This is a genomic window from Hymenobacter cyanobacteriorum (genome assembly GCF_022631375.1).
GTDB classification, from domain to species: Bacteria; Bacteroidota; Bacteroidia; order Cytophagales; family Hymenobacteraceae; genus Hymenobacter; species Hymenobacter cyanobacteriorum.
Genome location: NZ_JALBGC010000003.1, coordinates 1 through 56443 on the forward strand (window position 1 = coordinate 1; position 56443 = coordinate 56443).

General features: G+C 62.0%; 51 protein-coding genes, 2 tRNA genes and 1 rRNA gene. 28 read left to right on the forward strand and 26 right to left on the reverse strand.

Annotated features, from left to right (window positions below; translation table 11 throughout):
* The 10 genes from MON38_RS09810 to rpmH all read right to left on the reverse strand — a co-directional run.
* Positions 1-388, reverse strand: a 16S ribosomal RNA gene (locus MON38_RS09810); the annotation flags it as partial.
* Positions 389-1052: 664 nt separating this feature from the next.
* On the reverse strand, positions 1053-2393 hold the full coding sequence (locus MON38_RS09815) for a serine hydrolase (RefSeq protein ID WP_338423762.1): 1341 nt from the start codon (positions 2391-2393) through the stop codon (positions 1053-1055).
* A 67-nt stretch (positions 2394-2460) separates the two neighbouring features.
* Positions 2461-3726 (reverse strand): hypothetical protein, encoded by a 1266-nt coding sequence (locus MON38_RS09820; RefSeq protein ID WP_241935995.1) that lies wholly within the window; start codon positions 3724-3726, stop codon positions 2461-2463.
* Positions 3727-3795: 69 nt separating this feature from the next.
* Positions 3796-5124 (reverse strand): APC family permease, encoded by a 1329-nt coding sequence (locus tag MON38_RS09825; protein WP_241935996.1) that lies wholly within the window; start codon positions 5122-5124, stop codon positions 3796-3798.
* Between the two features lie 155 nt (positions 5125-5279).
* Positions 5280-5801 (reverse strand): DUF2480 family protein, encoded by a 522-nt coding sequence (locus MON38_RS09830; RefSeq protein WP_241935997.1) that lies wholly within the window; start codon positions 5799-5801, stop codon positions 5280-5282.
* Positions 5802-5874: 73 nt separating this feature from the next.
* Positions 5875-6567: a tRNA (adenosine(37)-N6)-threonylcarbamoyltransferase complex dimerization subunit type 1 TsaB gene (gene tsaB / locus MON38_RS09835; protein ID WP_241935998.1), complete on the reverse strand. Its 693-nt coding sequence runs from the start codon at positions 6565-6567 to the stop codon at positions 5875-5877.
* Positions 6548-7087: a hypothetical protein gene (locus MON38_RS09840; protein WP_241935999.1), complete on the reverse strand. Its 540-nt coding sequence runs from the start codon at positions 7085-7087 to the stop codon at positions 6548-6550. The genes tsaB and MON38_RS09840 overlap by 20 nt, the downstream gene beginning before the upstream one ends.
* Before the next feature lie 69 nt (positions 7088-7156).
* On the reverse strand, positions 7157-8851 hold the full coding sequence (locus MON38_RS09845; RefSeq protein WP_241936000.1) for a S41 family peptidase: 1695 nt from the start codon (positions 8849-8851) through the stop codon (positions 7157-7159).
* A gap of 30 nt (positions 8852-8881) precedes the next feature.
* On the reverse strand, positions 8882-9334 hold the full coding sequence (locus MON38_RS09850) for a ribonuclease P protein component (RefSeq protein ID WP_241936001.1): 453 nt from the start codon (positions 9332-9334) through the stop codon (positions 8882-8884).
* Positions 9335-9491: 157 nt separating this feature from the next.
* A complete protein-coding gene (gene rpmH / locus MON38_RS09855) occupies positions 9492-9650 on the reverse strand; it encodes a 50S ribosomal protein L34 (protein ID WP_035563087.1) in 159 nt (52 codons plus the stop codon).
* Positions 9651-9791: 141 nt separating this feature from the next.
* Between rpmH and MON38_RS09860 the strand changes: the two genes are divergently transcribed.
* Positions 9792-11525, forward strand: coding sequence for a M61 family metallopeptidase (locus tag MON38_RS09860; RefSeq protein WP_241936002.1), 1734 nt, complete (start codon positions 9792-9794; stop codon positions 11523-11525).
* A 75-nt stretch (positions 11526-11600) separates the two neighbouring features.
* Here MON38_RS09860 and MON38_RS09865 read toward each other — a convergent pair whose 3' ends face one another.
* From MON38_RS09865 to MON38_RS09875, 3 genes are all read right to left on the reverse strand, one after another.
* Positions 11601-11849 carry a hypothetical protein gene (locus tag MON38_RS09865; RefSeq protein WP_241936003.1) on the reverse strand — a complete coding sequence of 83 codons (249 nt, stop codon included), beginning with the start codon at positions 11847-11849 and terminating at the stop codon, positions 11601-11603.
* Positions 11850-11918: 69 nt separating this feature from the next.
* Complete coding sequence (locus MON38_RS09870; RefSeq protein ID WP_241936004.1) at positions 11919-12860, reverse strand: PfkB family carbohydrate kinase; 942 nt, start codon at positions 12858-12860, stop codon at positions 11919-11921.
* A 110-nt stretch (positions 12861-12970) separates the two neighbouring features.
* Positions 12971-13044: transfer RNA gene (locus MON38_RS09875), tRNA-His, on the reverse strand.
* 236 nt (positions 13045-13280) lie between these two features.
* On the opposite strand from MON38_RS09875, the gene MON38_RS09880 reads away from it, so the two are divergent.
* Complete coding sequence (locus MON38_RS09880; protein ID WP_241936005.1) at positions 13281-14690, forward strand: DEAD/DEAH box helicase; 1410 nt, start codon at positions 13281-13283, stop codon at positions 14688-14690.
* A gap of 78 nt (positions 14691-14768) precedes the next feature.
* On the opposite strand, the gene MON38_RS09885 is transcribed toward MON38_RS09880, so the two are convergent.
* Together MON38_RS09885 and upp are read right to left on the reverse strand one after the other, a co-directional pair.
* A complete protein-coding gene (locus MON38_RS09885) occupies positions 14769-15221 on the reverse strand; it encodes a hypothetical protein (RefSeq protein WP_241936006.1) in 453 nt (150 codons plus the stop codon).
* A gap of 177 nt (positions 15222-15398) precedes the next feature.
* Positions 15399-16106 (reverse strand): uracil phosphoribosyltransferase, encoded by a 708-nt coding sequence (gene upp / locus MON38_RS09890; RefSeq protein WP_241936007.1) that lies wholly within the window; start codon positions 16104-16106, stop codon positions 15399-15401.
* A 232-nt stretch (positions 16107-16338) separates the two neighbouring features.
* On the opposite strand from upp, the gene MON38_RS09895 reads away from it, so the two are divergent.
* From MON38_RS09895 to MON38_RS09925, 7 genes are all read left to right on the forward strand, one after another.
* The gene (locus tag MON38_RS09895) at positions 16339-18306 is read left to right on the forward strand and encodes a capsule assembly Wzi family protein (RefSeq protein WP_241936008.1); all 1968 of its coding nucleotides are present in this window, start codon (positions 16339-16341) and stop codon (positions 18304-18306) included.
* A 3-nt stretch (positions 18307-18309) separates the two neighbouring features.
* Complete coding sequence (locus tag MON38_RS09900; protein ID WP_241936009.1) at positions 18310-18663, forward strand: hypothetical protein; 354 nt, start codon at positions 18310-18312, stop codon at positions 18661-18663.
* A 16-nt stretch (positions 18664-18679) separates the two neighbouring features.
* Positions 18680-20524, forward strand: a complete 1845-nt coding sequence (locus MON38_RS09905) for an ABC transporter ATP-binding protein (RefSeq protein WP_241936010.1) — start codon at positions 18680-18682, stop codon at positions 20522-20524.
* Between the two features lie 151 nt (positions 20525-20675).
* The gene (locus tag MON38_RS09910) at positions 20676-21185 is read left to right on the forward strand and encodes a hypothetical protein (protein WP_241936011.1); all 510 of its coding nucleotides are present in this window, start codon (positions 20676-20678) and stop codon (positions 21183-21185) included.
* 66 nt (positions 21186-21251) lie between these two features.
* Complete coding sequence (lpcA, locus tag MON38_RS09915) at positions 21252-21842, forward strand: D-sedoheptulose 7-phosphate isomerase (protein WP_241936012.1); 591 nt, start codon at positions 21252-21254, stop codon at positions 21840-21842.
* 160 nt (positions 21843-22002) lie between these two features.
* Positions 22003-23538, forward strand: a complete 1536-nt coding sequence (locus tag MON38_RS09920) for a YifB family Mg chelatase-like AAA ATPase (protein ID WP_241936013.1) — start codon at positions 22003-22005, stop codon at positions 23536-23538.
* A 6-nt stretch (positions 23539-23544) separates the two neighbouring features.
* On the forward strand, positions 23545-24579 hold the full coding sequence (locus tag MON38_RS09925; protein ID WP_241936014.1) for a quinone-dependent dihydroorotate dehydrogenase: 1035 nt from the start codon (positions 23545-23547) through the stop codon (positions 24577-24579).
* On the opposite strand, the gene MON38_RS09930 is transcribed toward MON38_RS09925, so the two are convergent.
* Both MON38_RS09930 and MON38_RS09935 read right to left on the reverse strand, forming a co-directional pair.
* Complete coding sequence (locus MON38_RS09930; protein WP_241936015.1) at positions 24521-25207, reverse strand: DUF2306 domain-containing protein; 687 nt, start codon at positions 25205-25207, stop codon at positions 24521-24523. The genes MON38_RS09925 and MON38_RS09930 overlap by 59 nt on opposite strands.
* Before the next feature lie 143 nt (positions 25208-25350).
* Positions 25351-26424, reverse strand: a complete 1074-nt coding sequence (locus tag MON38_RS09935) for an acyloxyacyl hydrolase (RefSeq protein WP_241936016.1) — start codon at positions 26422-26424, stop codon at positions 25351-25353.
* 245 nt (positions 26425-26669) lie between these two features.
* On the opposite strand from MON38_RS09935, the gene MON38_RS09940 reads away from it, so the two are divergent.
* The 4 genes from MON38_RS09940 (at position 26670) to MON38_RS09955 (ending at position 29447) form a co-directional block, all read left to right on the forward strand.
* A complete protein-coding gene (locus MON38_RS09940; protein ID WP_241936017.1) occupies positions 26670-27260 on the forward strand; it encodes a porin family protein in 591 nt (196 codons plus the stop codon).
* A gap of 158 nt (positions 27261-27418) precedes the next feature.
* On the forward strand, positions 27419-27997 hold the full coding sequence (locus MON38_RS09945) for a porin family protein (protein WP_241936018.1): 579 nt from the start codon (positions 27419-27421) through the stop codon (positions 27995-27997).
* A gap of 167 nt (positions 27998-28164) precedes the next feature.
* The gene (locus tag MON38_RS09950; protein WP_241936019.1) at positions 28165-28761 is read left to right on the forward strand and encodes an outer membrane beta-barrel protein; all 597 of its coding nucleotides are present in this window, start codon (positions 28165-28167) and stop codon (positions 28759-28761) included.
* 95 nt (positions 28762-28856) lie between these two features.
* Positions 28857-29447: a porin family protein gene (locus tag MON38_RS09955; RefSeq protein ID WP_241936020.1), complete on the forward strand. Its 591-nt coding sequence runs from the start codon at positions 28857-28859 to the stop codon at positions 29445-29447.
* Between the two features lie 78 nt (positions 29448-29525).
* Here the strand turns inward: MON38_RS09955 and MON38_RS09960 are convergent, their stop codons facing one another.
* Positions 29526-30890, reverse strand: a complete 1365-nt coding sequence (locus tag MON38_RS09960) for a dipeptidase (RefSeq protein WP_241936021.1) — start codon at positions 30888-30890, stop codon at positions 29526-29528.
* A gap of 103 nt (positions 30891-30993) precedes the next feature.
* On the opposite strand from MON38_RS09960, the gene MON38_RS09965 reads away from it, so the two are divergent.
* Positions 30994-31785 carry an energy transducer TonB gene (locus MON38_RS09965; protein WP_241936022.1) on the forward strand — a complete coding sequence of 264 codons (792 nt, stop codon included), beginning with the start codon at positions 30994-30996 and terminating at the stop codon, positions 31783-31785.
* Between the two features lie 13 nt (positions 31786-31798).
* On the opposite strand, the gene MON38_RS09970 is transcribed toward MON38_RS09965, so the two are convergent.
* Positions 31799-32554 (reverse strand): hypothetical protein, encoded by a 756-nt coding sequence (locus tag MON38_RS09970; RefSeq protein ID WP_241936023.1) that lies wholly within the window; start codon positions 32552-32554, stop codon positions 31799-31801.
* A gap of 9 nt (positions 32555-32563) precedes the next feature.
* A complete protein-coding gene (locus tag MON38_RS09975; RefSeq protein ID WP_241936024.1) occupies positions 32564-33130 on the reverse strand; it encodes a hypothetical protein in 567 nt (188 codons plus the stop codon).
* Positions 33131-33365: 235 nt separating this feature from the next.
* On the opposite strand from MON38_RS09975, the gene MON38_RS09980 reads away from it, so the two are divergent.
* Positions 33366-34199, forward strand: a complete 834-nt coding sequence (locus tag MON38_RS09980; RefSeq protein WP_241936025.1) for an alpha/beta fold hydrolase — start codon at positions 33366-33368, stop codon at positions 34197-34199.
* 439 nt (positions 34200-34638) lie between these two features.
* A complete protein-coding gene (locus MON38_RS22965) occupies positions 34639-35565 on the forward strand; it encodes an alpha/beta fold hydrolase (RefSeq protein WP_422388742.1) in 927 nt (308 codons plus the stop codon).
* Here the strand turns inward: MON38_RS22965 and MON38_RS09990 are convergent.
* A tRNA-Glu gene (locus tag MON38_RS09990) sits at positions 35519-35594 on the reverse strand. The two genes, MON38_RS22965 and MON38_RS09990, sit on opposite strands and share 47 nt — an antisense overlap.
* 647 nt (positions 35595-36241) lie before the next feature.
* On the opposite strand from MON38_RS09990, the gene MON38_RS09995 reads away from it, so the two are divergent.
* The 5 genes from MON38_RS09995 to MON38_RS10015 all read left to right on the forward strand — a co-directional run bounded on the left by MON38_RS09995 (position 36242) and on the right by MON38_RS10015 (position 39796).
* Positions 36242-36556 carry a hypothetical protein gene (locus MON38_RS09995; RefSeq protein WP_241936027.1) on the forward strand — a complete coding sequence of 105 codons (315 nt, stop codon included), beginning with the start codon at positions 36242-36244 and terminating at the stop codon, positions 36554-36556.
* 408 nt (positions 36557-36964) lie between these two features.
* Positions 36965-37363 carry a hypothetical protein gene (locus MON38_RS10000; protein ID WP_241936028.1) on the forward strand — a complete coding sequence of 133 codons (399 nt, stop codon included), beginning with the start codon at positions 36965-36967 and terminating at the stop codon, positions 37361-37363.
* A gap of 63 nt (positions 37364-37426) precedes the next feature.
* Positions 37427-38605, forward strand: coding sequence for a hypothetical protein (locus MON38_RS10005; RefSeq protein WP_241936029.1), 1179 nt, complete (start codon positions 37427-37429; stop codon positions 38603-38605).
* Positions 38598-39149 carry a YceI family protein gene (locus MON38_RS10010; protein WP_241936030.1) on the forward strand — a complete coding sequence of 184 codons (552 nt, stop codon included), beginning with the start codon at positions 38598-38600 and terminating at the stop codon, positions 39147-39149. Before MON38_RS10005 ends, MON38_RS10010 begins: the two co-directional genes overlap by 8 nt.
* 197 nt (positions 39150-39346) lie before the next feature.
* Positions 39347-39796, forward strand: coding sequence for a hypothetical protein (locus tag MON38_RS10015; RefSeq protein ID WP_241936031.1), 450 nt, complete (start codon positions 39347-39349; stop codon positions 39794-39796).
* 85 nt (positions 39797-39881) lie between these two features.
* Here the strand turns inward: MON38_RS10015 and MON38_RS10020 are convergent, their stop codons facing one another.
* On the reverse strand, positions 39882-40886 hold the full coding sequence (locus MON38_RS10020; RefSeq protein ID WP_241936032.1) for a fatty acid desaturase: 1005 nt from the start codon (positions 40884-40886) through the stop codon (positions 39882-39884).
* A 75-nt stretch (positions 40887-40961) separates the two neighbouring features.
* Positions 40962-41360 (reverse strand): hypothetical protein, encoded by a 399-nt coding sequence (locus tag MON38_RS10025; protein WP_241936033.1) that lies wholly within the window; start codon positions 41358-41360, stop codon positions 40962-40964.
* Positions 41361-41683: 323 nt separating this feature from the next.
* Between MON38_RS10025 and msrA the strand changes: the two genes are divergently transcribed.
* The 4 genes from msrA to MON38_RS10045 all read left to right on the forward strand — a co-directional run bounded on the left by msrA (position 41684) and on the right by MON38_RS10045 (position 48640).
* Positions 41684-42370 carry a peptide-methionine (S)-S-oxide reductase MsrA gene (msrA, locus tag MON38_RS10030; protein WP_241936034.1) on the forward strand — a complete coding sequence of 229 codons (687 nt, stop codon included), beginning with the start codon at positions 41684-41686 and terminating at the stop codon, positions 42368-42370.
* A 165-nt stretch (positions 42371-42535) separates the two neighbouring features.
* Positions 42536-46390 (forward strand): PAS domain-containing sensor histidine kinase, encoded by a 3855-nt coding sequence (locus tag MON38_RS10035; protein ID WP_241936035.1) that lies wholly within the window; start codon positions 42536-42538, stop codon positions 46388-46390.
* Between the two features lie 184 nt (positions 46391-46574).
* Positions 46575-47729 carry a methionine aminotransferase gene (locus MON38_RS10040; RefSeq protein WP_338423763.1) on the forward strand — a complete coding sequence of 385 codons (1155 nt, stop codon included), beginning with the start codon at positions 46575-46577 and terminating at the stop codon, positions 47727-47729.
* Positions 47730-47857: 128 nt separating this feature from the next.
* Entirely contained in the window at positions 47858-48640 is a 783-nt protein-coding gene (locus MON38_RS10045) for an amidohydrolase (RefSeq protein WP_241936036.1), read from the forward strand.
* Positions 48641-48718: 78 nt separating this feature from the next.
* On the opposite strand, the gene MON38_RS10050 is transcribed toward MON38_RS10045, so the two are convergent.
* Positions 48719-51019 carry a T9SS type A sorting domain-containing protein gene (locus MON38_RS10050; protein ID WP_241936037.1) on the reverse strand — a complete coding sequence of 767 codons (2301 nt, stop codon included), beginning with the start codon at positions 51017-51019 and terminating at the stop codon, positions 48719-48721.
* Between the two features lie 103 nt (positions 51020-51122).
* On the opposite strand from MON38_RS10050, the gene MON38_RS10055 reads away from it, so the two are divergent.
* A complete protein-coding gene (locus tag MON38_RS10055) occupies positions 51123-52427 on the forward strand; it encodes a UDP-N-acetylmuramoyl-tripeptide--D-alanyl-D-alanine ligase (protein ID WP_241936038.1) in 1305 nt (434 codons plus the stop codon).
* Positions 52428-52528: 101 nt separating this feature from the next.
* On the opposite strand, the gene rfbC is transcribed toward MON38_RS10055, so the two are convergent.
* On the reverse strand, positions 52529-53077 hold the full coding sequence (rfbC, locus tag MON38_RS10060) for a dTDP-4-dehydrorhamnose 3,5-epimerase (protein ID WP_241936039.1): 549 nt from the start codon (positions 53075-53077) through the stop codon (positions 52529-52531).
* Between the two features lie 213 nt (positions 53078-53290).
* The gene (locus MON38_RS22860; protein ID WP_241936040.1) at positions 53291-54406 is read right to left on the reverse strand and encodes a glycosyltransferase family 4 protein; all 1116 of its coding nucleotides are present in this window, start codon (positions 54404-54406) and stop codon (positions 53291-53293) included.
* A gap of 173 nt (positions 54407-54579) precedes the next feature.
* On the opposite strand from MON38_RS22860, the gene MON38_RS10070 reads away from it, so the two are divergent.
* On the forward strand, positions 54580-54873 hold the full coding sequence (locus MON38_RS10070) for a c-type cytochrome (RefSeq protein WP_241936041.1): 294 nt from the start codon (positions 54580-54582) through the stop codon (positions 54871-54873).
* Between the two features lie 178 nt (positions 54874-55051).
* Positions 55052-56383, forward strand: coding sequence for a GTPase HflX (gene hflX, locus MON38_RS10075; RefSeq protein ID WP_241936042.1), 1332 nt, complete (start codon positions 55052-55054; stop codon positions 56381-56383).
* Positions 56384-56443: the final 60 nt, after the last annotated feature.

Consider the following 56443-nt stretch of genomic DNA (forward strand, 5'->3'; position numbering starts at 1 on the left):
GGCATGGCTGGGTCAGGCTCTCGCCCATTGCCCAATATTCCCTACTGCTGCCTCCCGTAGGAGTCGGGCCCGTATCTCAGTGCCCGTGTGGGGGACCAGCCTCTCAGCTCCCCTAGCCATCGTTGCCTTGGTGGGCCGTTACCCCCCCAACTAGCTAATGGCACGCAGCCCCATCCGAATCCAATAAATCTTTAACCATTAAGTGATGCCACTCTGTGGTTTTATGCGGTATTAATCCGCCTTTCGGCGGGCTATCCCCCAGATTCGGGCAGGTTGGCTACGCGTTACGCACCCGTGCGCCACTATGGTATTGCTACCACCGTTCGACTTGCATGTATTAGGCCTGCCGCTAGCGTTCATCCTGAGCCAAGATCAAACTCTCCATTGTAAAATGTTTCTACACCATCCCGAAGAATGGCTGATGTCGAGTGCGAATCCGACTCGTATTGACGAGTTCTATGTATTCGTGTTACGCTTGTAATTTTTACTTCCAACATTGCTGTTGAAAGCCCTTACTATTTGTCTTTTCCAAACATTCAAAGAACGTGTATCATGCCCAGTTGGCGTGATAGTGGGGCCGTTAGCAGCCCGTTTTTCTTTCTTGCAAAACCCTTTCTGGCGATTGGGAGTGCAAAGGTAAGAAGAAGTTTTGAATTAGCAAGCGAGAGAGCAGAAATTTTATCTTTTCTTCGTTTCGCTTTTCAATCCGTTACCGCCTCCTGTTGAAGCGGGGTGCAAAGGTAAGGCGCTTTTTTCGGCTTTCACAAGCGCTGTCGAAATTTAATTTTCGCGGGCTTTTATGAAGCGGCACGGGTGGCAATACAAGTACGCCGAGCGTGAAGTTCCTGACCTGTCAATTTCTTCTGCGAAGCGGTTGCAGCAGCAGAACCCGATACCCTGTTGGCGATTGGGAGTGCAAAAGTAGGAGGAATTTCTGGGACGGCAAGGGGTGGCGAGCAACTTTTGTTGGAAGCAACCGTAGCGCAGGCGGCTTTGATGCGGCGGGCCGTTTGGAATCAGTGACTTATAGCGCAGCGGTTTTTAAGAAAATTTTAGCGAATTGGCTCGGGGGCGAAGAATTCGGTGAGGTTGGGTTGGTGTTGGCGGGGGCGTTGGGTTTCGTATTGCTGGATTTGGCGGCCTAATTGGGCGAGGAAGGGCTGGCCGATGGTGTCGTATTCGTAGGCGCCGTCGTTGATGATGCCGTCCTGGTTGACGTAGAGAACGGCGCTGAGTAGGAATTCGGACTGGTGGAGGGAGTCGGCGAAGTAGGCGACATCGGCGAGGTAGCCGTGTGACATGCCGACGATGTTGTAGATGCGGAGGGGGGATTGGCGGGGAGTTTCGGGGTTGCGGCCGTAGTAGAGGTACTTCTTATAGGCATCGAAGTAGCGGACGGGGGCGTAGGGATGGAAGCCGGACTCGTGCGGGGTGGCGTGGAGGTAACGACGCAGGAAGGCGTAATCGGCGGGGGTGAGGCGGAGGCGCTGGGCGGCGGGGACGGATTCGGGGAAGAGGATGCTTTGGAGGAGAGTGGTGATGTCGGTGAGCGGGAGGTGATTGGCGGTGGTGAAATCGTAGGGTTCGGGGATGACGCGGCGACCGGCCTGGTGGGCGCGGCCTTTGAGGACGCGGCCGAGAGGGCTGGTGTAAGACGTGGGATTGAATTTGGCGGCCTCTCTATATAAGGTGTCGCCGCTGGGGGTGTGGAAGCTGATGGGGTTGGTGTGACGGTTGGCGGCGGTATCGCAGGGGGCGAAGCGGCGGGTGATGCGGACGGTGGGGTGGCCGAGCTGGGCGAGGCGCTCGTTGAGGGGGCGCTGGCCGAGGAATTCGTAGAGGCGGTTGTAAGCGATGTTGTCGCTTACTAAGAGCATCCGCTTGATGTAGTTGCCGACGGTAGCGGTGCGGTCGGAATCGGCGGGGGCGGCGAAGGGGACGGGGGTTTGGCAGCGGTAGGCGGTGCCGGTGGCCATGATGGTGCGGCGGGTTACTCCTGGTTTGTTGAGGTCATTGAGCTTTTCGAGGGAGAGGGCTACTACTGGAAGTTTGACTAAGCTTGCCGGGTTGAAGTATTGCCGGGGATTGAGGTGGTAGGTATGAGGGATAAAGGTGGGGTGGTTTTGGGCGTCGCGGTTGATTTGGGTATATATGATTTGGAGCTCGTATTGGGGGTTAGTGGCGACGCGCTTTAGGAGGGGGTTGGCTTTTAGGAGGGAGTCTAGAAATGGAGAGTCTTCTGAAGTTAACCTCTCCCCCCGGCCCCCACTCCCGTGGAGAGGGGGAGCCAGACGGCTGTTTGCGGCTAGCGTTACCAGAGTTGTTATCGTCAATAGGAAGGCTACTCCCATTATATAGTATAGCGTGGGGCGAGATTGACGAGGCGTTTTCATAAGAGAATCGAAATAGAAAGGGCCGTGATGTTGCCACCACGGCCCTGTGGGGCAGTTTTTGGGTTGCTTAATCAGCCAGGGGAACCAGACGTTTGGCGAGAAGGAGGTTGGAGTCGGTCTGACGCCAGTTATAGCCGGTGCCGAAGGGGAGCGGCTTGGGTTTGTGGAGGGTGTCGCGGTAGGCGGCGGTGAGCTCGGGCTGGTATTGCTTGGCGAAGAGGTTGATGGGGCGGCGGTAGGTGCCGTAGTAGTTGAACTGCCAAGCGCCTTTTTGGAAGTACTTCATGGCAATGCCGGAATCGTCTTGCAGGATATAGCGGCTGCGGCGGAGGACGGTGCGGCGGACTTTATTGAAGTACGACTTGTGCATGAGGTAGGTGGCCGACTTCACGTAGGTGGTGAGGGGGCCGAGGTGGCGCACAAATTCCAGCGGGGCGCTTTTGGAGGTGAGTTTCCAGTCGCTGAGGTCGGCGGAGAAGTAATAGACGGTTTTGGGCTGGCCGTCGGGGCCGCGGAGCTTCATTTCGACGCCGGGGATAGATTTGGGGTCGGGGGTTTGGGTGGTGTCTTTGGGGGCATCAAGGAGTTTGCCGGCAGCATCGAGCTGGACAGGGCGGATGGCGGTGATTTGGTTGCCAGTGCGGGCAGCGAAGAGCATCATCAACGGCAGGGCACCGTCGAGTTCGACGGATTTCAGGTCCACGGCCATGTCGTTGGTGCGGAAGAAGCTGAAATTTAGTACCGACCAGAGCGAGGTTTTGACAGTGGGCAGCAGCTTGGGGTTTTCGAGGGAGGCGCGGGCGGGGACGCTGCCGACGGGTTCGAGGCCCATCAGGACGTAGGTTTGGCTGGTGGGGAACATCGTGACGACGTTCAGGAAATCGGGGCCGCTGAAGGGGTAGAAGATGGTGGGGCTGCTGGCGTGCACCGAATCGAGCTCGGTATTGGCCCACTGGGTCATGCGCGTGGTGTGGGTGGCGCGGTATTTATCCCAGCTTCTGTCCTGGTCTTTGGCGAAGGCTTGCCAGGCGGGCGTGGCAGCCAAGGCGGTGAGGTCGCTGTGCTGGCTGGGCTGGAGGCCGCCGAGGAATAGGGCTACGTCCTGGGCATAGGCAGTATCGGGAGCGGCGAGGCGGTTGGGGCGCGGGGCGGCTTTGGTACCGGCGGCAACCGGCGCGGCTGATTTGGTGGAATCAATGGCATCGGCCGTGGTGGCCATGGTTTCTTCCTTAGCGGAAGCGACAGTCTCGGTTTTAGTGTTCGACTCGGAGCAAGCGGAGAGCAAGAGCAAGGCGGCGGGCAGGAGCCGAAGCGCGGCGGTGCGGAAGGACATTATATATAGTATGATGGGGAACGGTGAACTGCGGAAGCACCGAATGAAGCTGCAAGTTACGGAAGTGCTTTAGCCTCGGGAAACGGCGGGGGAAACAGTCAGGCGTGTAGTGAACAAGTAGACCAGCGCGCCGACGGCCAGCGTGGCGAGGCCGTAGAGTGACTCCCACGGTTTATCGCGCAGGATGAAGGCGAGGGTCCAGCCGCTCAGGCCCAGAAAAATGAGCGGAGTGATGGGGTAGCCCCAAGCACGGTATGGACGCGGCAAATCGGGCTGACGGAAGCGGAGCACGAACAAACCCAGCACCGTGAGAAAGGTGAACAGATTCAATACAAAGCCGGCGTAGACCAGCACGCCTTGGAAGCTCGGCTTTAGAATAAAGGCCAACGTGATGGCAGTTTGCAGCAACAGCGCGCGCACGGGGATGCCAGCGCGGCTTTTGGGGGCCAGGAAGCGCAGGGCAGGGATGTCCTCTCCCATCGTCTGGACGATACGGGGTCCGGCGAAAATCATCGAACTAATGGTGGAGACGAGTAGCCCGGCAATAACGCCGCCCATCAATCGGCCGCCGAGGGTGCCAAAAAGGGAAGTGGCCGCCACGAAACCAACTTCGACCTGGCCCTTTAACCCTTCTATTGACGTAGAGCGGAGGAACACGTAATTCAACCCTACATATAATAGAAGTACGACGGCAGTACCAGCCAGCAGGATGCGCGAGAGGTTGCGCTTGGGGTTTTCAATTTCGCCGGTGACGTACACGGCGGCGTTCCAGCCAGAGTAGGCGTAGCTCACATACACGAGGCTCACGGCGAAAGCGGGGCTGAGCAAGGCCTGCCAGCTGGCGGCATCGGGCAGAAAACTAATGGGCTGCCCCTCCCCCACTACCATGCCCGCGCCGATGAAGACGATTAGCACGGTCACTTTGAGGGAGGTGATGATGATTTGGAGCCGGCTGCCAACGCGGGTACTGCTGCCGTGAACGAGGGTAAGCACCAGCACCACTGCCACCGAAAGCCACTGCGGATGCAGGCCAGGCCACACGCTTTTGGCGTATTGTCCCAAAGCCAACGCGGCCAATGCTGTAGGGGCCGCGAAGCCCACCGTGGCCGAAACCCAGCCCGAGAGGAATCCCAGCGCCGGGTGGTAAATCTTACTCAGGTAATGGTATTCGCCCCCCGAGCGGGGCATGGCCGCCGCCAGCTCGGCGTAGCTCACAGCGCCGCAGAGGGCGATGAGGCCGCCCACCAGCCACAGCATCAGCAGCGCAAAGCCGCTTTGGATGCCCATTACCTGGAACCCGAGGCTGGTGAAAACGCCCGTGCCCACCATGTTGGCAATGACAATGGCCGCGCCGGTGAGGAAAGTGATTTTATAAGGGGTGCGGGCAAGCTCGGCCATGGTGCAAAGATGCGAACGAGTTACCCGAAGAAGTCAGGGTAAAAAGAACGTCATGCTGAGCGAGGCCGAAGCATCTCTACCGAGGAAGTAATTATTTACTCTCGCGGTAGAGACGCTTCGGCCTCGCTCAGCATGACGTTCTATTATCTCAATCTTTACTGCGCTACAGCTTTCGGCTTTTTATAGAGCGGCACGGTGCTGCACGGCTCGCCGTACATGATACTGCTCGTGACGGGAAGCAGCTTTTGCATGATGGCCACGTAGGCGAAGGTGGGCACAGGCACATTGCCGCAGCCTTTCACCACCACTTTGGCATCGCGGTATTCTTCGGCATCGATGGCGGCGATGGCCTCTTCGAACAGCGACTGCTCCAGGGCATCGAGGTTGCCGAAGACGTAGCGGTGGGCGTGGCCCTGGAGCTTGGTGGCGAGCAGCATGTAGGCCCAGGTGGGCACAATGGCATCGGCCGAGCAGATGATGGCGACGTTTTTGCCGTCGTACTGCGTCCAGTCGTTATTTTTCACGAACTCTCGGAAGTCCTTTTCGCGCAGCATGAGGCCGTGGAAGAGGTTGTCCTTGATGTCGTACACCACCCGCTCGCCGGGATGCAGCATTTCTTCCAGGTTGAGGGTGATAAGGCCGGAATTGGCGACGCGGTTGACGAAGAGGGGTTCCATAGTGTAGCGTGGACTTTTAGTCCGCGATGGTGAGGATTAATAAAGGCACTGACTCGCAGACTAAAAGTCCGCGCTACTTCGCTTTCGGCGTGGTTGTGTACACTTCTTTCAGATAAAACGGCTCATAATACGCTACGTCCTGAAATTCCTGCCGGTGATAAGCGGCGACGGCCAACGCCCCTACCGCTACCGCCGACGGCTCAATGCCGACCAGGAAACCAGCCTGCGCTGACTCTCCCAGCAGCGCCTGAAACTTCGTGGCGCCGTGACCGAAGAACAACACGGAATGGCGGGCCAATTGTTCGGCCAGCGTATCGGCCTTGAGGATGAGGGGCGTGGGCGCGAGCACCTCCTGGCCATCGTTGGTATACAGCGCGGCGTACACTTCCTGCCGCCGGGCATCCAGCATGGGGCAAAACAGATATTTTTCGGGCCAGGCAGTTCCAGCCGCCACCTGCGCGGCCAGCGCCCGCAGCGTGCTCACCGCCACCAGTGGAATATCGAGCGCGAAGCACAGGCCCTTGGCAGCAGCGGCCCCGATGCGCAAGCCGGTGTAGGAACCAGGCCCGTCGCTCACGGCCACGGCGGCGAGGTCGGCCAGCTGGTGGCCTGTGTTTTCGAGTAGCTGCTCGATGAGCACGGTGAGGTGGGTGGAGTGCGACTTATCGAGCCGCAACTCGGATTGGCCAACCAGGGAGCCGTCGGCCACGCGGTGCAGGGCTACCGAGCAGACGGGCGAAGAGGTTTCAAGCGAGAGGATAATCAATGGTGTCAGCTTGAATAGTGTTGAAAATACGGTTGAGTCGTGGCTGAATAAACCAAACTCCAATAGGCCAAAGAAAAAGTAGAATAGCTGTACCCAATACTTGGCTGAATTCCGGCTTTTGGCCTTGCTCTCTTGCGACAATCGATGATGCCACAAACCAATGAATTTGAATGTAAGCGACAACGAAGTAAAGTACAGGCACAACCCAAGTCCCTTTTGCACTGAAGCTCGTCGGCGTAACAACAAATTCTGGGTCTGACAAAACCTTACTAGCGAGTGGTGCAGACATTGTCACCACGACGTTCGGAATAAACCAACTCACACTCGATTTTTTCTGCGTTTTGTCGAGTTGGTTCATTGTATTACCGATGATAGCAAGCCAGGTGCAAAAGATGCTGAAGCCAACTAGTTTCAACAGTTCGCCTGCGTCAGTTTCCTTAACAAACCAAGAAATAAAGTAGCTGGCAAGTAGTACTAGAAATACCTGCCAAGCTTTCGCCTTCAGTATTGATTGTTCCATTCGGTTATTAATTAACAAAAAAAGCAGGCACTTCTCAGCGCCTGCTTTTCTACTTAACGCCCTTCAAAATTACTTCGTCCCTGCCGACTTGCGTGCGCTGGCGGCCTGGCCCGTGGGCTTAAGCAGGGCGGCGTAGCGGTTTGGGTCGTTCAGGACGGCCACGGCGGCGATGATGTTGGGGTCATCGTCGAAGCCGGCTTCGGTGCGGCCCTTCTCGAAGTAGTAGCGCGACACGATTTCCTGCTCCAATAATTCCTTGATTTCGGGCTTGAAGCGCTGCAGGTCGTTGGCCTTGTTCACGGTTACTTTCTTGCGGATGGCTTCGAGTTCCAGCTTCACGTCGTCGTAGTGCTTTTCCTCTTTTACCTTCTTGCTGAGGTCGGTGAGGGCCTTTTCGGCGTCGGTACTGTAGCTAATATTCTTGCCTTGCAGGTAGGCTACGAACTTCTGGTAGTCCGCGTCCGAGAGCTTGAACTGGCGGGCGGGCACGATGGTGGGGTGCTCGGCGCGGTAGCGGGTGGCGTAATCGAATAGGTAGCTTTTCTGGAGCAGAATGCGGGTGATATCCGCAATTTCGCGGTCGTTCACCTCCACATCGGGGGCCACGCCGCCGCCGTCGTACACGATGCGGCCGGCGGTGGTTTTGAAGGCCGTGCGCAGCGAATCGGGGAATTTGCCCAGCGTGCCGTCTTCGCTGCGGTGCGCGTAGTCAATTTCCTGGATGCAGCGGCCGCTTGGGATGTAGTATTTGGCGGTCGTCACCTTCAGCTGCGAGTTGTAGCTGAGGGGGCGGGTGGCCTGCACGAGGCCTTTGCCGAAGGTACGCTCGCCCACTACCACGGCGCGGTCGTAGTCCTGCAACACGCCCGACACGATTTCCGAGGCCGAGGCCGAGCGGCTGCTCGTGATGATGGCCACCGGAATCTGAGTATCGAGCGGCACGTCGAGGGCCTTGTAGGTTTTGTTCCACTCCGTCACCTTGCCCTTGGTGCTCACCACATCAAGGCCCTTGTCGATGAACAGGTTGGAGATATTCACGGCCTCGTTCAGCAGGCCGCCGGGGTTGTCGCGGATATCGAACACGATTTTCTTCGCGCCCTGCTCCTTGAGCTTGGTCACGGCGGCGCGCACTTCCTTGCCCGCATCCACCGTGAAACCTCCAAGCTGGAAGTAGCCTACGTCGCCGGAAATCATGCCGGTGTAGGGCACGTTATCCACCTGAATTTTATCGCGGGTGATGTCGATTTCGATGGGCTTGTCCTGGCCGTAGCGCGTCACCATCAGCTTCACCATTGAGTTGGCCTGGCCCTTGAGGAGCTTGCTGATGTCGGCGTTCGACTTTTTATCGACCACCACGCCGTTGATATCGAGGATTTCATCGCCGGGGAGCAGGCCGGCTTTTTGGGCCGGGTAGCCTTCGTAGGCGCTTTGCACCACGGTTTTGCCGTTGCGCTTCACCACCGAAGCCCCGATGCCGCCGTACTGCCCGGTGGTCATGGTGCGGAAGTCCTCGATATCGTCCTCCGGAATGTAGTTAGTGTATGGGTCGAGCGAGCGCAGCATGGCGTCGATGCCCGTTTTCACCAGCTTGGCGGGCGTTATCTCGTCGACGTAATAGGTGTTGACTTCCTTGAAGAGCGTGGCGAAAATGTCCAGATTCTTGGCAATCTCGAAGTACCGCTCGTTGTCGGAAGCGGCGCGGAACGATACCAAACCCAGCGTGCTCAGGGCCAGCGTGGCGAGTAGCTTTTTGCGGATAGTCATACGGAATACGGGTAGCGAGTCGACACGAATCTACGGGAGCGGCGGCGAAGCAGGGGCTGCTTCAATAGTCGTGCCCAGCAAACGATGGAAAGCGGAAATTAATTTTCTTTCCACCAAAGCCAGGGGACTTTTTTCCTTCCCCGTGAAGATAATACCCAGCAGAGCGATTTCGTGCCCGTTGGGTTGCTCCGTGAGCCGATATTTATTGAGGCGGTAGGCCTCGCGGATGAGCCGCTTGAGCCGGTTGCGGTCGACGGCCCGCTTAAAGGTGCGCTTGCTCACGCTAATGAGCACCTGCGGCGGGGCCGTGGTAGGTGCCGCCGTTTTTATCCAAACGATGCGCAACGGGTAAACGCCAAAAGAGGAACTCTGCTTGCTGAACAGCTCTTCGATGAGCTTCTTGCGGCACAGGTGTTCCTCTTTCGGAAAAGTATATTTTCTCTTAGCTGTTAGCTCTTGGCTATTAGCTGTTAGCTCGTTCATGTTACTCACTGTTTAGCCGCTGCTTTAGCAGCAAACACCGCTCTAAAATGGCCAAAAATAGCGAAGCCGCATTGCAGCGACAGAAATAAACCTGTCTCAGCAATGCGGCAATCTGCTAGCTAACGGCTAGAAGCTTTCAGCTAACGGCTAATGAATTCTAGCGCTTGTGCTTGCCTTCGTCGGATACGGTGAGGCGCTTGCGGCCTTTGGCACGACGACGGGCCAGCACGTTGCGGCCGTTAGCGGATTCCATGCGGAGACGGAAGCCGTGCTTGTTTACACGCTTGCGCTTCGAGGGCTGATAGGTACGTTTCATATCAATGAATCTTAAAAAGACGAGTTTCGAGTTGGGCCGGCAAAGGTACGGGCTTTGTCTGGAAAAGGCAAGGGCCTCAGCCACTTTTACGATGGCGGGCACGTAGGCAGTAGTTTTAAGGGCATTTATACCGCTTTGGCAATGATTCACTACCGCGTTTCCTACGAGAATCCCCTCACGTTTTACCTGCAAATTGAGCTCACGCTGGACGTAGCCACCGATGCCCAAGCGCCGCTTGAACTGCAGCTACCCGCGTGGCGGCCGGGGCGCTACGAGCTGCAAAACTTCGCGCAGAAGATTCAGAAGGTTGATGTTTCTGACGCGACCACCGACCAGCCTCTCCCCTACCGCAAGCTTACCAAAGACCGGTGGGAGGTGCCCAATGCGGCCGGCCGCACCGTCCGGGTGCGCTACAACTTCTACGCCCACCAGATGGACGCCGGCGGCTCCTGGCTAGATGAGACGCAGCTGTACCTGAACCCCGTGCAGGCGCTGATGTACGCCGAGGGCCGGCAGTTGGAGGAATGCGAGTTAACGCTGGCGCTGCCTGATGGCTGGCAGGTGGCTTGCGGCTTGAAGCAAACCACTCCGAATGTGCTTTCCGCTAAGGATTTCGACCAGCTGGCCGACTCGCCGCTGATTGCCAGCCCCACGCTCACGCACCAGCAGTACGAGGCGGGCGGGCTGCCCTTCCACGTCTGGGTGCAGGGCGAGGCGCTGGTAAACTGGCCGAAGCTGCTGGCCGACTTCAAGGCGTTTTCGGAGGAACAGTTGACAATGTTCGGTGGCTTTCCGGTGGCGGATTACCACTTTTTGAACCAGTTTCTGCCCTACAAGCACTACCACGGCGTGGAGCACAACAACTCCACGGTCATCACGCTGGGGCCGGCCGAGCTGATTATGAGCGAGGGCCTGTACAAGGAATTGCTGGGCGTGAGCTGCCACGAACTATTCCACACCTGGAATATCAAGAGCATTCGGCCCGCCGAGATGCAGCCCTACGACTACAGCCGCGAGAATTACTTCCGCACCTGCTTCATCGCCGAGGGCATCACGACTTACTACGGTGAGTATCTGCTGGCCCGCAGCCACGTGCGCACGCCGGAGCAGTATTTTGAAGAGCTGAACATCGTACTGCGCAAGCACTACGACGATGCCGGCGGCGAAAACCTCTCCCTGGCCGACGCCAGCATGGACCTTTGGCTCGATGGCTACAAGCCCGGCGTGCCCGACCGCAAGGTGTCGGTATACCACAAGGGTGCGCTGGTGGCTATGCTGCTGGACCTCACTATTCGGCAGCTCTCCGGCCACGCTCGCAGCCTCGATGACGTGATGCGGCGGCTGTACGAGGAGTTCGGCAAAACCGGCATCGGCTACACCGAGGCCGACTACGTGCGCCTCGTGAACGAAGTAGCCGGGCGCGATATGCACGCCTATTTCGACAAGTTCATCTACGGCACCGCGCCGCTGCAGGAGCCGCTCGACCGCGTGCTGCACACGGTGGGCTGCCAGCTGCTGGTGGGCGAAAACGCCTCCGCGTCGGAAGGCCACTTTGGTTTCCGCACGGTGGTGAAGAACGAGCGCACGGAGGTAACCGCCATCTGGCCCAACTCGCCCGCCGCCGCGGCCCTGACCGTGGACGATGAAATAGTAGCCGTGAACGGCCGCCGCGTCGACATGAACCTGCAAAGCTTGCTCAGCAGTGGCGAAGCGACTTATGAGGTGAGTGTATTCCGCCAAAATCGGCTGCTGACGGTGGCACTGGCTGCCACGCCGGGCATCAGCTTTGGACAGCGCTATGCGATTGACAAGCTGGACACGGCCGATGCGGCGCAGCAGCGCGGGTATCAGCAGTGGCTGGGCTGGGAGTTTTAGCGTGAGCTCGCGTACACAACAAAGGCCCCGCCGGATTCGTCCGGCGGGGCCTTTGTTGTTGCTTTGGGCGGCGGCTTAGTGTTTCGCGTCGCCGCCTTTGCCTACTTTGCCTGTGTTCACCGACATCGGGCGGTTGCCCTGCGGGTTGTTGCGGATGTTATCAACGCCGTGGCCAGCGCTGTTGCCGTCGGTGGTGTTGCCGTGAGCGGAAACGTCCATCGTGTTCGGGCTTTGTACCTGAGTGCTTTTGCGTTTCGAGTTAGCGACCGGGTTCACGGACGTTTTCTCGTTTTGCAAGTCGGTGTCTTTCTTGGCGAGTCCCATGGCGGTGTGGTGTTGAGTGGAATATGAGTAAGTGTACCCATCTGCCGCCAAAAGGTTGCCATCGGAAACCTACGCCGGCACGTTGGCAATGGCCGAAGCCGGCACCACTTTCACCAACTCGGCAAACTGGGCTTCGCGGGCTTCTACTTCCTCGGGCTTGAGGTTGAGCAGGCGCTCGGTGCCGAATTTCTCGACGCAGAACGAGGCCATGGCCGAGCCGTGAATCACGGCGCGCTTCATGTTCTCGAAGCTGATGTCGTCGGTGGCGGCCAGGTGGCCGATGAACCCACCCGCGAACGTGTCGCCGGCGCCGGTCGGGTCGAACACTTCTTCCAGCGGCAGGGCCGGGGCGTAGAACACCTTGTTTTTGTGGAAGAGCAGCGCGCCGTGCTCGCCTTTCTTGATGATGAGGAATTTCGGCCCCATCGCCATGATTTTCTTAGCAGCCTTCACCAGCGAGTATTCGCCGGAAAGCTGGCGGGCTTCCTCGTCGTTGATGCTCAGCACGTCGACCATTTCGATGGTGGCGATGAGCTCTTCGAGGGCAATGTCCATCCAGAAGTTCATGGTGTCCATCACAATCAGCTTGGGACGGTTCACGAGGCGCTGAATGACGAGACGCTGCACCTGCGGAGCCAGGTTGCCCAGCATGAGGTATTTGCAGTCCTGGTAATTATCCGGAATGATGGGGTCGAAATCGGCCAGCACATTGAGCTCGGTCACGAGGGTTTCGCGCGAGTTCAGGTCTTTCGAATACTTGCCCGACCAGAAGAACGACTTCTCGCCCTGCTTCACTTGCAGGCCTTCCACGTCCACGCCGTGCTCTTCGAGCAGCATGATGTCGGACTGCGGGAAATCTTCGCCCACCACGGCCACCAGTTTCACCGGTTTCAGCGAATAGGACGCCGAGAGGCTGATAAACGTGGCGGCACCGCCGATGATTTTATCGGTTTTGCCGAAGGGGGTTTCGATGGCGTCGAATGCGACGCTGCCGATGACGAGCAGGCTCATGCAAGTAAAATGTGGTGAATAAAAACAGTCAAATTAAAGCCGCATTAAAACGGATTCGTTGCAAGCAACAAAAAAGTCCCCGGATAATTCCGGGGACTTTTCTTTCGGTGGGTAAATAATGGGGCTCGAACCCACGACCTTCGGAATCACAATCCGACGCTCTAACCAGCTGAGCTATATCTACCGTGTTTGTTTTGGTGGGGCAAAGATAGAAAAAGAAGCGGGAAATGGCAAAAAAAGTTCTGGCAGGTGGCCGCGTTTCCTTCAAGAGCGCCATGTTGAGCGCAGTTGAAGCATCTCGTTCGCATCGTTCAACGGACTGGTTTACTGCTGCACGCGAGATGCCTCGGCTGCGCTCGGCATGACGAGCTTTTTAATCCAGAGGAAGAAAACGCGCCGCAAAAGCCCGACCTTTGCCGGATGGAACCCAATACCACCCCATCGTTCAACGATTTCAAACTCAACAAACAACTTCTATCTGCCGTGGCCGAGGCGGGCTTCACCGAGCCTACGCCGGTGCAGGTGCAGACGATTCCGCTGCTGCTGGCCGGGCACGACGTGCTGGGCATCGCCCAAACCGGCACCGGCAAAACGGCCGCCTTCGGCCTGCCGCTATTGATGAAAGTGAAATACGCCCAGGGCAACAACCCGCGGGCGTTGGTGCTGGCCCCAACGCGGGAACTGGCCATGCAGATTGAGAAGCACCTGAAGGCGCTGGCGGTGAACACCGACCTGCGCATTTTCGCCATTTACGGCGGCCTGGGGCCGAAAACCCAGATTGAAACCATTGCCGAAGGCCTCGATGTGCTGGTGGCCACGCCCGGCCGGCTGCTGGAGATTTACCTGAAAGGCGCAGTGCGACTTACCGACCTGAAGACGTTCGTGATGGACGAGGCCGACAAGATGATGGACATGGGCTTCATGCCCCAGATTCGGCGGATTCTGGAAATCATCCCGCGCAAGCGGCAGAATGCACTGTTCTCGGCCACGATGCCCGACCGGGTGACGACACTGAGCGAGGAATTCCTGGAGTTTCCGGTGCGGGTGGAGGTGAGCCCGCCGGCCAAAACGGCCTCCACGGTGTCACAGGTGATGTACGAGGCGCCCAACCTGCTCACCAAAATCAACCTGCTGCACTTCCTGCTCTACCGCGATGCCGAGATAATGACGCGGGTGCTGCTTTTCTGCCGCACCAAGCAGCATGCCGACCAGGTGGCCCACTTCCTGGAGCGCAAGGCGCCCGCCGGTGAGGTGCGCGTGATTCACGGCAACAAGGGCCAGAATGCGCGGATGAACAGCATGGATTCGTTCAAGGCCGGGGAGGTGCGCTACATGGTGGCGACGGACGTGGCCGCCCGCGGCATCGACGTGCCACAGGTGACGCACGTTATCAACTTCGACGTGCCGATTGTGCACGACGACTACGTGCACCGCATCGGCCGCACGGGCCGGGCCCAGCACATCGGCGCGGCCATCACCTTCGCCAACGAGGCGGAAATGGTGCATATTGGCGAGATTGAGCAGCTCATCAACCAGAAGATTGAGCTGCTGCCGTTGCCCGAAGAAGTGGTAGTGGAAGAAACGCCCTTCGAGGAGCAGCAGAAGATGGGGCGCGAGCTCGATGACCGCCGCAAGAAGCTGGACCCGACTTTCAAGGGCGCTTTCCACGAGAAAAAGGAGTGGATTAAGCCCGGCGTGACGATTGACAAGCGCACCGGCAAACCGTTTCAGGAAGGCCAGAAGAAGAGCACCAAGGGCTCGAAGGCCTTCGTGGGCAAAAAGGGCGGCTCGAACCCCGGCGTAAAGGCACTGAAGCGGCGCGGAAGATAGAAGGGTTGAGTTTTGAGGGTTGAATGTTGAATTAATCGTTTATCAATTCAACATTCAACCCTCAAAACTCAACCCTTCCTAATGCCCGTGGTGTATCAAATGCCCGAAGTGGATGCTGGCGAACGTGAGGGCAGTGCCCCAGAACACGGCGCTCCAGAGCATGTGCAGCAGGATGCGGGTGCGTGGCACGCCTAGCAGCGTGGCAATGACGGTGCCGCCGATGGGCGAAAGCAGAATGGGCGTGAGAAAGGCAATGCCGCCCATGCCGAACTTGCGAAACACCTTGATGATGTTGCGTGACTTCTTCGAAAAGATAGGCTCGCGGCGCAGGCGGCGCTGGTGCTGGCGGTGCTTCATCCAGGCGCGGCCCACGCCGGAGAAGAGGAACACGCTGGTCATCATGCCGCCCACGGTGAGCGCCAGCGTGGTCCAGAAATGCAGGCCCATGGAGGCCCCGGCCAATGGCCCGCCCAGAAACTTGACCGTACTCAGCAGGAATACAGAAGCATATTTGACGGCGAGGTGGTGCACGATGGACAGGGAAACGAAAGGGAAGGCGACAGCCCGGTAACCAAGGGCCAGTGCTATGGGCAATGATACCCGATTTCGGGGGCTTGGGTTCCCGGGGCTGGCCCAGCCGCCGGCCCCGGGCCGCGAATGGAGGCCGCGCGTCGGCGAATGTTTGGGGTGAAATAGTGAGGTGGTAGGCTATAGCTTGCTGCCGAACGACAGGTCGCCGGCATCGCCGAGGCCGGGAATGATGTAGGCGTGCTCGTTCAATTTTTCATCAATGGCGGCCACCCAGAGCGTGGCCTCGGGGATTTCGCGGGCCACGTAGGCCAGGCCCTCGGGCGAGGCGATAACGGCCGCGATGTGCACCTGGCGCGGCATGCCGAAGCGCAACATGGCCCGGTAGGTTTGCACGAGGCTTTTGCCGGTGGCCAGCATGGGGTCGGCCAGGATGAGAACCCGCTCGTCCAGACTCGGGGCCGAGAGGTAGTCGACCTGCACCTGCACTTGGGCCGTGCCTTCGATGCGGTAGGCGGCCACGAAGGCGCTGGGCGACTGGTCGAAATAATTCAGAAAACCTTGATGAAATGGTAACCCGGCGCGTAGCACGGTGGCCAGAATGGGGAAGTCGTGGAGCAGCTTGCCGGTGGTTTCGGCCAGCGGCGTCTGGATGGCTTTGTCGGTGTAGCTGAGGTGGGTGCTGATGCGGTAGGCGATGATTTCGCCCAGACGCTGCAGGTTGCGGCGAAAGCGCAGGCTGTCCTTCTGCACATCTTTGTCGCGCAGCTCGGCCAGGAAATGATTGGCAATGCTGGGCTCGGCGCACACAACGTGAATGTTGGCCCGGGGCTCGGCAGCATCGGGAGTGGCGTTGGCCGGAGCGGAGGAAGGAAGCGGCGTGGCCATATAAACTGACTTTAGGAGAAGCAGGCCCGGCAACAAGCCCGACCAATACCCCGAAGTTGGCACCAAAACCGGGCGCGGGCAAGAAACCGGCCCGGAAAAGGCCTTTGATTACAGCCGTACTTCCGCGCCCTGTTTCGGCCCGCCAACGGCTTGCTGCGTAGGTTTGTTAATTGCCCAGCCTGTCTTTTATCGGGCCGCGCGGCCTGGCCCGGGCGGCAACCTATTCGATTATATGCCTAAACCCCTGTTACTGATTTTCCTGACGCTGCTGACCGGAGCCGCCGCCGCCCAAACGGTGCCCGCTACGCCCGCGCCCGCAACGACGGCCCCAGCCGCTACCGCCCCCACCGCCGAGAAGTCGCCGTGGCTGATTTTCGACCAGCCGCTCGACAGCGTGGCCGACACGCGCCGTCGCCGCGTGGCCCGCGAAAAACCGGTGCGCTCGACCGCCGCCCCCGAAGTTGCCCCGCGCGCCACGGCTCCCCGCGCTGCCCGGCTGTCGCGCAATGGTTTTGAGGCCACGCAGGGCGCAACTTACGTGCCGCTCGACCCGGACACCTACCGCCTGATTGACCGTTATGCCATCAAGTTCGGCTCCGATTCGCTGCGCGACCCGCACACCAGCGTGCGGCCCTACACCCGCACGGCGGCCGCCCACCTGGGCGAGCGCATGCTGGGGCCGGATAGCGCCCGGGCATCGCGCACGGGCAGCCTTTCGCGGGCCGACCGCTTCAATGCGCAATATCTGTTAAAAGATAACTGGGCCAACTCGGACCTCGGCAACGACCTGAACCAGAGCGCCCGGCCGTTTCTCAACTACTTCTACCGCGACCAGACCGATTTCTACCACGTCAACAGCAAAGACTTTACGCTGCGCGTTAACCCGGTGGCCTTGCTTTCGGCCGGCAAAGACAACCAGAACAACGACGGCATTCGGTACGTGAACACCCGCGGCGTGCAGGTAGAAGGCACCATCGACCAGCGCCTGGGCTTCTATGCTTTCCTCACCGACAACCAAGAGCGGGTGCCGCAATACGTGCAGAACCGCATTGCCCGCGACACCATTGTGCCGCACGAGGGCTATTGGAAGCCATATAAAACCGGAGCCGGTCAGTACGACTTTTTCTCGGCGCGGGGCTACATCACCTACGCCGCCACCAAGCACATCAACGTGCAACTGGGGCACGACCGCAACTTCATCGGCAACGGCTACCGCTCGCTGATTTTGTCGGATTACAGCACGCCGTACTTCTTCTTGAAGTTCAACACCCGCATCTGGAAGCTGAACTACCAGAACCTGTTTGCCGAGCTTACAGGCCGGCGCCTGACCAATGCGAGCGGCGGCCAGATAGATGGGGTATACCCAAAAAAATACTTGGCTTTGCACCACCTCAGCCTCGACGTGACCCCTAACCTGAACATTGGGGTGTTTGAATCGGAAATTGCCGGCGGCCCCGGGCGCGGCCTGGAACTACAATACCTGAACCCGGTTATTTTTTATCGCGCCATCGAGCAGCAGGTGGGCTCGGCGGATAACGCGCTGCTGGGACTCGATTTTAAGTGGAACCTCTTCCACACCGCCCAGCTATATGGGCAGCTGGTGCTCGATGAGTTCAAAATCAGCGAAGTGCGGGCCGGCAATGGCTGGTGGGCCAACAAGCAGGCGGTGCAGGTGGGCTTTAAGTACATCGATGTGGCGGGCATTCGCAACCTCGATTTGCAGGGCGAGCTCAACTACATCCGTCCTTTCACCTACGAGCATCAGGATTACTACACGGCCTATACTCACTATATGCAGCCGCTGGCCCACCCCATGGGCGCAAATTTGACGGAGGTGCTCGGCGTGCTCAGCTACCAGCCGCTGCCCCGCCTGATGCTGGTGGGCAAGGCCATCTATACCGAGCAGGGCCTCGACCTGACCAACGCCGACGCAGCTGGCCAGAACTACGGCAGCAACGTGCTCAAATCCTACAACACCCGCGTGAGCGAATACGGCAACCGCACCGGCCAGGGCAACAAAAGCCGCCTGCTCCACACCGATTTCACGGCCACCTACCAGCCGCGCCTGAACCTGTTTCTGGACGCCAAGCTCATTGCCCGGCACCAGACCTACTCCCTCACGCCGGCGGCTAATGTGAACGAGGTGTACGCCTCGCTGGCCGTGCGCTGGAACATCGCGCAACGCCTGCACGAATTTTAAATCATGCCCGAAACCATTTTTCTATATCGCCCCGTCAACCAGCAGGAATTGGACCTGATTGCCGGCAGCGGTTGGAAATCCTTCCCGCCGCGTCTGCCCGAGCAGCCGATTTTTTATCCGGTGTTGAACGAGGAATATGCCGTGCAAATCAGCCGCGACTGGAACGTGCCATACTATGGCGTGGGCTATGTGGTGCGGTTTGCGGTCGATACTGATTACCTCAAGCAGTTTGCGGTGGAGAATGTGGGCGACCCGATGCACAATGAGCTTTGGGTACCGGCCGAACAACTGGTTGAATTCAACCAGCATATCGACGGGCCAATTGAAGTAATTGCCGAGTTCCGGCGTTCTCAGTAGCTGGCCTACTTAACCTATGAAAACGTACCTGAGAATCCTGCAGTACGCGCGGCCCTGGGCCGCTTTTCTGCCGCAATATTTGATTACGACGGTGCTGACCATTTTCTTCAGCATCGCCAATTTCACGCTCATCATCCCGATGCTGACCGTGCTGTTTGATAAGACCGACAAGGTGCAAACCAAGGCGCCGGACCACATCAGCAGCTTCAAGCCCACCATTTCGTGGATAATTGACACGTTCAACTACTTCTTCGCGCAAGTGCTGGCGGCGCAGGGCAAGCTGGGGGCGCTGGCCTTCGTGTGCGCCGTGGTGGTGGTGTCGGTGCTGCTGAGCAACGTATTCCGCTACCTGGGCCTGCTGATGCTGGCCAAGGTGCGCGCCCGCGTCATTCAGAACCTGCGGCGCGACTTGTACCACCGCATCATCAGCCTGCAGCTGGGCTTTTTTTCGGCCCAGCGTAAGGGCGATTTGATGTCGCGCTTCACGGCCGACGTGCAGGAAGTGGAAACGTCGGTGCTGAGCACCATGACGGCCGTTATCAAGGAGCCGCTCACCATCATCGCCTATTTCCTGGTGCTGTTCCACATGTCGGTGCCGCTCACGCTGTTCACGCTGGTGCTGCTGCCGATTTCGGGCGGCATCATCGCCACCATTGCTAAGCGGCTGCGCACCCAGGCCAAGCAAAGCCAGAAAACGCTGGGCACCATGCTCTCGGTGATTGACGAAACGCTGGGCGGCATCCGGGTCATCAAGGCGTTTAATGCGCAGAGCTACATCAAGGGCAAGTTTGAGGAGCAGAACGACCAGTACGCGCGCACCTCGCGCGCCATCGACAACACCCGGGATTTGGCCTCGCCGTTTTCGGAGTTTGCGGGGGTTTCGGTGGTGGCCGGGCTGCTGTATTTCGGCGGCACGCTGATTCTGGGCGGCAAATCGGCGCTCGATGGCGAAACGTTTATCGGCTACGTGATTCTGTTTTCGCAGGTGCTCACGCCGGCCAAAGGGCTGTCGTCGTCGTTCGGCAACATTCAGCGCGGGCTGGTGGCCGCCGAGCGGGTGCTGAGCATCATCGACACCGAGCCCGCCATTCGCGACCGGCCCGATGCCACGGTGCTGCCGCCCTTCGAGCGCGAAATCGAGTTCCACAACCTGAGCTTCAGCTACGGCGACACGGCCGTGCTCTACGACATCAACCTGACCATCAAGAAGGGCCAGACGGTGGCGCTGGTGGGCGGCAGCGGCGGCGGCAAAAGCACGCTGGCCGACCTCCTCCCCCGCTTCTACGACCCCAGCCAGGGCCAGATTCTCATCGACGGCCACGACCTGCGCGCCTGCTCGCTGCACTCGGTGCGCGACCAGATGGGCATCGTGACCCAGGAAAGCATCCTGTTCAACGACACGATTTTCAACAACATCCGCTTCAACACCGCTGCCACCGAGGCCGAGGTAATGGAGGCTGCCCGCATCGCCAACGCCCACGAATTCATCGTGGCCAGCCCCGAGGGCTACCAGACCGTTATCGGCGACCGGGGCTCACGCCTCTCGGGCGGGCAGCGGCAGCGCCTGAGCATTGCCCGCGCCATTTTGCGCAACCCGCCCATCCTCATTCTCGACGAAGCCACTTCGGCGCTCGACACCGAAAGCGAAAAACTCGTACAAGAAGCTTTGCAGCGCCTGATGCAGAACCGCACCTCGCTCGTCATCGCCCACCGCCTGAGCACCGTGCAGCACGCCGACGAAATCGTGGTGCTCCAGCACGGCCGCATCGTGGAGCGCGGCACCCACGATGAGCTGTTGCGACGCGAAGGCGGCGTGTACCAGCGCCTCAGCTCGATGCAGACCAACGCCGCGCTGGTGTAAAAGCCCGTCTCTCGCGTGCGGCAGTAATTAATTAGTGGTGGCACGCGAGATGCCTCGGCTGTGCTCGGCATGACGGACGGGTTACTTCCCCACTAAAAAGCACTGCTGTGCGTAAACCCCTATCTTTCGCCCTAAACCAACTTTTTCCGCCATGCTCGCCCTCAAACGCATTGTCACCGTCGCCGTCATGATTTACCTGCTGCTGGCGCTGCTGTTCATTCTCGTTCCCGCTGTGCGCACTTCGCTGGCAGACATGGGCGCCGGCCTGTCGGCACCGGAAAAGGAGCGGCAGTTTTTCTACGTCATGTTCGTGATTGGCGCCGTGGTTATGGCGCTGCACCTGCTTACCGAAAACCTCGACAGCGTGATGCTGCGTCGCACCGTAACGCAGCACGAAGGCAAAATAAATGAGCTGAAAGCCAAGCTCTACGACCAGCAGCAGCGCACCAGCATTACGCCCCCGGCTACCGGCCCGCGCACCATCGACGGTCGCAACCTCGATGCACCCGTGGTGCGCGAGCAGCCCACGCAAAGCCAGGTGGCCGGCACGGCCAGCACCACCGAGAACCGGACGGTTAACCACCTGCCCCAGCCCACTTTCCCCCAGAACGACCCCAGCCTGAGCAACACCGAGCCGGCCGACCGCCCGCCGCTGGCCTAGCTGCCATCCTGAGCGCCGCGCAGGATGACAGCCGATTTTTAATCCGAATACCGAGTACCGCAAAAAGTGCCTGACGCCACCCTCCCCGACCTCATCCGCGCCGAGCTGACCGAAGCCCGCGCCGTGCTTGACCGTTTCCTGGCCGACCCGGCCCACGTGGCCAGCATCGCCGCCGCCGCCGAGCTTATTGCCGCCAGCCTGCAAAGCGGCGGCAAAGTCCTGACCTGCGGCAACGGCGGCAGCCTCTGCGATGCCCAGCACTTCGCCGAAGAACTTAGCGGGAGGTACCGCCAGAACCGCCGCGCCCTGGCCGCCATTGCCCTCACCGAAGCCTCGCACATGACCTGCGTGGCCAACGACTTCGGCTTCGAGTTCGTCTTCAGCCGCTTTGTAGAGGCCTTGGGCCGGCCCGGCGATGTACTACTGGCCATCAGCACCAGCGGCAACTCGCCCAACATCCTGCGCGCCGCCGAAGCTGCCCGCGAGCTGGGCATGACCGTGGTTTCCCTCACCGGCAAGGACGGCGGCCAGCTCGCCGGGCTGAGCAACGTAGAAATTCGCGCGCCACACTCGGGCTATGCCGACCGGATTCAGGAAATCCACATCAAGGCCATTCACATCATGATTATGATGATTGAGAAGCTGGTGATTGGCTGAGGAGGTATTTCACGCAGTGTTTCGCAGGGTTAAAGCGCAGTGTCCCGCAGTGTCGTTCAACGAGAACACTGCGGGACACTGCGCTTTAACCCTGCGAAACACTGCGTGAAATCTTCCTAGCTTTACAACCAATCTGTCCAGCTTTACCCTAATCCCTACCATGCTTACCAAAACCTTCGGCTCGGCCGTGCAGGGCGTGAATGCCTACACTATCATCATTGAAGTGGTGGTTTCGGCGGGGACGGGGTTCAACGTGGTGGGCTTGCCGGATAACGCCATCAAGGAGAGTCAGCAGCGGATTGAGGCGGCGCTGAAGTTTCGCGGGTACCGCATGCCGCGCACCAAAACGGTGGTGAACATGGCCCCGGCCGACATCCGCAAGGAAGGCGCGGCTTACGACCTGCCCATTGCACTGGGCATTCTGCACGCCTCGCAGCAGTTGACGACTGAGCGCCTGCCCGAATACGTGATTATGGGCGAAATGGCGCTCGATGGCGAGCTGCGGCCCATTCGGGGCGTGCTGCCCATTGCCATTCAGGCCCGCAAGGAAGGCTTCAAAGGCATTGTGCTGCCGAAGGAGAATGCCGAGGAAGCCGCCATTGTGAACAATCTGGACGTGATTGCCGTGGGCAGCATGCAGGAGGCCATCGACTTTTTCGAAGGCCGGCTGGAAATCACACCCACCGTAGTCGATACCCGCGACCTGTTTCAGCACACGGTGAACAAGTACACGGCCGACTTTGCCGACGTGCAGGGCCAGGAAAACATCAAGCGGGCGCTGGAAATCGCGGCGGCCGGCGGCCACAACGTGATTATGATTGGCCCGCCCGGCGCGGGCAAAACCATGCTGGCCAAGCGCCTGCCCAGCATTCTGCCGCCGCTGAGCATGCAGGAGGCGCTGGAAACCACCAAAATTCACTCCGTAGCCGGCAAGCTGGCGGGCGGCGGGCTGCTGAGCACGCGGCCCTTCCGCGCACCGCACCATACCATTTCGGACGTGGCGCTGGTAGGCGGCGGCGGCAACCCGCAGCCGGGCGAAATCTCGCTCGCGCACAACGGCGTGCTGTTTCTCGATGAGTTGCCTGAGTTTAAGCGCACGGTGCTGGAGGTGATGCGCCAGCCGCTGGAAGAGCGCCGCGTGACCATTGCTCGGGCTAAGCTCAGCATTGAGTTTCCGGCCAACTTCATGTTGATAGCCAGCATGAACCCTTGTCCCTGTGGCTATTATAACCACCCCGAGAAGGAATGCGTGTGTGGCCCCGGCGTGGTGCAGAAATATTTGAACAAGGTAAGCGGACCGCTGCTCGACCGCATTGATTTGCACGTCGAAGTCACGCCCGTGACGTTTGACCAGATGACGGAATCGCGCAAATCGGAAACCAGCGCCGACATTCAGGCCCGGGTGGATAAGGCCCGCCAGGTGCAGGAAAAGCGGTTTATGGATTATGTCGACATCCACTCCAACGCCATGATGCCGCCGCAAATGGTGAAGGACATTTGCCAAATCAGCGAAGACGGCCGGCAGCTGCTGAAAACGGCCATGGAGCGCCTCGGCCTGAGCGCCCGCGCCTACGACCGCATTCTGAAAGTGGCCCGCACCATTGCCGACCTGGCCGGCACCGATGCCATCGAAATTAACCATCTGGCCGAAGCCATTCAGTACCGCAGCCTCGACCGGGAGGGCTGGGCCGGCTAACCCCTTATGTACACATCTCTCGTCAAACCCCTGCTTTTCAACCTCGACGCCGAGCGCGCCCACCACCTCGTTTTCGATAATCTGCGCCGGGCGGCGCGGGTACCGGGCACGCCGGCGCTGCTGCGGGCGCTGTACGATTTTCAGCACCCGAGCCTGGCGCGCGAGGTTTTCGGGCTGAAATTCCCGAACCCGGTAGGGCTGGCGGCGGGGTTTGATAAGAACGCGGCCCTGACCGATGAGCTGGCCACGCTGGGCTTCGGCTTCGTGGAAATCGGGACGGTGACGCCCCGGCCGCAGCCCGGCAACCCACAGCCGCGCCTGTTCCGGCTGCCGCAGGACGAGGCCCTGGTGAACCGCATGGGCTTCAACAACGACGGGGCGGCCGTGGTGGCGGCCCGACTGGCCCGGCGACGCAACCGCCAGCTCATCATCGGCGGCAACATCGGCAAAAACAAGGACACGCCCAACGAGCGCGCCGCCGACGACTACGTGGCCGGTTTTGAGGCATTGGCCGAGGTGGTCGACTACTTCGTGGTGAACGTGAGCTCGCCCAACACGCCCAACCTGCGCCAGCTGCAGGAAAAAAAGCCGCTGATTGAGCTGTTGCAGCAGGTGCAGGCCCGCAACCTAGCCCGCGCCACGCCGCGCCCGCTGCTGCTCAAAATCGCGCCCGACCTGACGGATTCGCAGCTCGACGACATTCTGGAAATTGCCCGCGAAACCCGGCTGAGCGGGCTGGTGGCCACCAATACTACCATCAGCCGCGACAACCTCCGCACCGCGCCGGCCTACGTAGCCAGCCTGGGCGCGGGCGGCCTGAGCGGCCGGCCGCTGCGGGCGCGGGCCACGGAAGTCATCCGCTACCTGCACCGGAATTCCGACGGCGGGCTGCCCATTATCGGTGCGGGCGGCATTCATTCGGCGGCCGATGCGCGGGAGAAGCTCGATGCGGGCGCTTCGCTCATTCAGCTTTACACCGGCTTTATTTACGAAGGGCCGGCGCTGGTGAGCCGGATAAACCGGAGCCTGGTGCGAGGCTAGCGCGCTGCCCGCGCACCCGCCGGTGCCACCAGATGATGAGTGGCACGCCCAGCACCGTAGGCCACAGAAACCCAACCGTGCGCGGAATGAAATGCAGGCTGGTGACCGAAAACGCCGACACCGCTGCGATGTAGGAGGCCAAGAACCCCGAAATGTGGTTCAGTAGCCACTGGGTTTTGGTCCAGTGCCCGGCGTTGGCGTAGCCGCGCAACTGGCGGAAAGCCGTGGCCGCACCGAGAAAGCCAAACACCCCGACCGGAATATTCCGGGTGAAAACCGCGTAAGCCACCGTGCCCGCAAACACTATCAGCCCCACGCCCGCCACTGCCCAATCGAATACTGCCACGCGAGCATCCCAGGCCAGCTGCTTCAAAAACAACGAGCGGTAGCCGAAGCCGGCCATGTAGAGGCTGAACACCGCTGTGAGTAGCAGAAACGTGCTGTGGATGTGCTGCGAACCCACCATGGCCGTGCTGCCCGCCACCACCATTGCCCAGAAAAACACCAGCCCCCAGCGGCGGTGTGCCCGGCCGCCCTTGCGCACCGCCAGCGCCACCGGGGCCACGAAAAAACCGGTGAAGCCGGCGGCAATGTGCAGGTAGCGGTTGAGGGCGAAGAAGGTTTCCATGGCGGCGAGCGCGGCTATTGTTGAACCGCAGTCGAAAATTGGAGCCCGGAACTGACCGTACCAAACAGAGAAAGCCGAAACGACGGCTGATGCGGCCGAAGCGTCAGCAGCGGCCGAAGAAGTGAAGTGGCCGCGGTTCGTTGCTACAGCTTCGCGCCAATTTTGAACTCAATCACGTCGGCCGCGCCGCGGTGGATTTTCAAGTCCACGGCCCCGAACAGCAGGTTGGTAAAATGGTATTTCAGGCCCAGCCGCTCGTAGTAGGGCGTGCTCGACTTGTAGGGCGCGTAGATGTAAAAACCCAAGTGCGAATCGAACGCCAGCCGGCCGAACAGCAGCTCGTGGCCCAAGAAGATGCCCGCCTTTTTTACGTCGGGCTGGGTGCCGCCGGCGCGGGTGGTGTCGTTCAGCGTCGCTTTCAGGCTGCGGTCGTTGAAGCCCTCGAGGCCCAGCAACAGGTTCGATTTGCGGTTCATGCGCCGGCCCACGGCCAGCGTTACGGAGTTCACCAAATACTTCTGTTTGTCGCCCTCGGTGCGCTGCTTGAAGCCCAGGCTGGTGCTCACGTTGTAAAAGAGGTGGCCGACCTCGGCCGGTGCGGGCGCATTGGCGTTGGCTTGCACCGGATGCCGCTGCTGGTAGTAGTTCAGGCCGAGCACCAGCGAAGGCAGGTTCACGCCGAAGTTGGGCTTGGTGGTGGCCCCGTTGGAGTAGTGGTTCAGGCCCGCGCCCACCAGCAGGCCCAGGTGCGGCGTGAGGGCATAGTCGTACTCGAACCGGAACTGCAGCGTGGCATTGAGGGCCGAGCTGGCGATGGTGTTTTTGTGGTTGGTTTCCTGGTTGTAGGGGTTGGTGAGGTAGGCCAGCCCGGCCCCCAGCCGAAAGCTGAAATCGTGCTTCGGGCCGCGCGAAAACGACTTGCTGATGTAGGGGCTGGCCGCGAAAGCATAGCCCAGCACCGGATTATGAAAGTCGTAGTACGTGAGGGCCACGCCAATTTTCGGAAACTTATACCAGCCGTGCCAGGGCGCGGCCCCGGTGGTCTGGCGCTGCAGATTCACCTCGAAGCCCGTGGGATGCGAAGCCACCAGGTGCCGAATGGCGTAGGTGTGCGCCATGATGATGCTGCCCTGCGCATAGGCTCCCACCACAAAGGGCGCACCGCCTGCCCCCTGCCCCCTGACCGAATCGGCCGATTGTGCCCGAGCAGGGGCCAATGCCCCCACACAAAGCGCCGCAGCTATCAACGTGCTGCCTGCCAGCCGTGCCTCCATAAAACCTGTGTTAGTCAGTCTCAAAAATACGATGATGGCCTTACCGGGAAGATGAAGGCATTATGAAGAGGTAAATAATTGCTTTTTTTCGCAACCCTCCTCTTCAGCTCAGCGATATAAGCCCTGTTTCTGGAGCAGCCTCCAGAATTGCTTCAGAATTCACTTTATCCCAATTGTTTCCTATCACGATGAAAAAAGTCATCCTATCGCTGGCCCTGCTTGCGGGCCTTACTAGCGCTGCCCATGCCCAAACCACCCGCTTTGGCGTAAAAGCTGGTGTTAACTACACCACCTTCTCCGGCGACAACGTGGGAGACGCCAAGTACAAGTTTGGCGCAGTAGGCGGCTTGGCGGCCAACATTGGCTTGTCGCAGTCCCTCTCAATTCAGCCCGAGCTGCTGTATTCGCAAAAGGGCACCGAGTTGAAGGGCACCGACTTCAACTTTAAGCTGAACTACATCGAGCTGCCCATCATGTTCCGCTACACGCTGGCCGATGGCAAGGGCCCGTTCCTGCAGGCCGGCCCGCAGGTGGGCTACCTGGCCAAAGTGAAGCTTTCGGACGGCGACGGCAACGAAGTTAAACTCAACAACGACGCTTACCAGAAACTCGCCTTTGGCTACGTAGCCGCCGTGGGCTACCAGCTCGATTCGGGCCTGAGCATTGAAGGCCGCTTCAACGGCGACATCAACAGCGTGGGCAAAGACGACGGCGCTAACGACCAGCAGCGCAACCGCGTATTCTCAGTACAGCTGGGCTACCTGTTCGGCGGCAAATAATTTCGCTGGCACCAGCACACAAAAAGCCCGGTTTCGCACGAAGCCGGGCTTTTTGTGTGCTGGTGCCGCCGTACGGTATTCTACATATTCAATCTTCTATAACATCCATATTTCCTGTTAGCTTTGCGCCGCATTTAACCCTTCTTCATCTTAGAGACATGAAAAAAGTACTTCTATCCCTTGGGCTCGTTGCCGGCATCGCTGCAACCGCCAACGCTCAAGCACGCATCGGCCTGAAGGCTGGCGGCTCGCTCACCAACATGTCGGGCTCGGATGTGTCGAGCACGTCCAGCAAATTCGGTTTCCACGGCGGGCTTGTAGCCAACCTGGCATTCGGCGATGCCCTGTCGTTGCAGCCCGAGGTGCTCTTTTCCATGAAAGGCTACCAGGACCCGGACAACAGCAAAAACAAAGTCAACCTGAACTACATCGATGTACCGGTGATGCTGCAGTACAACGCCGATGGCCTGTTCTTCGAGGCTGGCCCGCAGCTGGGTTTCCTGGCTTCGGCCAAGGTGACCGACGGCACGAACGATATGGACATCAAAGAAGCTTTCAAATCGGTGGATTTTGGCTATGCCGTTGGCCTGGGCTATAAGCTCGAAACGGGCCCGATGCTTGGCCTGCGCTACAATGGGGGCATCACTTCGGCCTTCAAGGATGTTGCCGGCAAAACCGTCAACGCCCGCAACAGCGCTTTCCAGCTGTACGTCGGCTACATGTTCGGCGGTAAATAAGCGTTTCTGCTGCATTGTTAAAAGCCTGGCTTCTTGCGTAGAAGCCAGGCTTTTTTGTGCCCAAAAGCTATGTTCAGCAACTTAATGAGGGATACCGTAGTATACGCCCCGGCTCAAGCAGCCAGGCATTTACCGCTGACTATCAATATCTTCACCAATCCTTCATCATGAAAAAGACGTTTCTTTCGCTGGCCTTGGCACTGGCTGCTGCTGGTGCCGCGCAGGCCCAGACTCCGGCTACCACCGTGGGCATTTCGCTGGCCTACGGCCGCAGCCGCCTGCTCGACAACAACAACTACAAGTCGACCGGCCACTCGGCCTACCAGGCCGGCCTGAACGCCGACGTGTACCTGGCCGAAGTCATCTCGTTTCACCCCGAGCTGCTGTACTCGATGCGCTACTACGACACCAACAGCGACGCCACGGCCAGCCTGAACCGCGACGTGTCGTCCATCAACGTGCCGCTGCTGCTGCGCTACCACGCCGATGGCCTGTACTTCGAGGCCGGCCCCGAGCTGGATGTGCCCGTGAAGGCCGTGAACGAAGACGGAGCCGACGTGAAAGGCCAGGTGAACAGCGTGGCCCTGAACTACCTCGTGGGCCTGGGCTACCAGCTCAACCACGGCCCGTCGCTGGGCGTGCGCTACGACGGCGGTGCCAGCAACGTGTTCAAGAGCGATGCCACCACCGTGCTGGGCTCGGGCAAGTACAAGACCAGCAACATCTGGGTGGTGCTGGCCTACTCGTTTGGCGGCAACAAGTAGCTGCCGCGATAGCACGCAAAAGCCCGGTTTCCGCGCGGAAACCGGGCTTTTGCGTGCCGGGCGTAGCTTTGCAGGGTACCTTATTGCTTCGCCTGATGAAAAAAATATTATATACGCTGGCCCTGGTGGCTGGCCTGAGCAGCGCCGCGCGGGCACAGAGCGACGTGTCGCTGGGCCTGAAAGCGGGCGCTTCTTATTCCAACTTTGTTGGAAAACAGACTTTTAACGAGGAGTATATTTTTGGTTTCCACGCGGGCGTGTTTGCCAATATCGGGCTTACCAACCTCTTCGCCTTCCAGCCCGAAATTATTTACTCGCAGAAGGGTTCCAACCCCAATATCACGGACTTCAAAAACCGCCTGCACTACGTGGACGTGCCCCTCGCCTTTCATGTGAATGCCAACGGCTTGTTTTTCGAGGCGGGGCCGCAGGTCGGGTTTCTGGTAGCCGCGCAGCAGAAAGTGGCCAATACTTCTACCGATATCAAGAGCGGGTTTAATGCGGTTGACTTCGGCTACTTGGCTGGGTTGGGCTACCAGCGCAAAACCGGCCTGGGCATTGGCTTGCGCTACAACGGCGGCATTACCAACATTCCCAAGGCCTACACGACTGGCAACGTGACGGTGCAGAACAACGTGCGCAACAGCGCGTTCCAGCTCTACCTCACTTACTCGTTTGGCGGCTAAGTTGAACGGAATAACCAAGCAAAAGCCCGGCCTCCACTGCGGAAGCCGGGCTTTTGCTTGGTTGGGCAGCCTCAAAAGCTATTTCGCGGCCGCGTAGTTGCGGTAGAAATGCGGAATGGTTTCGATGCCTTTGAGGAAGTTGAAAACGCCGAAATGCTCATTGGGCGAGTGGATGGCGTCCGAATCGAGCCCGAAGCCGAGCAGCACGGTATCGAGGCCGAGCTCCGACTTGAACATGGCCACGATGGGAATGGAGCCGCCGCCGCGCGTGGGCACCGGGCGCTTGCCGAAAGTGGTTTCCATGGCATCGGCGGCGGCTTTATAGGCCACCGAGTTGGTGGGCGTGACGACGGGCTCGCCGCCGTGGTGGGGGCGCACTTCCACCGTCACACCCTGCGGCGCGATGCTTTCGAAATGTTTCCGGAACAGGGCCGTGATTTCATCCGACGTCTGGTGCGGCACCAGGCGCATGGAGATTTTGGCGTGGGCCTGCGAGGCGATGACAGTTTTGGCGCCCTCGCCGGTGTAGCCGCCCCAGATGCCGTTCACGTCGAGCGTGGGCCGGATGCTGGTGCGCTCCATGCTGGAGTAGCCCTTTTCGCCGTAGCTGTCGGGCAGGCCGATGCTCTTTTTGAATTCCTCTTCCGAGAACGGGGCTTTGGCCATTTCGGCGCGCTCGTCGGCGCTCAGCTCGTCCACGTTGTCGTAGAAGCCGGGGATGGTGATGTGGCCATTTTCGTCGTGCAAGCTGGCAATCATCTCGCACAGGGCATTGATGGGGTTCTGCACGGCGCCGCCGTAGAGGCCGGAGTGCAGGTCGCGGTTGGGGCCGGTCACGGTCACTTCGTGGTAGCTCAGGCCGCGTAGGCCCACTTCGATGCTGGGCACGTCGTTGGCCAGAATGCCGGTATCGGAGATGAGGATGACGTCGGCTTTCAGCTTCTCTTTGTTGGCCTTCACAAAGATTTCGAGGTTGTTGGAGCCAATTTCCTCTTCGCCTTCGAACATGAACTTGATGTTGCAGGGCACGCCGCCCTGGCCGTCGCGCATCATCATCTCGAAGGCCTTGACGTGCATGTACACCTGGCCTTTGTCGTCGCAGGCACCGCGGGCGTAGATTTTCTCGTCCTTAATCACCGGCTCGAAGGGCGGCGAGGTCCACAGCTCGTAGGGGTCGGCGGGCTGCACGTCGTAGTGGCCGTACACGAGCACGGTTTTGGCCTCGGGGCTTACGATGTAGTCGCCGTACACAATGGGGTTGCCGGCCGTGGGGCAGATTTCGACGTGCTGCACACCGGCTTCTTCGAGGCGGGTTTTAAGGAAGTCGGCGGCTTTCAGCACGTCGGCGTGGAACTTGGGGTCGGCCGAAACAGACGGAATGCGGAGCCAGTCCATCAGCTCGTTCAGGAAGCGGGTTTGGTTGTCGGCGAGGTACTGGGCCATGCGGAGCGGGGGATTAAGCGGGGGTTGGGAATGCGGGGGTAAAAGTAGCGGCCCGCGCCGGAACGTTGCAGCAGGCGGCCCGCCCGGCGGCTATCTTCGGGCCATGAAAACCCTATTCGCGGCGCTGCTTCTCGTTGGCGGACTGGCGCGACTGGCTCCCGCCGCCGCCCAAACCAAAGCCCGCCCGGCCACCCGGCCCGCCGCCGCCAAAGCGCCGGAAAAAGTGTACTCGGCCGACGAAGTAACGCCCTGCTCGTTCGACGTGCTCACCGCCACCGAGCTCATCCAGAGCCGGGCCGTGTACCCGGCCGACTTCCTCCGCACCGACCCGCACGGCGAAGTGCATGTCGAGTTCGTAGTCGATGCCGCCGGCAAGGCCCGAGAGGCCGGTATTCGGCAGTACGTGGGCTACGAGCCCGCGCCCGCAGCGGCATCTGCGGCCGTGCTGGCGGCGGTGGCCGGCCTGCCGCGCCTGCAGCCGGCCCTGCGCGAGGGCAAGCCCGTGGCGGTGCGCATGGGCCTCACCATTCGCTACCCCAACCCGCCGCCGTCCAAGATGTACACCGCCGGCCCCAACCGCGTGTACGCTTACGCCGAGCAAATGCCCCAGCTGCTGACCGGCGGCGGCGGCGCAGCCATTGTGGCGGCCATTCAGCAGCACCTGGAGTATCCGGCGGCGGCGCGGGCGGCGGGGGTGGCGGGCCGGGTATACGTCCGGTTTGTGGTGGGAGCCGATGGCAAGGTGCGCGACGCCCAGGTGATGCAGGGCATCGGCCACGGCTGCGACGAAGCGGCGCTGGCGGCCGTGCGCCAGCTGCCCGAGTTCCGGCCCGGCCGCCAGAACGGCTGCCCGGTGGCCGTGGCCTACACCGCGCCGCTGCTGTTTGGGATGTAGCCGGAGCTGCGGGCTAAAAAGCTTTCTGATAGAAGTGCTCCTTGTCGAGAATGGCGGCAATGCGCTGGAGCTGGCGGCGCAGGTCGGTCAATTTCGCCAGGGGGCGCTGGCCGTAGTGGTCCAGCACCTCATCACCGCGCACGGTCGAGGCTAGCAGCAGGCCAAAGTCGCCGGGAACCGCGTTGTTGGCACAGAGAACGAGGCCGCGCTTTTTGGCTTCTTCATCCTCGGTGAAGTCGACGTAGCGCAAGTGCAGAATGGCATCCTCACCCACCTGGAGCTTCGGCGATTCGCTAACGTTCACGTTGCTATTGCCTGATGGCCCGCTAAAAAGCCGCACTGTTACGATAGTATTGGCTTTCCCTTGCCAGGTCTCGGCCACGCGCACCCGGTAGGCCGAATGGTAGCAGACGCCACGGCTCGAATCGGTGACGAGGCTGAGCACCGTGCCGCGCACCACCACGTCGGCGAACAAGGAGGACTCCTGGAAGCTACCCGGCCCATCGATGCGAATGCGCCCATCCATCGCGCGTAGGTCGAAGCCAGCGCGCCGCAAGGCATCTTCTTTGGTCACGTCGATGCGGTATTTGTAGTACGTGGCGGCGGGCGTGCGCAAACCAGCCTTACGCACCACGGCCGCAAATGCTGCCTGGTGCCGGGCCATTGCTTCGTCGGAAGCAAAAGCAGCGCGGGCAGGAAGTTGGGCGCCGGCAGGCCGGGCAGCCAGCAAGCAGCCAAACAGCAGCGCAAGGAGTAGTTGAGGTTTCATTGCAGGAAGTTACTGCCGCGAATCAAGCACCCACTCGCGCACCATGATGGCGCCCAGCTGCCAGGCGGCGGGCCACTCCTTTTCGGAGCTTTCGAAGGTGAGCAGATAAAGTGTGTCGGTGCGGGCATTGGCCAGCGCCAGCTGGTAAACGATGCGGGGCTCGGCATCGGGGGCGGTTTCGCGGTAGCGCACGGCCCGGCGGTGCCACGGGCCAGCTACGGCCGCCGTATCGGCCAGCCGCTGCCGGCCGGGGCCGAAGCCAGTGCGCAGCATTAGCAGTTCGGCGTATTCGGGGGCCGCGTGGCGGGTGCGGGCCGTGGCCTTGCGCACCACCTGCAGCGAGAGACCAGTGCTGAACTCCCCGCTTTCGCCCACGGGCTCGGATGTGAGGTAGTAGGTGGGCGCGGCTTTGGTACCCTCGGCCCGGTAGTGCCAGCCGGCGGGCAGCGGCAGCGCGGCTTTGGTGTCGGGCAGCGGCTGCCAGGCAAAGCCGGCGGGTGGGGTGCCCAGCCGCACATCGTAGCGCTGGGCGGCAGCGGGCAAAGCCAATAGCAGCAAAACGAAGAGACGCAGCATATACCGGCAAGAATACGGCAGCAGCACGGAATTGCCTCGGTTACCCGCTATAAGCGCTGCGGCTCACCGCGCAACCAACCACCAGGCCGGCCCTGAATACTGCCGTTAGGTTATATAGAAAAACTTCATCATTGATGCCATTTTTCATTCATTCAATACCATTCACTATTTTAGCCGTACATGGTGGCCGCCGTTGTCGCGCGGCTACTTTATTAACCCCATTCGTTTTTCCTGTATGAATCTTTCCGCTACTGCTATTCTGGAGCGCAGCAACGTCACGATTTCCGGTGCCAGCGGGCCCGGCACGCCCGCTATGGTGTTTCTGCATGGCCTGGGAGCCGACCAGGCCAGCTGGCGCCTGCTGGTGCCCCACTTCGAGCCCGACTACCAGGTGGTGCAGCTCGATTTGGTGGGCGCCGGCGGCTCTGCGCTGACCGAATACAGCCGCGAGCGCCACGGCCAGCTGGCCGGCCACGCCGACGACCTGCTCGACGTGCTGCGCACCCTAGCCCTCTACGACGTAGTATTCGTGGGCCATTCCGTGGGGGCCATGATTGGGGTGATTGCGGCCGTGCGCGAACCCCAGCGCTTCAAAAAAATGGTGCTGATTTCGCCCTCGCCCCGCTTCATCAACGAGCAGGGCTATGCCGGTGGTTTTGAGCAGAAGGACATCAACGAGCTGCTGGCAGCCATGGATGCCGACTACCACGGCTGGTCGCAGGGCATTTCGCCGGTGATGATGGGGGCCGACGAGTCGCCCGAGCTGGTGATGGAGCTCACCAACAGCTTCGTGCGCACCAACCCCGAAATTGCCCGGCACTTTGCCCGCGTCACTTTCCTCTCCGACACCCGCGCCGAGTTGGCCTTCCTGAGCACGCCCACGCTGGTGGTGCAGTCAGCCCACGACGTGATTGCCCCGCTGGCCGTGGGCCACTACATCAACGAGCAGCTGGCCGACAGCCGCATTTCGGTGATTGAAACCGGCGGGCACTGCCCCCACCTCAGCGCCCCGCAGCAAACGCTGGCCGCCATCGATGCCTTCCTGCAGCAGGATTTGCTGCCCGGCTAAAGGCGGTCATTCTGCCGCCGGAGCAATCTGAGAGAAGTCGTCAGAACGATTTCCCCGGATTCATCCAGCGTCGAAACGGCCCATTTGTTTGCCCTCCGCGCCCCGTTTTCCGGCCGCCCGCTTGCGCGGGCCAGGCCGGCGAACGGGGCGCGCTGGCGTTTGGGGCGGGCAGGGCGGCAGTCGTTTGGATGGGTTTTTGATTTTTTACGCCGGTAAAACGGCCTCAACAGCCAGTTCATTATTCACTGTCCCGCTAAAACCCTTGTTTCCTGATTCTTCGAGTAAAAACCGGGTCAGCAGCCCAGCCAGCGCATTTCCCACGCTGGGAATCCGCTCCGAACCCTAGACGGAATGCCCGTTTGCACCGGGTTGCCCGCCCGCCGACTGCCCGATTTTTTACGCCGAGGACAGCCTATTTCTCTACCTGCTCCTGCTTCCTATGAACAACGCCGGCTCCCTTGTTTTATCGCGCAGCAACGTGCACGTATCGGGCCGGGGCCGGCAGGCCCTGGTGCTGCTGCACGGCCTGGGCTGCACCCAAGCCGTCTGGCAGCCGCTGCTGCCGGCTTTTGAAGCCCATTACCGCGTGGTGCGGCTCGATTTGGTGGGCACCGGCGGCTCGCGGCTGGGCGAGTACAGCCGCGAGCGCCACGGCAGCCTGGCCGGCCACGCCACCGACCTGCTCGACGTGCTGCGGACTCTCGACCTCAGCGGCGCGGTGTTCGTGGGCCATTCCATTGGGGCGATGATTGGGGTGCTGGCGGCCGTGCGCGAGCCCGCCCGGTTTGCCAACCTGGTGCTGCTGGCCCCCTCGCCACGCTTCCTGAACGGCCGCGACTACGCGGGCGGTTTCGAGCCCGGCGACGTGGAGGAGCTGCTCGCCAGCCTCGAAAATAACCAGGACGAATGGGCGCAGGCCTTCGCCCCGGTGGCCATTGGCGACGCCAGCCGGCCCGACCTAATAATGGGGCTGACCAGCAGCTTCGCCAGCACCAACCCCGGCGTGCTGCGCCACCTGGCCCGGGTGGCTTTCTTCAACGACAGCCGGCTGGCCCTGCCGCTGCTGAGCACGCCCGCCCTCATTGTGCAGCCCGCCCGCGACATGATGGTGCCGCTGGGCGTGGGCTATTACCTGCACGAGCAATTGCCCGACAGCCAGCTGGTTATCATTAACACGAGCGGGCATTTTCCGCACCTCACCGCGCCCGAGGCCACGCTGGCAGCCATTGGCCGGTTTCTGGGGTGCCCACTGGCCCTGCCCGCCGGCACAGCAGTGAGCTGGGATGGCCCTGGCTGCTGCCCGGTAGCGGGCGGGCGGGTGGCGGGGCAGCCGGGGGCAACGCCCCGGTTCACAGCCGCAAGCTGAAAGCCAGCGGCTCTACCAGCCACTGCCCCACCGCGCCCCGGTACGTCACGCGCACGCCGCCTTCGAGCGGGGTGCGCAGGCGCAGCACGTTGAACAGGGCCAGTACGTCGATGCCCGCGTTGCGGTAGGTGTAGCTGGCAGCCGCGCTCCGGAAATCGTTGCCGCGGGCCACATCGCCGAATGCGACGGCCCGCAGGCGCTGCACATAGAGCACGCGGCCCAGTTCCCAGTGCGTGAAGGCCAGCGGCAGGTTATAGTCGAGACTAAGCACGCTCAGGCGGTCGAAGCTGGTGTAGCCCTCGCCGCGCGGAATGCTGACGACGGGTGCAAACTGGTACTGCGTCTGGTCCTGCCACTGGTAGCTGGCCCGTAGGCGCAGGGCATCGTGCGGGCGCAGGCCGGGCAGGTACAGGCTGGCCTGCCCGCCCCACTGCCGCGCCATCAGCCCGCGGCCGAAAGGCGTGGTGCGCCCGGTGCCCAGCAGCGCCCAGCCGCCGCGCGGGGCCACGTCGCGGGCGCTACGCTTGAGCTGGGAGACGTAGCTAACGGACGTTTGCAGTGCGTTGAGCGGGCGGGTGGCCGAAACCTCGGTGGCCCGGCGCACGGGCAAGTCGTAGCCGAACACCTGCTCGTGCAACAGGTAAGCCCCGATATTCAATCCCTGCAAATACTTGGAATGCGTGAGGTTGAGCGGCAGCCGCACCCCGGCCGTGAGGCGGGCGTACTGCCACTGGTCGCGCAGCAGTTGGCCCTGATTTATTACGGTTGCATCGCGCCCGCCGTAGGTGAAGTCGGCATCGAAAATCGGGTAGCGGCCCTGGTAGCTCAGGGCCGCCGTGCCGCTGAAGGTGCGCTCCGTCTGGTCGTAGCCAAGGCCGGCGAACAGCTGCGTGGTGTTCAGCAAGTCCTGCGAGCGCAGGCCCACGGCCACCGAATTGCCTACCAGGCTCTGCACCACGCCATAGCTGAACAGGTTGAAGGCGTGCGCTAGTGGCTGGTAGCGCCGTACGCCGTAGCGCGACGCGGCGGCCGAGTCGGGCCGGGCAAGCAGACGCGGCACCAACCGTCCGGCGGGCTCCTGGGCGGCCAGCGCAGCGGCGTAGGGGCCGGGCGGGTCATTTTGCGCGGCTGGTATTGCTGTCCAGACCAGCGTATCGAGGGGCATTTCGACTACCCGGGCTCCGGTGGCGCGGTAGTCGTGGAAAGCCAGCGTACGTGCGCTGGGAGCCACGGCGGCATGGTATGCCCCAAACGGCCGCGAAGTAACGCGGTACGACTGGCCGGTACGGGTGCTCACGGCGTAGAGGTTGTCGGTGCCCGATTGGGCAGAATTGTAGAGCACGAAGTCGCGCCAGGGTTGGGGGTTGGCCAGGTTCACGTTGGCCACGGGCAGTAGGTCGTGGGCTGGCCCGGCAGGGTCGAGCAGCACCAGGGTTTTGCCGGCCGGGCGCAGGGCCACGGCAACTATGCGGCGGCCATCGGGGTGCCAGCGCGGCTGCTGGTAGAAGTCGTTGGCGGGGTTGGGCAGGGTTTGAATTTCGGCCCCGGTTTGCGCATCCAGCAGCACGAGGGCGTGGTGGTAGGCGGCATCGGTGCGAGCGGCTACCAGGCGGCGGCCATCGGGCGAGAGGGCGGCGGCCGAGTAGCGCTGGCCCCGGCCAATGCGCGTGAGGTGGCCGGTTTGCAAGTCCAGCACCTTCAGCTCGGAGGCTATTTGCTGGCCCCAGCGGGCGTTTTGCTGGTACTCGGGCCACACGGCTTTGCCGCCGTTCACCGACAGCATTTCGGGGATGTTTAGCTGGCCCGGCACAAATAACGTCCGCTCGGCCCCATGCCGGCTTAGCAGCACGAGCTGCGCAATATGGCCCAGGCCCGATTTCAACACCAGCACCGTGCTGTCGTTCACGTACTGTGGGTATTGGTATTGGGTAAAGACCTTGCCCGAAGCTGCCGCCTTGAATTCCCGCACTGGCGTAACGGCCGGCTGGTCGCGCTGCTGCACCCACCACAGCGAATCGATTTCGGCCATGCTGCGGTCGTAAAGCTGCTCAACCGTGAGGCCCGTGGTGCGCCGGATGCCGTTGGAAAACGAGAACGGATAGAAAGGAAAGCGGTAGTAGCGGTCGAGCACGCGGCTCCACACGTCGGGGCCGTAGTGGGCTTTCAGGTACGACGTCATGAAGTAGCCCAGCACGTACCAGTCGGGCACGTTGTCGCGCAGCGAACCATTCGCGGCCTTCTGATAAGAATAAAGGAAGCCGCTGTGCAGGTTAGCCCGCAGGCCTACATTGAAGTACGGAATGCGCCCGCGCCCGCTGCGGGTGAGGGCCGTTTCGGTGCCCACGGCATCGCCCTCGAAAAACCACTGCGGCACGCCCACGGCGGCCACGCCCAGTGCGCCATCGCCCAGCAGCGGGCCCAGCACCCGGCCCACGCCCTGCCGAGCCTTCTCGAACTGCCCCACGTGCCGGAACTCGTGCACCACCAGCCCGTCGAGCCAGTCGACGGTGCCCAGGCCCAGCCCCTGCTCGGGCGTGATGAAAAATTCGGCGTGCCGGGGCAAAAACGTCACGAAGCCGTTGCTGACGGTGGTCTGGCTTTGCATCACCACCGAAATCGGGCGCGGAGTTACGCCCAGCGTGGCCACGCCCGGGCCGTGCAGCTGCTCGAGCCGGGCGGCCGTGCGCTGGGCCGCCGAGTCGAGCCCGTCGGCGTAGAGCACTTTGAAATGGGGCGTGCGCACCTGCTGCCAGCGCAGGGCGGGTGGGTTTTGCGAAAGCACGGGCAGGCTTTGGGCCAGAACCGGGCCGGCCAGCCTCAGGCTCAGCAGCCCCGAAAGCAACAAAAGACGCATGGAAACGGGTATTCAGAAAAACCGAGGCCTAAAGAACGGCACGCCGCGCCTTGCGCCGGCCCAGGCTTTCGCCGCCATGCGAATACAGGAAAAAAAATAATTCGTGTATCAACATTTTATGTAGATACATCGTTTATCTTTGCATCGCATTTCAACCCCAACTTAACTCTTCAACCCCATGTCTGATACCACCGCCGCCGCTACTAAGTGGACCCTCGACCCGACCCACTCCGAAGTTCAGTTCAAAATCAAGCACCTCGTGATTTCCACCGTCACGGGCTCGTTCAACACGTTCGCCGGCACGCTGGAGTCGAACAGCGACGACGATTTTGACAACGCCAAAGTGGAGTTTTCGCTCGACGTAGACAGCATCAACACCAACCAGGAGCAGCGCGATGCCCACCTGCGCGGCGAGGATTTCTTCGATTCGGCCAAGTTCCCGCACATCAAGTTCGAGTCGACTTCGTTTGTGAAGACCAGCGGCAACGAGTACAAAGTAACCGGCAACTTGACGGTGAAAGACGTGACTAAGCCCGTAACCCTGGAAGCCGAATACGGCGGTTCGGCCGTCGATTTCTACGGCAACCACAAGGCCGGCTTCGAAGTAATCGGCAAAATCAACCGCAAGGAATTTGGCCTGACCTGGGGCGCCGTGACGGAAGCCGGCGCCATCGTGGTAGGCGAGGACGTGAAGCTGCTCTTCAACGTGCAGTTTGCCAAGCAGGCCTAATTCGCCGTTGTGAGCACGTTGCCAGTCCGCGTTTTAGCCGGACCTGATGCGCGAAGTCGCAACGTGCACGCCACAAAAAAAGCGGCTGCTCCAACCGGGGCAGCCGCTTTTTTTTTGCGCCCTCACGCAACGCGGTAGGCCGCTTGCCGGTCAGGAGGGCATGGCTGGGATGTTCCAGTGCTGTTATGCGTTATCATATGCCACGTTTGTTCTCTGTGCTGGGCCTGTCCATGCTAGCCATTGGTTGCTTATCGGGCTGCGATAAGGCCAGCGATTCCGAAACCCTTCCCACCCCAACCATCTGCTTCCCAGGCCCGGGCACCACGTGCTATTCGGGCGTGGTGCTGAACGACCGGTGCTGGGACGGCGTCCTCATCCAGGTAGACAGCCAGTTCCCCATCGGGCAGTCCATCAAAGCCTATACCGCGCCCGACAGCCTGGGCAATACCAACGTTATTGCCGCCACCAATTCGGCCGATTTCGGGTCCCTCAACAAGCGCGGCCAGCGCATCTACTTCACCTACAACACCGACCCAACCCGCAAGGCAACCCCGCGGGTTTGCACCGCCAACCAGGCGCCGTTTTCTATCCCGCACATCGTGCTGGGCAGTATTTCGGCCACCCCGTGCGCCGTTGTCAGCCAATAAACAAGCACCTTTTCACCGGGCTGTCGCCCCCAAAGGCGGCCCAGCGGGGCGGCCTTGCTGATGGGGTACACATTGCGCGGAAACGCTAGGCCGACAGCAGCTCCTTGTCGGGCACGCTCTGGTCTTTGAGGGTGGCGGTGCCGCGCTCCTTGCGCATGATGCGCGAGTAGAGGCTGATTTCCTGGTCGAACAGGAATTTGAAAAACAGCTTGGTGTAGCTGCGGTGGGCCAGCAGCGGCTCGTAGAACTCGGGCGCCACGGTTTTGAGCTTGGGCAAGTTGTTCCACGGAATGCTGGGCATGTCGTGGTGCTCGTTGTGGAAGCCCACGTTGAGGTTGATGCCGTTGAGGCGGCCGTAGTAGGAATAGGTTTCCTGCGAGTCGCTCAGCGTGAGGTAGTGCTCCTGAATCCAGCGGGCCCCGAGCGGGTGCAGGCCGACGGAGAACCAGAAGCTCAGGAACAGGTAGAGCAAGGCCGTCCAGCCAAAGAAGTAGACAATGGCCGCATCGAAGGCCACTTGCGCTACGATGTTGGCCGCCACGTATTTGTCAATCGTGGCCACCTCGCGGCAGCGCGCCGTGCGGATGACCTGAAACAGCGGGAAGAAAAACAGCCAGATGGCCTTGCCAATGCTGTAGTTGTGAATCAGCTTGGCCTCGTACCAGTCAGGCAGGTCGGCATCGAGCTCGTGCACGCCCTGAAAAACGTGGTGCTTGATGTGGAAATTCTTGAAGCTGATGGCCGTGGGAAACACCGACGGGAAGTTGGCCAGAATGCCGGTGGCCACGTTCTGCCACAGCTTGCGGAACACGAGGTTGTGGGCTGCTTCGTGAATGACCACAAACAGCGTGTGCGAGAAAAACGCCCCCACCAGGTAGGCCACCGGAATGGTCCAGTACCAGGCCTGGTTACGCAAAAAGTACGCAATGGCTACCTGCGCCACCACGCACCCCAGCCCGATGAGGAAAGTGGCGGGGTTGCGCGTCATCAGCTGTTTCACCTCGGGGTGGGCCTTGATAATCTGACGGGTGCGGATGCGATGCGGCTCGGGCGCGGTGGCCACAGTGAAGGCAGTAGGGGCAGAAGCCATAAGGAGCGGGCAAACCGAAAAAGCCGGAAGCGGCGGTTGCGGGGTTCCTACAAATCTACACCAAAGCGGGAGTGACTACACCTGTGCCAGCCAGGCGCGGGCCGTTTCCACGTCGTCGAAGGTGGCAATGACGGCGTTGCCGCGCGTGAACTGCAGCGTGAGGTCGGTGGACAGGCGGCTGTAGACGTTGGGCGAATACACCCAGGCAAAGTAGCGCAGGCCGGCGGCCATCATGGCCGGAAACCACTCGTTGCCGGCCCATTCGGCGGCCTCGCTCCACATACCGGTTACGTGGCGGTTGTCGTTCAGCACTTTGTGGCAGCGCTGCTGGCCTAGCAGTTGCAACATGGCGTGGGCGCCTTGCTGCACGCTGGCCAGGTTCTGCTCGCCCTGCCAGTCGGCGTATAGCCACTCCTGCAGGTGGTCGTAGGAAATGGCAATGTGGGGTTCGTGCAGTAAAAGTTGGAGCGACATCGAGCAGACAAACGTGGCAGTCCGCACCCTTACGGTAAATACGTATCAACCGGTGGATTTTACTGCATTTTATACTTAATAATGATAGTTAAACGCCCTTAAATAGCCTCTAAATCGTTATTAATACGTAGATAAGCACATGCAAAAAAACGACAAACCAGCCTCACTTAAGCCGTGGCCGCGGCCAGTGTTGGGCGGGCAAGGCCGGATGCGCAGGCACTGCGTATATCGGCACGCAACGGTGTAAGGCCGGGCGCCGAATGCCGTCTACCATTGCGACGCCCGCCGGCCGGGCTTGACTTACTTTCGATTATTCCTCTTTTATGAAAACCCGTCTGAAATCCCTTGCCAGCCTGAGTGCGCTGGCCCTGCTGTTTGCCTGCGGCTCGCAGCCTACCGCCGAAGCGGCGGCCGAAACCCAGAACCCGCCGCGCTCCACGGCCGGCTTTGCACCGGCCAACCTCAACGGGCTGGCCATGGCCACGTTTGCCGGCGGCTGCTTCTGGGCGCAGGAGGAAGCCTTTGAGCAGATTAAAGGCGTGAAGCAGGTGGTGAGCGGCTACGCCGGCGGCACCAAGGCCAACCCAACCTACGAGGAAGTGGCGGCCCAGAACACCGGCCACACCGAAACCGTCCAGATTTACTACGACCCCAAGGTCATCAGCTACCAGAAGCTGGCCGACATCTTCTTCACGGCCTCGCACGACCCCACGCAGCTTAATCGTCAGGGCAACGACGTGGGGCCGGAGTACCGTTCGGCCGCCTTCTACCGCACGCCCGAGGAAAAGCAAATTCTCGAAAGCACCATTGCCCGCGTGAACGGGGCCAAAGAATACAGCGGCAAAATCGTGACCCAGGTGCTGCCCTTCCAGAAATTCTGGCCCGCCGAGGACTACCACCAGGGCTACTACCGCCTGCACCCCGAAAACCCCTACATCACCAACGTATCGGCCCGCAAAGTCGAGCACGTGCAGCGCGCCTTCGCCAAAGACCTGAAGAGCCCGCTGTAACCCCGGCAAACGGCGCGTTCGCCGACGCCTGCCCTGCCCCGGCCGAGTTTCGGCCGGGGCAGTTTGCATTTGTCCCTTTCGGGCCGGCAGGAATTCTATCTTTGAACACCCAAGCCGCCCGCGCCCGATTTACCCTTGCCGCGTGGGTGGCCCTTCCCGCTCCCTATGCCCGCACTTTTCGCCCCCGACCTGGACTTTCAGCTGCTGCTTGGGGCCTTGCCCGCGCCGCATGCCGTGCTGGCCCCCACGGGCACCGTGCTGGGCCTGAACGCGGCGGCCTGTGCCCTGCTCGGCAACGAAGCGCAGGCCGCGGGCGTGGCCAACCAGCCCCTGCGCACCTTGCACGCGGCCCTGGTGGCGGCCGGCCACGTGCTGGCCCCGGCCGAGAGCTGGGCGGCCGCCCTACATGCGGCACAGTCGGGCAGCGCCCAGGTGCTGGCGCCTTCGTGGCAGCTTCCGGCAGCTGGCCGGCCCGGGTCGCGCTACTGGAAGGCCACCATTCAGCCGGTGACAGCGGGCGGCATGGGCACGGCGGGGGCCATTCGCTACCACCTGTTGCGCCTGACCGACGTGAGCGCGACTGTGGGCCCACCCGGCCCCAACGCCGAGCAATTGCAGCAGATTCTGGCCAGTTCGCCGGCCATCATCGCCACTGTGGAGGGGCCCGACCACCGCTTCGCCTTCACCAACGCCGCTTACGATGCGCTAACCCAGGGACGGGCCCAGCTGGGACTGCCCGTACTCGAATGTTTTCCGGAGCTGCTGGAGCAAAACCTCGTTTCGCTGCTCGACCACGTGTACCGCACCGGCCTGACCGTGACCGATGAAGCAGCCGGCCTGCAGCTGCTCGACCCGGCCACCGGCCAGCTGCAGACCTACTACCTCGACTACTCCTACCAGCCCCTGCGCGATGCCGCGGGCGTGGTAACCGGCGTGATGAGCTTTGCCGTTGACGTAACCACCCAGGTGCTGGCCCGCCAGCAAACCGCGCAGGCGCAGGTGCGCGCCAGCGTGGGCGACCTGCGCCTGCGCCGCCAGGCCGAGGTGCTGCCCTTCATCACCTTCGTGACCGATGCCCAGGGCCGCACCACCTACATGAGCCCGCAGTGGTACCAGTACACGGGCCTGCCCCCGGGTACGGGCTGGGCCGAAGTCGACACGCAGTGGCCCCGCATCCTGCACCCCGACGACCAGCGCCGCGCCCAAAGTGAAATTGCCGAAAGCATCGAGTCGCCGCGCCTGGGGCGGGTAGAGGTGCGCCTGCGCGGGGCCGACGGGCAGTACCGCTGGTTTATCACCGAAGCCGTGCCCGAGTTTGGGGCCGACGGCCAGCTGCTGCGCCGCAACGGCTACATGCTGGACGTGCACGAGCTGCGCGAAACCCAGCGCCACCTCGAAACCAAGGACCGCCTGCTGAGCCAGATTCTGGCCCAGGCGCCGGCCTACATCGCCGCTTTTGAGGGGCCCAGACACCGCTACACGTTTTTCAACGAAGGCTATGCCCGCGTGATGGGCCAGCGCCCGCGCCTGGGTGCCACGCTGGCCCAGCTGCAGCCCGGCGTGGAAGCCCAGGGCTACCTGGCCCTGCTCGATAACGTGTACCGCACCGGCGAGGCCTTCATTGGCCAGGAGATGCCGACGCTGCTGAACCCCGACGATAAACCCGGCTCGGAACAATACTTCAACTTCTCGTTTCTGCCCATGCACGACACGAGCGGCCGTGTCAGCGGCATTCTCACGTTTGCCATTGATGTGAGCGAGCGGGTGCTGGCCCGCCGCCAAGCCGCCCTGCTGGCCCGCGAGGTAGACCAACGCGACGAGCAGCTGCGCGCCATTACGCAGGCCATGCCGGTGTTCATTGCCAATTTTGACCGGCACGGCTTGCTCACCTACCTCAACCCCTACTTCTACGAATACACCGGCCGCGACCCGGCCGAGCCCGTGGAAAATGGCTGGGCCAGCTTGCCTCCCGACGACTTAAGTGCCGTGCAGGCCATAGCCCGGGCTGCCATGCAGGCCGGCGAACCGTGGGAAGCCACTTTCCGCTGCCGCCGCCACGATGGCGAACTGCGCTGGGTGCAAACCCGCGCCCAGCCCTACCAGGGGCCGGATGGTGAACTGGCCGGATTCAGCGCGGCCACCACGGAGGTGCACGACCTGCATGAGCGCACCGCGGAGCTGGCCCGCAGCCGCGAAGACTTCGCGGCCCTGGCCGACAACATGGCCCAGCTGGCCTGGATGGCCGACCCACGCGGCTCCGTGTTCTGGTACAACCAACGCTGGCACGACTACACCGGCCTCACCTCCGAGCAGATGCAGGGCCACGGCTGGCAGCAGGTGCACGACCCCGTGCTGCGCGATGCCGTGAATGCCCGCTACCTGGCCGCCCTGCGCTCGGAGCAGCCCTGGGAAGACACGTTCCCGCTGCGCCGCCACGACGGCGAGTTTCGCTGGTTCCTAAGCCGGGCGCGGCCTATTCGGGATGTTGCCGGGAAAGTGGTGCGCTGGTTTGGCACCAACACCGACGTGACAGCCCTGCGCCAGCTGCAGCAGCAGCTGGCCGAGAGCGAGGAGGAGCAGCGCATTCAGGCCGAGAGCATTCCGCAGCAGGTGTGGACGGCCCGGCCCGACGGCACCGTGGACTACTACAACCACCGCACCGCCGCCTACCTGGGCGTGGGCATGGAGCAGAACGGGGCCGCGCACTGGCTCAGCTTTGTGCACCCCGCCGACCGCCCGCACATGCAGAACCGGTGGCAGGCCGCCCTGGCCACGCAGCGCTACTACGAGGCCGAGTTCCGCCTGCGCCGCTACGATGGCGAGTACCGCTGGTTTCTGGGCCAGGCCCAGGCCCGCCGCGATGCCGGCGGCCAGCTGCTGAAGTGGTACGGCACCAACACCGACGTGCACCAACTGCGCGTGCTGCAGGAGCAGGTGCTGCACAGCCAGGCCCGCTTCAAGCAATTGCTCGAAACCCTGCCCCAGCTGGCCTGGACGGCCCGCCCCGATGGCAGCATCAACTATTGCAACCAGCGCTGGTACGACTACACTGGCCTGCACTTTGAAGCCCTGAAGGACTGGAACTGGGAAAGCGTGGTGCATCCCGACGACATGCCCGAAGCCCTGCGCCACTGGCAACACAGCCTGGCCACGGGCGCCATGCTGGAGCACGAAATGCGCTGGCGCCGCCACGACGGCGCTTACCGCTGGTTTCTGGTGCGGGCCGAGTCGCTGCGCGACGCGCAGGGCAATATCAGCACCTGGGTGGGGGCCAACACCGACGTGCACGATTTCCGGCAGGTGCGTTTGGAGCTGGAAGCCAACAACGCCCGCCTGCGCCGCACCAACGAGGACCTCGACAACTTCGTGTACACGGCCTCGCACGACCTCAAGCAGCCCATCAACAACATGGCGGGCATCTTCGCCGAACTCACCCGCTCGGCCAATTTCGACGACCCCGAGGCCCAGAAGCTCATCGGATACTTTGAACGGGCATTGGCGCGGATTTTCGCTACCATCGACGACCTCGGGGCCATTGTCCAGGTGCAGCGCCTCGAGCAGGAAGTGCCGCCCGGCCCCGTAGACCTGGCCCCGCTCGTGGACGAAGTGCTGGACGGCCTGCATGACCAGATGGTGCAGTGCCGCGCCCTGGTGGAGTGCGACTTTGCCACTTACCCGGTGGTATCGTTCGTGCGGCCCAACCTGCACAGCATTTTCCAGAACCTGCTTAGCAACTCGCTGCGCTACGCCTCGCCGGCCCGCCCGCCGCGCATCCGCCTCAGCAGCGCCCCCGACGTAACGACGGGCCGCCCGGTCATCACCGTGCAGGACAACGGCCTGGGCATCGACCTGGACCGCTACGGGCCGCAGCTGTTTCAGCTGTTCCGTCGCTTCCACTCGCACGTCGACGGCACCGGCATGGGCCTCTACCTCGTCAACCGCATCGTGCAGAACCACGGCGGCCGCATCGAAGTCAGCAGCGCCGTGGATGAAGGCACAACGTTCCAGCTTTATTTGTGATTTTGGGGACAGAGAATCAAATAAGAACGTCATGCAGAGCACAGCGAAGCATCTTGCCCGCAGGCAGTAATCAATGACGTGCTAAAAATTGAGTTAGTGGTGGCGGGCGAGATGCTTCGCTGCGCTCTGCATGACATATTCCTCTCCCCCCTACTCTCTACCCTAACACCCCTCTTCCCCAACCGTGCTCCACTCCAAGCTGCCCGACGTGGGCGTTAGCATTTTCACCCAGATGACCCTGCTGGCCCAGGAAACCGGCGCCATCAACCTCGCCCAGGGCTTTCCGGACTACGACCCGCCGCAGCCGCTGCTGCAGGCGCTGGCGCGGCACGCCCTCACGCCCGGCCACCACCAGTACGCGCCCATGCCCGGCCTGCCGCGCCTGCGCGAGGCCATTGCCGCCCAGGTAGCCCGCCTGCACGCCGATGCGCCCGCCCCCGACCCGGCCACCGAAATTACGCTCACGGCCGGAGCCACCGAGGCGCTGTATGGCGTGCTGGCCGCCGTAGTGCGGCCCGGCGACGAGGTGCTCGTATTCGAGCCGGCCTATGATTTGTACGGCCCGGCCATTCGGCTGCAGGGCGGCGTGCCGCGCTACGTACGCCTGCCCGCCCCGCACTTCCGGCCCGACTGGGACGCGGTGCGCCGCGTGCTCACCTCCCGCACCCGGCTGGTGATTGTGAATACGCCCCACAACCCCAGCGGGGCCGTTTTCACCGCCGACGACTGGCATGAGCTGGCCCGTCTGCTTGATGGCACCGATGCCTTGGTGCTCAGCGATGAGGTGTACGAGCACCTGGTATTCGATGGCGCGCCGCGCATGAGTGCGCGCCAGCACCCGGCCCTGCGCGAACGCAGCTTCGTGCTCTCGTCGTTTGGCAAAACCTACCACGCCACCGGCTGGAAAGTAGGCTACTGTGTGGCCCCGCCCGCCCTCACGGCCGAGCTGCGCCGCGTGCACCAGTTCCTCACCTTTGCGGTGAGCACGCCCACCCAGCACGCCCTGGCCGACGCGCTGGAACAAGACCCTGACGATGCCCACGCCCGGGGCCTGGCCGCCTTTTACCAAGCCAAGCGCGACGAGTTTCGCCAGCTGCTTGACGGCGCGGGCTACGAGCTGCTGCCCGTGCCCGGCGGCTACTTCCAACTGGCGCGCTACGACTCGATTTCGCCCGCCACCGACCTGGAATTTGCCCAGTTTCTGGCCCGCGAGAAGGGCGTAGCGGTGGTGCCGGTTTCGGCGTTTTACCACGATGGGTTTGATGAAGGGCTGGTGCGGTTCTGCTTCGCCAAGGAAAGCGCCACGTTGCAAGCGGCGGCGGCCCGGCTGCGCGGCTAGTTGCTCGTTGTCAGTTGTCAGTTTTTGGGCTCCGGACGATAAATGCTGTTATTAACTTTATTGCCCTTCGCTCCTTCACCCGCAAACGACTGGCAACTGACAACGAGCAACTGACAATTAACTACACCATGCCCGACATCACCGTTTCCTTCGTCCAAACCGCTTTGCACTGGCACGATGCGGCCGCCAACCGCGCCCACTTCGACCAACTGCTGGCCAGCCTCGCGCAACCCACCGATTTGATTGTGCTGCCCGAGATGTTCAGTACCGGCTTCAGCATGGACGCGGCCGGGCAGGCCGAAACCATGCAGGGCGCCACCGTGGCCTGGCTGCGCGACACCGCCGCGCGCCACAACGCGGTGGTTACCGGTAGCGTCATCATCGAAGACCACGGCCACTACTACAACCGCCTGCTCTGGGCCCGGCCCGATGGCGGCCTGAGCTGGTACAACAAGCGCCACCTCTTCACGCTGGCCGGCGAGCAACGCACCTACACGCCCGGCACCACCCGCCTGATAGAGCACTGGCGCGGCTGGCGCATCTGCCCGCTGGTGTGCTACGATTTGCGCTTCCCCGTCTGGAGTCGCAACCAGCCCGTGGAGCCCTACGACCTCGTGCTTTACGTGGCCAACTGGCCCGCCGTGCGCCGCACCGCCTGGATGACGCTACTCCGCGCCCGCGCCATCGAAAACGTAGCCTGCGCCTTGGGCGTGAACCGCGTGGGCCGCGACGGCTCCGGCCACGAGTACAGCGGCGACTCGGCCCTGCTCGATGCCCAGGGTAATTACCTGGTCGAAGCAGAATCGCGGGATGGTGTGTTCACCCACACGTTGCGGCTGGAGGATTTGGAGGTCTTCCGGGCCCGTTTCGGGGCGTTGAACGACGGTGACGCATTTGAGCTGCGGGGATAATGCTGGCGCGCCTGCGACGGGCGCATTGAACTGCTCAACGACGGGCGGGGGCCAGCCCAACCGGGTACGACCCCGCCCCTACTCCACCGCCAGCCGCTGCACGGCCGCCGCGCCATCGGCACCCACGGCGCGCACCAGGTATACGCCGGCCGCCAGGCCAGTCAACTCCAGCTCGTGCCTACGTTGCGCGGCGCCGGCCGGCCGCACCACGCGACCGGCCAAATCGAGCACGCTCACGCGGGTAGGCGCGGCGGTTTCGACGGTGGCGCGGGCCGTGGCGGGGTTCGGGTAGATGCTCAGGGCCAGCGCACGGGCGGCCTCGGCTTTGGTGGCCGTGGCCGTGCCGCGGTTGCGGGTCCCGTAACTGATGACCCCACCGGCCTGGGTGCCCACAAACAGCTCGGGCGCGCCGTCGCCGTTCACGTCGGCCGCCGCCAGGGCACAATGCGAGTAGAAGTCGAGGCCGAGGCGGGTTTCCTCGTACTGGCCGGTGGCGGGGTTGTAGAGCACGTCGGTGCGCTCCGAAAACTGGCTGCCCTGGGCGCGGTAGTCCGAGAACAGGCGCAGCAGGCCGCTGGCATCCACCGTCACGAGGTCGGGGCGGCCGTCGCCGTCGAAGTCGGCCACGGTGGGGCTCAGGTTGAGGGGACCGGCCCCGCTGGCATCCCGAATCCGGCCGAAGTCGTTGTTCGCCAGCACAAACGCGCTGTCGATGGGGCCACGCCCGCGGTTGCGGAAGTAGCGCAGGCTTTTGCCCGGCTCACGGGTTTCGTTGGTCCCAATGAGCAGGTCGACGTAGCCATCGTTATCCACGTCGGTAAAGCAGGGCATGTCGCCGCTGGCGTAGGGCAGAATGCCGCTGCCGGGAGCTCCCTGCGACTTAAAATACCCCGTATTGACCGCGCTGAGCGCCACCGGCTGGCCCGCCGGAGCCGTGTTCAGAATGTAGTGCAGCAGGTTGGTGCCGCGGTCCCAGGCTCCGTAGGCGAGGTCGAGCGCCCCGTCGCGGTTCAGGTCCACGAGCACCGGCTTCAAGGCCGTCAGGTTTTGAGCCGACAAACCCAGGTAGTCGCTGCTCATCAGCTTGAAAACGGGGCGGGCACGGGTGCCCACGTTGCGGTAGTATGCCAGTGTGGCGCGGTAGGTGGTGCCCACGCGGTCGGCGTAGTTGCCCACCAGCATATCCGCCAGCCCGTCGCCGTCGAGGTCGCCGAAGGTGGGCGCGGCCCCTTCGCTCACCTCAATCATGTCGTTTTGCAGAAAACCGCCCGCGCTCAGGCTGTAGCTGGGCGCGCCGCTAGAGGCCGCATTGGCGAAAAGCTGAATCTGGTGGCTCAGGCTCACTTGGTCGGCCAGGTTGTTCACCATGTTGGGAGCCACCACGAGGTCGGCACGGCCATCGAAGTTGGCATCGAAAGCGTAGCCCACTGGAAACACCGACACCCGCACCGGCGCGGCCGCCGACGGAAAACCGGCGCTGATGCCCGCCTGCGTAACTACCGGAGCCGTGGTAGTGCCCTGGTTGAGCAGGCGCACCAGCTCGGAGCAGTTGTCGCGGCCGTCGAGCAGGTCCTGGTCGCCGTCGCCGTCGAGGTCGACCAGCAGCAGGCCGTGGCCGCCGGTGTGCAGCGTTTTGGCGGCCGTGAAACAGGTTTGCCCGTTGAACATGTAGCTGGCGCAGTTGCCGCAAGCCTGCAGGCCGCCCCAGTTATCGGTCGTCAGCGTGAAGGTGAGGGCGTTGCCGCAGGTGCCGGGGCTGTTGTTGATGTACTGCTCGATGAAGCTGGCGCTGATGAAATCATAGGTCATGATGTCGAGCTTGCCGTCGCCGTTCACATCCTGAATAGCCGGCAGGTTGTAGCCGCCGATGGTGAGGTTGGCCGAGCCCGGGAACAGGCCCGTGAAGCGAATTTGATTGGTGGTGAGCTGGAAGCTGGGCCGGTTGCCGTTCAGCACGTTGCGAAACACCCGAATGTCGCCGCCGCTGGTGAAGGTGAAGAGGTCGGCGCGGCCGTCGCAGTCGTAGTCGCGCAGCAGCGCCCATTGGCGCAGGTCGCTGGGGAACAGGCTTTCGTACTGCGGCGCGTACTGCCAGCGGCGGCCATTGGGCGCAGCGGGTGCGGCCACGCTCAGAAACGTGTAGCAGCGGCTGCTCTCGTGGTCGAAGGCAAACAGGTCCTGCTGCCCGTCGTTGTTCAGGTCGATGCTGCTGAACTGCGGGGTGTTCAGGCCGCCCATCCAGGCGTTGCGCAGGGTGTCGGTGCCCTGCACCACGGCCCCGGCTGGGCGGTATTCGAAGCCGAAAGCGGTGCCCGATTGGGCTTGTACCTGGCTGGTAAATGCCAGCAGCGCCAGCAGGAAGAGTAGTGAACGAATCATCGACAAAGAACCGGAAGAAGGGATGGCAGCGGAGCAACGGCGCGCGAAAACGAAATCGCGCCCACCTTTGCAGCAAATTACACCCGGTTTGCCGTTCAAGTTCATGCCCACGCCGCTTTATACCCAATACCTGGCCGCCGGTGGCCAGGTCAGCACCGATTCGCGCCAGCCCCAGCCCGGCACCCTGTTCTTCGCCCTGAACGGCCCGAGCTTCCGCGGGGCCGCTTTTGCGCCCCAGGCGTTGGCCGCCGGCGCCCGCCACGCCGTGGTGGACGACGCCGTGCTGGCCGCCACCAACCCACTGGCCTACACCTATGCGCCCGACCCGCTGGTGGCCCTGCAGGCGCTGGCCCGCGAGCACCGCCGGCAGTTCCGCATTCCGGTGCTGGCCATTACGGGCTCGAACGGCAAAACCACCACCAAGGAGCTGCTCACGGCGGTGCTGGCCAAGCAGTTTCGGGTGCTGGCCACGATTGGTAACCTGAACAACCACATCGGGGTGCCGCTCACGCTGCTGCGCCTGCGCCAGGGCGAGCACGACTTCGCCGTGATTGAAATGGGCGCCAACCACCGGGGCGAAATCGCGGCCTACTGTGAGTGGGCCGAGCCCACGCACGGCCTCATCACCAACATTGGCAAGGCCCACCTCGAAGGCTTTGGCGGGGCCGAAGGCGTAGCGCTGGGCAAGGGCGAGCTGTTCGACTACCTCACCCGCACCGGCGGCACGGCCTTCGTGAACACGCTGGATGCCCGCCTGCCCAGCCTGGCCGCGCAGGTGCCCGCCACCGTGAGCTACCCGCGCCTGATGGATACCTACCCGGCCACGCTGCTCTCGGCCGCCCCCGCCGTGGCTCTGCGCCTGGGCGACCAGACCGAAATCGTGGCGCAGCTCACCGGCGACTATAACTTCCCCAACCTAGCGGCCGCCGCCGCCGTGGGCCAGTTCTTCGGGATTTCAACCGATAAAATTGCGGCCGCCCTGGCCGGCTACAACCCGCAGAACAACCGCTCGCAGCTGGTGCGCACCGCCGCCGGCAACGAGCTGGTGCTCGACGCCTACAACGCCAACCCCAGCAGCATGGCCGCCGCGCTGCGCAGCTTCGCGGCGCGCCCCACGGCCGCCGGCCAACCCAAGCTGGTGCTGCTGGGCGACATGTTCGAGCTCGGTCCCGAAAGCGCCGCTGAGCACCGCGCCCTCGGCCAGCTGCTGGCGGCGCTGCCGCTGCCGCAGGTGCTGCTCATCGGCCCGGAAATGGCCGGGGCGGCCGCGCTGGCCCCGGCCGCGCAGCATTTTGCCACCAAAGCCGAGGCCGCCGAGTGGCTGCGCCAGAACCCGGTGCGCGGCCGCCAGATACTGGTAAAAGGCAGCCGCGGCATGGCCCTGGAAACGCTGGTGGAGCTGCTCTGATTTCAGTTAGCAGGTATCAAGTAACGTTTAACAGCCGTTCAACAAACCCCCAAAGGGGCCATTGAACGGCTGTTAAACGTTACTTGATACCTGCTAACTGACTAAAACGGGCTATCGAGCTGCGCCAGGGTGGGCTGGATAGCGTCTTTGGGCGAAATAATGGCCTCCGACACGCCCCATTCGATGCCCAAGGCCGGGTCGTTCCAGAGCAGGCCGCCCTCGCTGGCGGGTGCGTAGTAGTCGGAGCACTTGTACAGAAACAGCGTGTCTTCCTCAAGCGCCACGAAACCGTGGGCGAAGCCGACCGGCACAAACAGCACGTTGCCGCGGGCCTCGCTCAGCTCGACCAAGGCGTGCTGGCCGTAGGTGGGCGAGGCGCGGCGGATGTCGACCACCACGTCGAGCGCCCGGCCTTTGGCCACGCGCACCAGCTTGGCCTGGGCGTGGGGCGGGCGCTGGAAATGCAGGCCGCGCACCACCCCGGGCTGCGATTTCGACTGGTTGTCCTGCACCCAGCGCAGGTCGGCCGGCAGGCCCAGGCTTTCCATCAGGCGGGCGCTGAAGGTTTCGTAGAAAACCCCGCGCGGGTCGCCAAACAGGCGGGGAGTGAACTCAAGCAGGCCGGCGATAGGGAATTTCTTTACTTCCATTAGCGCAAAGGTAGAAGGTTGGGGAGGATGGAGTAGCAGGTTTGGGCACGAATTGAGCGGGAATCCGGAACGTCATGCAGAGCGCAGCGAAGCATCTTGCCCGCAGCAGTGATTCAATCGAATGGTTTAGTGGTGGCGGGCAAGATGCTTCGCTACGCTCTGCATGACGTTCTTTATTCTTTCAATTCCTCCCCTAATGTCGCCCCACTGCTGCTATTTCCGCTGCACCGCCGCCACAGCGGCCAGGTACTTATTCAGCACCAATTGCTCGTCGAACTTGGTTTCGGCCAGGTAGCGGCTGTTGAGGCCCATACCGCGCAGGTCGGCGTCGTTCAGGCGCAGCACCTGCAGCATTTTGGCGGCCAAGTCTTCGCCGCTGCGTACCTGGCAGAGGAAACCGTTGCGGCCGTCGACCACGGTTTCGCGGCAGCCGGGCACGTTGGTGGTGACCAGCGGCTTGCCCACGGCGGCGGCTTCGAGCAGGGTTTTGGGAGTGCCTTCGCGGTAGCTGGGCAGCACCACGCAGTCGGCGCGGTGCAGGTGGGCGGCCACATCGTCGGAGCGGCCCAGGTATTCGATGTCGCCGGATTTCAGCCACTCTTCAAACGTGGCGCGCGGCACGCCCACGCCGCCGGCCTCGTCGAGCCCGCCCAGCAGCTGAATGCGGGTGCCCGGCACGGCCTGGCGAATGATTTTGGCGGCCTCGAAGTATTCGACCACGCCCTTTTCATAGAGCACCCGCGCCACCATCAGAAACACGAACGGCTGCTGGCGCGTGAATTCGGCGGCGGGCTTGAACCGCTGGGTATCGACGCCGGAGCCGGGCAGCAGGTCGGTGATTTCGCGCTTCACCAGGCCGTTATCGAGGAATAGCTGCCGGTCGTCGCCGTTCTGGAAAAACACCTTGGCCGGGAAGCGGAAGGCGAAGCGGTAGAGACCCAGCGCCACCTTGCTCACGAAGTTCTTGATGATGAACACCGTGCCCAGCCCGCTCACGTTATTGATGCTGGGGATGCCCGCGATGCGCGCCGCGATGCTGCCGTAGATGTTGGGCTTGATGGTGTAGTGCAGCACCACGTCGGGCCGCTCGCGCTTATAAATCTGATAGAAACGGCGCGTGAGGGCGGCATCCTTCACCGGGTTGGTGCCCTTGTTCTCCATCAGAATGGGCACGAAGCGGCAGCCCAGCTCGGTTTCGAGGCGCGCCGAGTAATCGTCGGGCGGGGCAATGGCCAGTACTTCGTGGCCGGCGGCCTGCAGGGCCCGCACAAGGCTGGCGCGGAAATTCCAAATATTCCAGCTGGTGTTGATGACGAGGGCGACGCGCACTTTTATTTAGGGTAAGAGGGTATGGGGGTAGGCAGGTATGAGGGGGCAAAGGTCGGGCCTACGGGATTATATTGACCCGGTTGCCGTTGGTCTACCTCCTGCCCTTGCACCCGACGGCCCGCATTCCCTTATTGTTCCGGTACTTTGTGGGCTCTTTGTGTGTTGTGCCGGCTATGACTCTTCGACTTTCTGCTGCTTTGCTGCTGTTCCTGCTGCCGCGACTGATTTCGGCCACGCCGCCGACGCTGCCCGGCCAGGCCATTTTCCAAAAAAACTGCGTGCGCTGCCACGGAGCCAACGGTAAGCGTGGGGCTTTCGGCGCGCACGACCTCACCAAGAGCAACCTCAACGAATTCGGCCGCACCTACCTCGTCACCAACGGCATGGGCAAAATGCCGGCTTTTGGCAAAACGCTTACGCCGGCCCAGGTGCAGCAGGTGGTGGCGTATTCGCTCACGTTGAAGTAGAGCAAGCTCGGGCGCACAGCCGGTCATGCTGAGCGCAGCCGAAGCATCTCCACCGCAGCAGTAATTGATTGCGTTGCGCGGTAGAGGTGCTTCGACTTTGCTCAGCATGACGTTCTTTTTAGCTGGATTTGCGTTTACAATTCCAGCCATTCACCCAATACTGATTCAATAACATCTCATGGCAACTACCCAATCCGGCGGCCGCAAGCCCGGCAACAGCACCCGCCACGTCGGCGCCGTCGACGGCGTGAAAGGCCGGGCGGGCCGCATCCTGCTGAAGGCGGCCGACAACGGCACCTACGAAACCGCCAAAGAGCAGGAAACCGCCGTGCTCGTGAGCGTGCCCCCGCGCCGACAGTCCGAAGCCCAAACCACCGAATACCTTGACGAGCTGGCGTTTCTGATTGAAACGGCTGGCGCTACCGCCACCAAGCGCTTCGTGCAGCGGCTCGAAAAGCCCGACATTCGCACCTACGTGGGTGAGGGCAAGCTGGCCGAAATCAAGGCCTACGTGCAGCACGAGGGCACCAGCATGGTGGTGTTCGATGACGACCTCTCCCCTTCGCAGCTGCGCAACCTGGAGGCCGAGCTGCTGGTGAAAATCGTGGACCGTTCGCTGCTCATCCTCGATATTTTTGCGCTGCGGGCCAAGTCGGCCACCTCGCGCACGCAGGTCGAACTGGCGCAGTACCAGTACCTGCTGCCCCGCCTGACGGGCCTCTGGACTCACCTGGACAAGCAGCGCGGCGGCGTGGGCATGAAGGGCCCGGGCGAAACGGAGATTGAAACGGACCGGCGCATTGTGCGCGACCGCATTGCCTTTCTGAAAGAGAAGCTGGAGGACCTCGACAAGCAGAGCCACACGCAGCGCAAAGCCCGAGGCGGCACCATTCGGGTGGCGCTGGTGGGCTACACCAACGTGGGCAAAAGCACGCTGATGAACGTGCTGGGCAAGGCCGAAGTCTTCGCCGAAAACAAGCTGTTTGCGACGGTGGACGCCACCACGCGCAAAGTGGTACTCGACAACACGCCGTTTCTGCTTTCCGACACGGTTGGGTTTATCCGCAAGCTGCCCACCAAGCTCATCGAAAGCTTCAAGAGCACGCTCGATGAGATTCGCGAAGCCGACCTGCTGCTGCACGTCGTGGATATTTCGCACCCCAATTTTGAGGAGCAGATTCAGGTGGTGAACGACACGCTGGGCGACATTGGCGCGGCCGACAAGCCGATGCTCTTGGTGTTCAACAAAATTGACCAGTACAAGCCCGACGATGCCGAGCAGGACCCGTTTGGCGAAGTGCTCGATGCCGAGGACGACGGCACCGCCCCGCGCCCGCCGCTGGCGCAGCTGCAAGCCACCTACATGGCCAAGCTGCACGACCCGGTGGTGTTCGTGTCGGCCCAGGAGCGCACCAACCTCGACGAGCTGCGCGAGCTGCTGGGCAAGCGCGTGGTGGCCCTGCACCACCAGCGCTTCCCCTACCAAGCCAATACCTGGGCCAGCGAGTAAGCCAGGCGGTTATTGCGGCTTCATTATTTCCTCATTAAAAATCCTCCGGAAACAGCTTCC

Coding starts and splice junctions, on each gene's coding strand:
- MON38_RS09815 (WP_338423762.1), bottom strand. CDS start 2,393: ATGAAAACGCCTCGTCAATCTCGCCCCACGCTATACTATATAATGGGA.
- MON38_RS09820 (WP_241935995.1), bottom strand. CDS start 3,726: ATGTCCTTCCGCACCGCCGCGCTTCGGCTCCTGCCCGCCGCCTTGCTC.
- MON38_RS09825 (WP_241935996.1), bottom strand. CDS start 5,124: ATGGCCGAGCTTGCCCGCACCCCTTATAAAATCACTTTCCTCACCGGC.
- MON38_RS09830 (WP_241935997.1), bottom strand. CDS start 5,801: ATGGAACCCCTCTTCGTCAACCGCGTCGCCAATTCCGGCCTTATCACC.
- MON38_RS09840 (WP_241935999.1), bottom strand. CDS start 7,087: ATGGAACAATCAATACTGAAGGCGAAAGCTTGGCAGGTATTTCTAGTA.
- MON38_RS09845 (WP_241936000.1), bottom strand. CDS start 8,851: ATGACTATCCGCAAAAAGCTACTCGCCACGCTGGCCCTGAGCACGCTG.
- MON38_RS09850 (WP_241936001.1), bottom strand. CDS start 9,334: ATGAACGAGCTAACAGCTAATAGCCAAGAGCTAACAGCTAAGAGAAAA.
- rpmH (WP_035563087.1), bottom strand. CDS start 9,650: ATGAAACGTACCTATCAGCCCTCGAAGCGCAAGCGTGTAAACAAGCAC.
- MON38_RS09860 (WP_241936002.1), top strand. CDS start 9,792: ATGATTCACTACCGCGTTTCCTACGAGAATCCCCTCACGTTTTACCTG.
- MON38_RS09865 (WP_241936003.1), bottom strand. CDS start 11,849: ATGGGACTCGCCAAGAAAGACACCGACTTGCAAAACGAGAAAACGTCC.
- MON38_RS09870 (WP_241936004.1), bottom strand. CDS start 12,860: ATGAGCCTGCTCGTCATCGGCAGCGTCGCATTCGACGCCATCGAAACC.
- MON38_RS09880 (WP_241936005.1), top strand. CDS start 13,281: ATGGAACCCAATACCACCCCATCGTTCAACGATTTCAAACTCAACAAA.
- upp (WP_241936007.1), bottom strand. CDS start 16,106: ATGGCCACGCCGCTTCCTTCCTCCGCTCCGGCCAACGCCACTCCCGAT.
- MON38_RS09895 (WP_241936008.1), top strand. CDS start 16,339: ATGCCTAAACCCCTGTTACTGATTTTCCTGACGCTGCTGACCGGAGCC.
- MON38_RS09900 (WP_241936009.1), top strand. CDS start 18,310: ATGCCCGAAACCATTTTTCTATATCGCCCCGTCAACCAGCAGGAATTG.
- MON38_RS09905 (WP_241936010.1), top strand. CDS start 18,680: ATGAAAACGTACCTGAGAATCCTGCAGTACGCGCGGCCCTGGGCCGCT.
- MON38_RS09910 (WP_241936011.1), top strand. CDS start 20,676: ATGCTCGCCCTCAAACGCATTGTCACCGTCGCCGTCATGATTTACCTG.
- MON38_RS09920 (WP_241936013.1), top strand. CDS start 22,003: ATGCTTACCAAAACCTTCGGCTCGGCCGTGCAGGGCGTGAATGCCTAC.
- MON38_RS09925 (WP_241936014.1), top strand. CDS start 23,545: ATGTACACATCTCTCGTCAAACCCCTGCTTTTCAACCTCGACGCCGAG.
- MON38_RS09930 (WP_241936015.1), bottom strand. CDS start 25,207: ATGGAAACCTTCTTCGCCCTCAACCGCTACCTGCACATTGCCGCCGGC.
- MON38_RS09940 (WP_241936017.1), top strand. CDS start 26,670: ATGAAAAAAGTCATCCTATCGCTGGCCCTGCTTGCGGGCCTTACTAGC.
- MON38_RS09945 (WP_241936018.1), top strand. CDS start 27,419: ATGAAAAAAGTACTTCTATCCCTTGGGCTCGTTGCCGGCATCGCTGCA.
- MON38_RS09950 (WP_241936019.1), top strand. CDS start 28,165: ATGAAAAAGACGTTTCTTTCGCTGGCCTTGGCACTGGCTGCTGCTGGT.
- MON38_RS09955 (WP_241936020.1), top strand. CDS start 28,857: ATGAAAAAAATATTATATACGCTGGCCCTGGTGGCTGGCCTGAGCAGC.
- MON38_RS09960 (WP_241936021.1), bottom strand. CDS start 30,890: ATGGCCCAGTACCTCGCCGACAACCAAACCCGCTTCCTGAACGAGCTG.
- MON38_RS09965 (WP_241936022.1), top strand. CDS start 30,994: ATGAAAACCCTATTCGCGGCGCTGCTTCTCGTTGGCGGACTGGCGCGA.
- MON38_RS09970 (WP_241936023.1), bottom strand. CDS start 32,554: ATGAAACCTCAACTACTCCTTGCGCTGCTGTTTGGCTGCTTGCTGGCT.
- MON38_RS09975 (WP_241936024.1), bottom strand. CDS start 33,130: ATGCTGCGTCTCTTCGTTTTGCTGCTATTGGCTTTGCCCGCTGCCGCC.
- MON38_RS09980 (WP_241936025.1), top strand. CDS start 33,366: ATGAATCTTTCCGCTACTGCTATTCTGGAGCGCAGCAACGTCACGATT.
- MON38_RS22965 (WP_422388742.1), top strand. CDS start 34,639: ATGAACAACGCCGGCTCCCTTGTTTTATCGCGCAGCAACGTGCACGTA.
- MON38_RS09995 (WP_241936027.1), top strand. CDS start 36,242: ATGCGTGAGGTTGAGCGGCAGCCGCACCCCGGCCGTGAGGCGGGCGTA.
- MON38_RS10005 (WP_241936029.1), top strand. CDS start 37,427: ATGGCCCAGGCCCGATTTCAACACCAGCACCGTGCTGTCGTTCACGTA.
- MON38_RS10010 (WP_241936030.1), top strand. CDS start 38,598: ATGTCTGATACCACCGCCGCCGCTACTAAGTGGACCCTCGACCCGACC.
- MON38_RS10015 (WP_241936031.1), top strand. CDS start 39,347: ATGCCACGTTTGTTCTCTGTGCTGGGCCTGTCCATGCTAGCCATTGGT.
- MON38_RS10020 (WP_241936032.1), bottom strand. CDS start 40,886: ATGGCTTCTGCCCCTACTGCCTTCACTGTGGCCACCGCGCCCGAGCCG.
- MON38_RS10025 (WP_241936033.1), bottom strand. CDS start 41,360: ATGTCGCTCCAACTTTTACTGCACGAACCCCACATTGCCATTTCCTAC.
- msrA (WP_241936034.1), top strand. CDS start 41,684: ATGAAAACCCGTCTGAAATCCCTTGCCAGCCTGAGTGCGCTGGCCCTG.
- MON38_RS10035 (WP_241936035.1), top strand. CDS start 42,536: ATGCCCGCACTTTTCGCCCCCGACCTGGACTTTCAGCTGCTGCTTGGG.
- MON38_RS10045 (WP_241936036.1), top strand. CDS start 47,858: ATGCCCGACATCACCGTTTCCTTCGTCCAAACCGCTTTGCACTGGCAC.
- MON38_RS10050 (WP_241936037.1), bottom strand. CDS start 51,019: ATGATTCGTTCACTACTCTTCCTGCTGGCGCTGCTGGCATTTACCAGC.
- MON38_RS10055 (WP_241936038.1), top strand. CDS start 51,123: ATGCCCACGCCGCTTTATACCCAATACCTGGCCGCCGGTGGCCAGGTC.
- rfbC (WP_241936039.1), bottom strand. CDS start 53,077: ATGGAAGTAAAGAAATTCCCTATCGCCGGCCTGCTTGAGTTCACTCCC.
- MON38_RS10070 (WP_241936041.1), top strand. CDS start 54,580: ATGACTCTTCGACTTTCTGCTGCTTTGCTGCTGTTCCTGCTGCCGCGA.
- hflX (WP_241936042.1), top strand. CDS start 55,052: ATGGCAACTACCCAATCCGGCGGCCGCAAGCCCGGCAACAGCACCCGC.